The organism is Caldalkalibacillus mannanilyticus JCM 10596 (genome assembly GCF_000615945.1).
Taxonomy (GTDB): Bacteria; Bacillota; Bacilli; order Caldalkalibacillales; family JCM-10596; genus Bacillus_AT; species Bacillus_AT mannanilyticus.
In genome coordinates, this window is the sequence record NZ_BAMO01000031.1 from 1 (window position 1) to 57,671 (window position 57,671).

59 protein-coding genes, 6 pseudogenes and 1 riboswitch (1 of these 66 running past the window's edge) are annotated in these 57,671 nt (G+C 39.8%); of the genes and pseudogenes, 62 read left to right on the top strand and 3 right to left on the bottom strand.

Features of this window, described 5'->3' with window-relative positions; all coding sequences use genetic code 11:
* The 32 genes and pseudogenes from JCM10596_RS16075 to coaD all read left to right on the top strand — a co-directional run.
* Positions 1 to 817: threonine ammonia-lyase (locus tag JCM10596_RS16075; protein WP_025028012.1), on the top strand; the 817-nt coding region annotated here is incomplete at its 5' end.
* A gap of 21 nt (positions 818 to 838) precedes the next feature.
* Positions 839 to 1,648: a VanW family protein gene (locus JCM10596_RS16080; RefSeq protein WP_025028013.1), complete on the top strand. Its 810-nt coding sequence runs from the start codon at positions 839 to 841 to the stop codon at positions 1,646 to 1,648.
* Positions 1,649 to 1,685: 37 nt separating this feature from the next.
* Positions 1,686 to 2,108 (top strand): hypothetical protein, encoded by a 423-nt coding sequence (locus JCM10596_RS16085; protein WP_025028014.1) that lies wholly within the window; start codon positions 1,686 to 1,688, stop codon positions 2,106 to 2,108.
* Positions 2,109 to 2,166: 58 nt separating this feature from the next.
* Positions 2,167 to 2,784, top strand: coding sequence for a signal peptidase I (gene lepB, locus JCM10596_RS16090; protein WP_051541352.1), 618 nt, complete (start codon positions 2,167 to 2,169; stop codon positions 2,782 to 2,784).
* A 111-nt stretch (positions 2,785 to 2,895) separates the two neighbouring features.
* Positions 2,896 to 3,462, top strand: a complete 567-nt coding sequence (locus tag JCM10596_RS16095; protein WP_025028016.1) for a GNAT family N-acetyltransferase — start codon at positions 2,896 to 2,898, stop codon at positions 3,460 to 3,462.
* Positions 3,463 to 3,536: 74 nt separating this feature from the next.
* On the top strand, positions 3,537 to 3,947 hold the full coding sequence (locus JCM10596_RS16100) for a GNAT family N-acetyltransferase (RefSeq protein WP_025028017.1): 411 nt from the start codon (positions 3,537 to 3,539) through the stop codon (positions 3,945 to 3,947).
* A 63-nt stretch (positions 3,948 to 4,010) separates the two neighbouring features.
* Positions 4,011 to 4,619 (top strand): stage II sporulation protein M, encoded by a 609-nt coding sequence (locus tag JCM10596_RS16105; RefSeq protein WP_025028018.1) that lies wholly within the window; start codon positions 4,011 to 4,013, stop codon positions 4,617 to 4,619.
* Between the two features lie 203 nt (positions 4,620 to 4,822).
* Positions 4,823 to 5,674 carry a metallophosphoesterase gene (locus JCM10596_RS16110; protein ID WP_025028019.1) on the top strand — a complete coding sequence of 284 codons (852 nt, stop codon included), beginning with the start codon at positions 4,823 to 4,825 and terminating at the stop codon, positions 5,672 to 5,674.
* Between the two features lie 63 nt (positions 5,675 to 5,737).
* On the top strand, positions 5,738 to 6,670 hold the full coding sequence (locus tag JCM10596_RS16115; protein ID WP_025028020.1) for a prenyltransferase/squalene oxidase repeat-containing protein: 933 nt from the start codon (positions 5,738 to 5,740) through the stop codon (positions 6,668 to 6,670).
* A gap of 85 nt (positions 6,671 to 6,755) precedes the next feature.
* Positions 6,756 to 6,919: riboswitch (FMN riboswitch) on the top strand.
* Positions 6,920 to 7,097: 178 nt separating this feature from the next.
* Positions 7,098 to 8,198: a bifunctional diaminohydroxyphosphoribosylaminopyrimidine deaminase/5-amino-6-(5-phosphoribosylamino)uracil reductase RibD gene (gene ribD / locus JCM10596_RS16120; protein ID WP_025028021.1), complete on the top strand. Its 1,101-nt coding sequence runs from the start codon at positions 7,098 to 7,100 to the stop codon at positions 8,196 to 8,198.
* Between the two features lie 8 nt (positions 8,199 to 8,206).
* Positions 8,207 to 8,857, top strand: coding sequence for a riboflavin synthase (gene ribE / locus JCM10596_RS16125; protein ID WP_025028022.1), 651 nt, complete (start codon positions 8,207 to 8,209; stop codon positions 8,855 to 8,857).
* Between the two features lie 54 nt (positions 8,858 to 8,911).
* Positions 8,912 to 9,402 (top strand): annotated as a pseudogene (gene ribB / locus JCM10596_RS30390) (3,4-dihydroxy-2-butanone-4-phosphate synthase); the annotation flags it as partial.
* A gap of 135 nt (positions 9,403 to 9,537) precedes the next feature.
* Positions 9,538 to 10,062 carry a GTP cyclohydrolase II gene (ribA, locus tag JCM10596_RS30395; protein ID WP_234410539.1) on the top strand — a complete coding sequence of 175 codons (525 nt, stop codon included), beginning with the start codon at positions 9,538 to 9,540 and terminating at the stop codon, positions 10,060 to 10,062.
* A gap of 21 nt (positions 10,063 to 10,083) precedes the next feature.
* The gene (gene ribH / locus JCM10596_RS16135) at positions 10,084 to 10,554 is read left to right on the top strand and encodes a 6,7-dimethyl-8-ribityllumazine synthase (protein ID WP_025028023.1); all 471 of its coding nucleotides are present in this window, start codon (positions 10,084 to 10,086) and stop codon (positions 10,552 to 10,554) included.
* 9 nt (positions 10,555 to 10,563) lie between these two features.
* Positions 10,564 to 11,307, top strand: coding sequence for a segregation and condensation protein A (locus JCM10596_RS16140; RefSeq protein WP_025028024.1), 744 nt, complete (start codon positions 10,564 to 10,566; stop codon positions 11,305 to 11,307).
* Positions 11,307 to 11,870, top strand: coding sequence for an SMC-Scp complex subunit ScpB (scpB, locus tag JCM10596_RS16145; protein ID WP_025028025.1), 564 nt, complete (start codon positions 11,307 to 11,309; stop codon positions 11,868 to 11,870). Before JCM10596_RS16140 ends, scpB begins: the two co-directional genes overlap by 1 nt.
* A gap of 115 nt (positions 11,871 to 11,985) precedes the next feature.
* On the top strand, positions 11,986 to 13,134 hold the full coding sequence (locus tag JCM10596_RS16150) for a D-alanyl-D-alanine carboxypeptidase family protein (protein ID WP_034681540.1): 1,149 nt from the start codon (positions 11,986 to 11,988) through the stop codon (positions 13,132 to 13,134).
* On the top strand, positions 13,135 to 13,728 hold the full coding sequence (locus tag JCM10596_RS16155; protein ID WP_025028027.1) for a nucleoside recognition domain-containing protein: 594 nt from the start codon (positions 13,135 to 13,137) through the stop codon (positions 13,726 to 13,728). It abuts the gene before it with no gap.
* Between the two features lie 12 nt (positions 13,729 to 13,740).
* A complete protein-coding gene (locus JCM10596_RS16160) occupies positions 13,741 to 14,277 on the top strand; it encodes a spore maturation protein (RefSeq protein WP_025028028.1) in 537 nt (178 codons plus the stop codon).
* Between the two features lie 105 nt (positions 14,278 to 14,382).
* Positions 14,383 to 15,117: a pseudouridine synthase gene (locus tag JCM10596_RS16165; protein WP_025028029.1), complete on the top strand. Its 735-nt coding sequence runs from the start codon at positions 14,383 to 14,385 to the stop codon at positions 15,115 to 15,117.
* Positions 15,118 to 15,205: 88 nt separating this feature from the next.
* Entirely contained in the window at positions 15,206 to 15,730 is a 525-nt protein-coding gene (resA, locus tag JCM10596_RS16170; RefSeq protein WP_025028030.1) for a thiol-disulfide oxidoreductase ResA, read from the top strand.
* Positions 15,731 to 15,742: 12 nt separating this feature from the next.
* Positions 15,743 to 17,356 (top strand): cytochrome c biogenesis protein ResB, encoded by a 1,614-nt coding sequence (gene resB / locus JCM10596_RS16175; RefSeq protein WP_025028031.1) that lies wholly within the window; start codon positions 15,743 to 15,745, stop codon positions 17,354 to 17,356.
* Positions 17,353 to 18,570 carry a cytochrome c biogenesis protein CcsA gene (gene ccsA, locus JCM10596_RS16180; RefSeq protein WP_034681542.1) on the top strand — a complete coding sequence of 406 codons (1,218 nt, stop codon included), beginning with the start codon at positions 17,353 to 17,355 and terminating at the stop codon, positions 18,568 to 18,570. Before resB ends, ccsA begins: the two co-directional genes overlap by 4 nt.
* 22 nt (positions 18,571 to 18,592) lie before the next feature.
* Positions 18,593 to 19,309: a response regulator transcription factor gene (locus JCM10596_RS16185; RefSeq protein WP_025028033.1), complete on the top strand. Its 717-nt coding sequence runs from the start codon at positions 18,593 to 18,595 to the stop codon at positions 19,307 to 19,309.
* 35 nt (positions 19,310 to 19,344) lie between these two features.
* Positions 19,345 to 21,092: pseudogene (locus JCM10596_RS25985) on the top strand (ATP-binding protein).
* Positions 21,093 to 21,127: 35 nt separating this feature from the next.
* Complete coding sequence (locus JCM10596_RS16195; RefSeq protein WP_025028034.1) at positions 21,128 to 21,886, top strand: thermonuclease family protein; 759 nt, start codon at positions 21,128 to 21,130, stop codon at positions 21,884 to 21,886.
* Positions 21,887 to 22,014: 128 nt separating this feature from the next.
* Positions 22,015 to 22,608 (top strand): YpmS family protein, encoded by a 594-nt coding sequence (locus JCM10596_RS16200; RefSeq protein WP_025028035.1) that lies wholly within the window; start codon positions 22,015 to 22,017, stop codon positions 22,606 to 22,608.
* 46 nt (positions 22,609 to 22,654) lie between these two features.
* Positions 22,655 to 24,634 carry an alkaline phosphatase family protein gene (locus JCM10596_RS16205; protein ID WP_025028036.1) on the top strand — a complete coding sequence of 660 codons (1,980 nt, stop codon included), beginning with the start codon at positions 22,655 to 22,657 and terminating at the stop codon, positions 24,632 to 24,634.
* A gap of 87 nt (positions 24,635 to 24,721) precedes the next feature.
* Positions 24,722 to 25,165, top strand: a complete 444-nt coding sequence (locus tag JCM10596_RS28850) for a YlbG family protein (RefSeq protein WP_025028037.1) — start codon at positions 24,722 to 24,724, stop codon at positions 25,163 to 25,165.
* A complete protein-coding gene (locus tag JCM10596_RS16215; RefSeq protein ID WP_025028038.1) occupies positions 25,137 to 25,502 on the top strand; it encodes a hypothetical protein in 366 nt (121 codons plus the stop codon). Before JCM10596_RS28850 ends, JCM10596_RS16215 begins: the two co-directional genes overlap by 29 nt.
* A 230-nt stretch (positions 25,503 to 25,732) precedes the next feature.
* Positions 25,733 to 26,308 (top strand): 16S rRNA (guanine(966)-N(2))-methyltransferase RsmD, encoded by a 576-nt coding sequence (gene rsmD / locus JCM10596_RS16225; protein WP_025028039.1) that lies wholly within the window; start codon positions 25,733 to 25,735, stop codon positions 26,306 to 26,308.
* Positions 26,298 to 26,783 (top strand): pantetheine-phosphate adenylyltransferase, encoded by a 486-nt coding sequence (gene coaD, locus JCM10596_RS16230; protein ID WP_025028040.1) that lies wholly within the window; start codon positions 26,298 to 26,300, stop codon positions 26,781 to 26,783. Before rsmD ends, coaD begins: the two co-directional genes overlap by 11 nt.
* Before the next feature lie 61 nt (positions 26,784 to 26,844).
* Here coaD and spoVV read toward each other — a convergent pair whose 3' ends face one another.
* Entirely contained in the window at positions 26,845 to 28,077 is a 1,233-nt protein-coding gene (gene spoVV, locus JCM10596_RS16235; protein WP_025028041.1) for a dipicolinic acid transporter SpoVV, read from the bottom strand.
* Between the two features lie 123 nt (positions 28,078 to 28,200).
* Here spoVV and JCM10596_RS16240 point away from each other — a divergent pair, with 123 nt between their 5' ends.
* Positions 28,201 to 29,007, top strand: coding sequence for a patatin-like phospholipase family protein (locus tag JCM10596_RS16240; RefSeq protein ID WP_025028042.1), 807 nt, complete (start codon positions 28,201 to 28,203; stop codon positions 29,005 to 29,007).
* Positions 29,008 to 30,066 carry a SepM family pheromone-processing serine protease gene (locus tag JCM10596_RS16245; protein WP_025028043.1) on the top strand — a complete coding sequence of 353 codons (1,059 nt, stop codon included), beginning with the start codon at positions 29,008 to 29,010 and terminating at the stop codon, positions 30,064 to 30,066.
* On the opposite strand, the gene JCM10596_RS16250 is transcribed toward JCM10596_RS16245, so the two are convergent.
* Positions 30,033 to 31,298 carry a nucleotidyltransferase gene (locus tag JCM10596_RS16250; protein WP_025028044.1) on the bottom strand — a complete coding sequence of 422 codons (1,266 nt, stop codon included), beginning with the start codon at positions 31,296 to 31,298 and terminating at the stop codon, positions 30,033 to 30,035. The genes JCM10596_RS16245 and JCM10596_RS16250 overlap by 34 nt on opposite strands.
* A gap of 116 nt (positions 31,299 to 31,414) precedes the next feature.
* Between JCM10596_RS16250 and JCM10596_RS25995 the strand changes: the two genes are divergently transcribed.
* The 7 genes and pseudogenes from JCM10596_RS25995 (at position 31,415) to JCM10596_RS26010 (ending at position 35,164) form a co-directional block, all read left to right on the top strand.
* On the top strand, positions 31,415 to 31,942 hold the full coding sequence (locus JCM10596_RS25995; protein WP_025028045.1) for a YceD family protein: 528 nt from the start codon (positions 31,415 to 31,417) through the stop codon (positions 31,940 to 31,942).
* Between the two features lie 62 nt (positions 31,943 to 32,004).
* On the top strand, positions 32,005 to 32,178 hold the full coding sequence (gene rpmF / locus JCM10596_RS28855) for a 50S ribosomal protein L32 (protein WP_081792076.1): 174 nt from the start codon (positions 32,005 to 32,007) through the stop codon (positions 32,176 to 32,178).
* A 139-nt stretch (positions 32,179 to 32,317) separates the two neighbouring features.
* Positions 32,318 to 32,749, top strand: coding sequence for a hypothetical protein (locus JCM10596_RS16260; RefSeq protein WP_025028046.1), 432 nt, complete (start codon positions 32,318 to 32,320; stop codon positions 32,747 to 32,749).
* 209 nt (positions 32,750 to 32,958) lie between these two features.
* On the top strand, positions 32,959 to 33,435 hold the full coding sequence (locus tag JCM10596_RS28115; RefSeq protein WP_025028047.1) for a YhcN/YlaJ family sporulation lipoprotein: 477 nt from the start codon (positions 32,959 to 32,961) through the stop codon (positions 33,433 to 33,435).
* 80 nt (positions 33,436 to 33,515) lie between these two features.
* Positions 33,516 to 34,280: an enoyl-CoA hydratase/isomerase family protein gene (locus JCM10596_RS16270; RefSeq protein ID WP_025028048.1), complete on the top strand. Its 765-nt coding sequence runs from the start codon at positions 33,516 to 33,518 to the stop codon at positions 34,278 to 34,280.
* Between the two features lie 105 nt (positions 34,281 to 34,385).
* A pseudogene (locus JCM10596_RS29265) lies at positions 34,386 to 34,625 on the top strand (RsfA family transcriptional regulator); the annotation flags it as partial.
* Between the two features lie 227 nt (positions 34,626 to 34,852).
* Entirely contained in the window at positions 34,853 to 35,164 is a 312-nt protein-coding gene (locus JCM10596_RS26010; protein WP_051541353.1) for a hypothetical protein, read from the top strand.
* Positions 35,165 to 35,344: 180 nt separating this feature from the next.
* Here the strand turns inward: JCM10596_RS26010 and JCM10596_RS16280 are convergent, their stop codons facing one another.
* Positions 35,345 to 35,833 carry an N-acetyltransferase gene (locus tag JCM10596_RS16280; RefSeq protein WP_025028049.1) on the bottom strand — a complete coding sequence of 163 codons (489 nt, stop codon included), beginning with the start codon at positions 35,831 to 35,833 and terminating at the stop codon, positions 35,345 to 35,347.
* Positions 35,834 to 36,141: 308 nt separating this feature from the next.
* Between JCM10596_RS16280 and JCM10596_RS16285 the strand changes: the two genes are divergently transcribed.
* The 21 genes and pseudogenes from JCM10596_RS16285 to murB all read left to right on the top strand — a co-directional run.
* Positions 36,142 to 37,488 (top strand): acetyl-CoA carboxylase biotin carboxylase subunit, encoded by a 1,347-nt coding sequence (locus JCM10596_RS16285; RefSeq protein ID WP_025028050.1) that lies wholly within the window; start codon positions 36,142 to 36,144, stop codon positions 37,486 to 37,488.
* Between the two features lie 18 nt (positions 37,489 to 37,506).
* Positions 37,507 to 37,719 (top strand): acetyl-CoA carboxylase biotin carboxyl carrier protein subunit, encoded by a 213-nt coding sequence (locus JCM10596_RS16290; protein WP_025028051.1) that lies wholly within the window; start codon positions 37,507 to 37,509, stop codon positions 37,717 to 37,719.
* 6 nt (positions 37,720 to 37,725) lie between these two features.
* Positions 37,726 to 38,517, top strand: coding sequence for an enoyl-CoA hydratase-related protein (locus tag JCM10596_RS16295; RefSeq protein ID WP_025028052.1), 792 nt, complete (start codon positions 37,726 to 37,728; stop codon positions 38,515 to 38,517).
* Between the two features lie 12 nt (positions 38,518 to 38,529).
* Positions 38,530 to 40,068 carry an acyl-CoA carboxylase subunit beta gene (locus JCM10596_RS16300; RefSeq protein WP_025028053.1) on the top strand — a complete coding sequence of 513 codons (1,539 nt, stop codon included), beginning with the start codon at positions 38,530 to 38,532 and terminating at the stop codon, positions 40,066 to 40,068.
* Positions 40,069 to 40,224: 156 nt separating this feature from the next.
* Positions 40,225 to 40,428: a PLDc N-terminal domain-containing protein gene (locus JCM10596_RS16305; protein ID WP_025028054.1), complete on the top strand. Its 204-nt coding sequence runs from the start codon at positions 40,225 to 40,227 to the stop codon at positions 40,426 to 40,428.
* Between the two features lie 69 nt (positions 40,429 to 40,497).
* Positions 40,498 to 41,478: a ketopantoate reductase family protein gene (locus JCM10596_RS16310; protein WP_025028055.1), complete on the top strand. Its 981-nt coding sequence runs from the start codon at positions 40,498 to 40,500 to the stop codon at positions 41,476 to 41,478.
* Between the two features lie 6 nt (positions 41,479 to 41,484).
* Entirely contained in the window at positions 41,485 to 41,877 is a 393-nt protein-coding gene (locus tag JCM10596_RS16315) for a DUF3397 family protein (RefSeq protein WP_025028056.1), read from the top strand.
* Between the two features lie 28 nt (positions 41,878 to 41,905).
* Complete coding sequence (gene bshC / locus JCM10596_RS16320; protein WP_025028057.1) at positions 41,906 to 43,543, top strand: bacillithiol biosynthesis cysteine-adding enzyme BshC; 1,638 nt, start codon at positions 41,906 to 41,908, stop codon at positions 43,541 to 43,543.
* Positions 43,544 to 43,581: 38 nt separating this feature from the next.
* Positions 43,582 to 44,841, top strand: coding sequence for an adenosylhomocysteinase (locus tag JCM10596_RS16325; protein ID WP_025028058.1), 1,260 nt, complete (start codon positions 43,582 to 43,584; stop codon positions 44,839 to 44,841).
* 147 nt (positions 44,842 to 44,988) lie between these two features.
* Positions 44,989 to 45,420: a division/cell wall cluster transcriptional repressor MraZ gene (mraZ, locus tag JCM10596_RS16330; protein WP_025028059.1), complete on the top strand. Its 432-nt coding sequence runs from the start codon at positions 44,989 to 44,991 to the stop codon at positions 45,418 to 45,420.
* Between the two features lie 14 nt (positions 45,421 to 45,434).
* Positions 45,435 to 46,367 (top strand): 16S rRNA (cytosine(1402)-N(4))-methyltransferase RsmH, encoded by a 933-nt coding sequence (rsmH, locus tag JCM10596_RS16335; RefSeq protein WP_025028060.1) that lies wholly within the window; start codon positions 45,435 to 45,437, stop codon positions 46,365 to 46,367.
* A gap of 42 nt (positions 46,368 to 46,409) precedes the next feature.
* Positions 46,410 to 46,856: a cell division protein FtsL gene (gene ftsL / locus JCM10596_RS28120; RefSeq protein ID WP_025028061.1), complete on the top strand. Its 447-nt coding sequence runs from the start codon at positions 46,410 to 46,412 to the stop codon at positions 46,854 to 46,856.
* A 9-nt stretch (positions 46,857 to 46,865) separates the two neighbouring features.
* Entirely contained in the window at positions 46,866 to 47,141 is a 276-nt protein-coding gene (locus tag JCM10596_RS28125; protein ID WP_051541354.1) for a hypothetical protein, read from the top strand.
* On the top strand, positions 47,128 to 49,062 hold the full coding sequence (locus JCM10596_RS26020) for a penicillin-binding protein (protein WP_267879708.1): 1,935 nt from the start codon (positions 47,128 to 47,130) through the stop codon (positions 49,060 to 49,062). Before JCM10596_RS28125 ends, JCM10596_RS26020 begins: the two co-directional genes overlap by 14 nt.
* A gap of 108 nt (positions 49,063 to 49,170) precedes the next feature.
* Entirely contained in the window at positions 49,171 to 51,099 is a 1,929-nt protein-coding gene (locus tag JCM10596_RS26025; RefSeq protein WP_034681545.1) for a stage V sporulation protein D, read from the top strand.
* A 50-nt stretch (positions 51,100 to 51,149) separates the two neighbouring features.
* Positions 51,150 to 52,650, top strand: a pseudogene (locus tag JCM10596_RS26030) (UDP-N-acetylmuramoyl-L-alanyl-D-glutamate--2,6-diaminopimelate ligase).
* 27 nt (positions 52,651 to 52,677) lie between these two features.
* A pseudogene (gene mraY / locus JCM10596_RS26035) lies at positions 52,678 to 53,636 on the top strand (phospho-N-acetylmuramoyl-pentapeptide-transferase).
* Positions 53,636 to 55,012, top strand: a complete 1,377-nt coding sequence (gene murD, locus JCM10596_RS16365; RefSeq protein WP_025028062.1) for a UDP-N-acetylmuramoyl-L-alanine--D-glutamate ligase — start codon at positions 53,636 to 53,638, stop codon at positions 55,010 to 55,012. Before mraY ends, murD begins: the two are co-directional and overlap by 1 nt.
* Before the next feature lie 17 nt (positions 55,013 to 55,029).
* Positions 55,030 to 56,150, top strand: a pseudogene (spoVE, locus tag JCM10596_RS26040) (stage V sporulation protein E).
* Positions 56,151 to 56,168: 18 nt separating this feature from the next.
* Positions 56,169 to 57,278 (top strand): undecaprenyldiphospho-muramoylpentapeptide beta-N-acetylglucosaminyltransferase, encoded by a 1,110-nt coding sequence (gene murG / locus JCM10596_RS16375; RefSeq protein ID WP_025028063.1) that lies wholly within the window; start codon positions 56,169 to 56,171, stop codon positions 57,276 to 57,278.
* Positions 57,279 to 57,370: 92 nt separating this feature from the next.
* Positions 57,371 to 57,671 carry the 5' portion of a UDP-N-acetylmuramate dehydrogenase gene (gene murB / locus JCM10596_RS16380; RefSeq protein ID WP_025028064.1) on the top strand. Its footprint extends 608 nt past the window's final position, so 301 of the gene's 909 nt are visible here — the first part of the coding sequence; the start codon lies at positions 57,371 to 57,373; its stop codon lies off the right edge, out of view.

The window sequence follows — 57,671 nt, forward strand, 5'->3', positions numbered from 1 at the left end:
CCAGGAGGAAGCTTTAAAATTCAGAGGTGGAGTTAATATCATGCATCATCTCAAGAATACGGGTGTGAAGGGCGTCATCACGTTCTCTACAGGGAATCATGGAATCTCAGTTGCAATGGCAGCAAAATGGTTTGATTTAGAGGCGGTGATTGTGGTATCTAAGGATAATAACCCAGCTAAGAATCAACTAATCATGGACGCGGGAGCAACCTTGATTGAAGACGGAACTACTTTTGAAGAAGCGGCTCAAGCAGTTGAAAGGCTTCAAGCAGAAAGAAATCTCTATTACATCCACGCTGCCAATGAGCCTCATTTAATCAATGGGGTGGGGACGGAATTCATCGAAATCATGCGTGATTTGCCCGACGTACATACAGTGATTCTTCCGATAGGAGGAGGGAGCGAACTAGCCGCTGGAGTCACAGTACTTAAAGAAATCAATCCAGCTATTGAGATCATTGCTGTTCAAGCTGAAGCTTCCAAAGCAGCCTATCTGTCCTGGGAAAGAAAGAAAATCCTTACTGCTGAAAATAAAACCTTTGCTGGTGGCTTTGCTACAGGAGCTGCTTTTGATATTCCTTTTGAGATTTACAAGGACAAGCTTCAGGATTTTGTTTTGCTAAGTGAAGAAGAAATTAAAACAGGTATGAAACTTTCTCTAGAGTATACTCGTCAAGTAGCCGAAGGGGCGGGAGCAGCTTCTATTATGGCAGCTATAAAAATGCGTCAACAGTTGCAGGGGGAAAAGGTTGTGTTACAAATGAGTGGTTGTAACACTGATCTATCTATCTTGAAGGAAGTTGTAGAAGCAATGTAGATCCATTCTTGGAGGGGTTAAATGAAACCAATAAAAAGATCAAAATATAGGATTTTACTTGGTCGAATCTACTATACGTCAAAAAGATATGTAGAATGGTATTTTAGCAGGACAAGGTTTGCGAAAGAGCGAGGGGACACTTGTCTACCCTATTTGGTTTCTACTCATCAAACGCCCTTACTTAGACAATTAAAAGATGTGGATATGTGGTTACAGCATAATAAAGTTAAGAATCTAGAAATAGCGACAAAGCAATTGAATGGGGTTATTATCCATCCCGGGGAAACCCTATCCTATTGGAAGCTGATAGGAAACCCAACGAAAGGAAAAGGGTATGTGGAAGGAATGGTGCTCTTTTATGGCGGCTTCAAGCCAGGGATTGGAGGGGGACTATGTCAACTCTCTAATTTACTTTATTGGATTACATTGCATACTCCTCTAGAGGTGGTGGAAAGGCATAGACATAGCTACGATGTTTTTCCAGATGCTAATCGAACTCAGCCCTTTGGCAGTGGAGCTACTTGTGCCTACAATTACTTGGATTTACGCATCTATAATCCAACCAACGAGCCCTATCAATTAAAAGTATTTCTAACTGAGGATCATCTAGTAGGGGAATGGCATACCACAAATAGTCCCATCCATTCTTACGAAATCTATGAGAAGGAGCATAAAATTACATTAGAGCATTGGGGAGGTTATGTTAGGCATAATCTCATTTATAAGCGAGTATGTAATAACAAAGGTGTGCTTGTTCGAGATGAGTATGTCACAGAAAATCATGCCATTATGATGTACCAACCGTTTTTGGAAGAAAGAAAGAGCAATTAGGCTTCTTTATAACAAATAGGTAAAATGGGGGTAGCGCATGAAAAAATTAAACAGGTTTCTAAATAAAATAACCGGGGTAGAAAAACGCTTAGGTAAACTCACTTTGCCAACCTTGGAAAGCAAAATGGATGAAAATGGATTTGATCCGCAAATTAAAGAGTTTATCCTGCAATTATTTCAGAAGCAGATAAAAGAGAGTGGAGAAAAGGAATTTCAACTATGGTTATATAATCTATCATTTTCAGTACCAGAAGAATTAAGTGATGAAGATGTGGCAAGTAGATTGTATACAAAACATCAATCTTGGTTCGAACAAGAAATTCAAAAGCTAGAAAAAGAAACGGGACTCCCATTCGAAGTTCAAACGGAAGATATTGCTCATGTGAAACTGGAGGCAAGAAAAGCTCAGCTTGTCATAAGGGACCGAATTTATATGATAGTATTAGAAATATTGGGCTAGTGAAGATTTCATGAACTTCTAGGAAGATAGATGAAAGTGTAGAAAGGACTTAATAAAGATGATGAATAAAATATTTACGCAAGTTTATGAAAATGTAAAAATAGTACTCTTTTCAGTGATCGTAGCCATTTTTATTAATGTGTTTATTTTTGAACCCTATTCAGTAAAAGGAAGCTCAATGGAACCCACCTTTCATGGTGTGAACCCTTATGTTGAAGAAGAGGATGATGTTGCCGATCGTGTTTTTGTTCTTAAAATCCCGCAGCACTTTAATTCCGTCCCAGAGTATGAAGATGTGATCATTATTGACAGTCGTGTGGAGAGAAAAAGGACAATAAAGGATGAGTTTTTGGATAATACCTTGATTAGTCTAGCCTTGGATAGAAAAAATGAAAATCTATGGATTAAGAGGGTTATAGGAAAAGAAGGGGATACAATAGAGTTTAAGGACGGAAATGTCTATCGCAATGGTGAAAAATTAGAGGAACCTTACACTAGCGAACCTATTTATGGTCAATTTGAAACCGTCGTGGTTCCAGAAGATCATGTTTATGTTTTGGGGGATAATCGTAATAAGAGTAGCGATAGCAGGTTAATAGGGGCAGTACCGCTTGAGAATATAAGGGGAACGGTTCTTTTCCGCTATTACCCTTTTGATAAATGGTCCACATTCTAAATGTATTGCCAGCGTCAAGCTATTCAACAGTTACTACAAGACTGTTGAGTAGCTTTTTTAAAACATTAAATAGGAATATAATGTATAATTAACAATAAATGAGGTGAGATAATGGAAATTGAAGAGATTTATGCCGACCTACCTATAATTGAAACGGAGCGTCTTCTTCTCAGAAAAATAAAAATGGAAGATGCGGAAGATTTGTATTCATATTGTTCAAATGAAGAAGTATCCAAGCATGTTTCTTGGAATACTCATCGATCTCTAGCAGATAGTAAGGGGTTTATCGACTTTGTTTTAACTCAATATGAGCATAATAAAGTAGCTCCTTGGGCGATCGAATATAAAGAGAATGGGAGATTGATTGGCACGATAGATTTTGTCTGGTGGCAAGCTCAACATAAGACAGCTGAAATTGGCTATGCTCTATCTCAAGATTATTGGGGGAAGGGTCTTATGAGTGAGGCAGCTCTAGAATTTGTGAGCTTTGGATTTCGGAAGATGGATTTAGTTCGTATTCAGGCGAGATGTTTTATAGAAAATCTGGGTTCGGCAAGAGTGATGGAGAAAATAGGCATGACATTCGAAGGAATTGAAAGAAAAAGGATGTTTACCAAAGGCAAGCATCATGATCTTAAGGTGTATTCAATTCTAAAAGAAGAATTCTCCAAAACCTGAGAAAACACATGTATATTGCCAGAATGATAGACTCTTGTTAAGATTATACATAAAACAAATGGGAGTGGAGAGATATGGAAGAAAAAATAGAAGGGTTTATGATTAGTACAGATAAATCTCTGCTAGATATTGAGGCTATCACAGAATTTTTAGGGAAGAGCTATTGGGCTAATCAAAGAACACAGGAAACGATTATAAAATCAATTGAAAATTCACTTTGTTATGGAGTCTATGAGAATGGTAAGCAGGTTGGCTTTGCTCGAGTTGTAACAGATGGCGTTACTATGTATTGGCTATGTGATGTATATATCGATGAAAGATATAGAGGTGTAGGAATAGGAAAGAAACTCATCTCCACAATCATACATTCAGAGGAACTAAAGAATCTCAATGGAATCCTCGGTACACTAGATGCTCATGGATTATATGAGCAGTATGGGTTTATACAAGTACAGGATAGATTTATGCGGCGAAAAGCTCAATAAGGGATAATCGCAGAGGAACAACGTCTTATATCTAATGATTAAATTTTCTTGAGGAGGTTTACATTGCTAAATGTAGTTAATAAAACAGTATTTAAAAGAGCTATTCACTTTTTTATATTTGGAGTAGCACTAACAGTTATTTTTACCATAATAACTTTTATAATCAATCCAGACCCAAAAGAAATACTAGAGAAGGCGAATACTAGGATACCGGATTTTGTAAAAGAATCAGAGGGTATATATTTAGTATGGGCATATATTGTTAACAACGGTTTTATGGTACCTTTACAAATGTTGATCTTAGCCTTGCTCCCAATACAATATCTATACGTTATAAATATAATTACAACTGTTGTTTTCCCTGGAATTCTTTTTGGAATTGTTTTACACGTGAATTTTAAAACAGGTGTTGAGATAATAATTTCTACCATCCCTCATTATTCTTTTGAAGTGTTCGCTTTCTGTTTATTTGCAGCTATTCTTTTTGAATTAAATAAAGCCATTAGAATTAAAATAAGAAATCTATACAAAAAAGATAAAGTGGAACTACCACTTATAAAAAAATTCTTAGAAACAATAAAAGTTTATGTTGTTTTATCTTTACCTTTACTTATCATAGCTGCATTTTTAGAAACTTACATACCTCATATTATATTTAACTTATTTCAGTAGTAAAATGAATAGAATGTTAGTTTGATAAGCAATTAAATCATCCAAAGGGCTTCTAGTTATATGGAAGTCCTTTTTACTCATAAAAAATCAACATTGAGCTTTAATATATCCTTTCTGTAAAAGAAAGGATATGGCTCAACACTTTTGCGTTTACATGAGAACGAATATTCGATAAAATAAAATTAATTAGGAAGTGACAGCTTATGGAAGACCGTACACCTCTATCAAGACGACGCTTTTTGAAGAAGCTAGCTCTTGGGACAGGTTTTTTAGCCTTACTTAGCACACCTTTTTACTCTTTCTTTGTGGAGCGGAACTGGATACAGATCAATGAAGTAACGATTCCGATTTTACCGTCCAATAGTTCTTTTTCAGGGCTAAAAATGGTTCATCTTAGTGACTTGCATTATGGTTATTATATGAATCAAAAACACCTTAATGAGATCGTGCAGAAGGTGAACGCTTTACAGCCTGATGTGGTTTGCTTTACAGGAGATTTTATTGATCGGGAAGTCCAACTGCTAGAAAAGGCGGGCTCCATTCTTTCAGAGATCAAGGCGTCGATAGGGAAATTTGCTGTGCTAGGTAATCATGATTATGCCCTTGATGTTGCACGTTTTGAAGAATTTTATTCTGATGCAGGTTTTTCGCTCTTAGTAAATCAGCGTATAACTGTGGAAAAAAATAAAGAGAAGTTACATTTTGTTGGAATCGATGATGTCTTAATGGGCAATCCGGATCTGGAAGAGGCATGTGCAGGAGTTCCTTCAAATGAGCCGATTGTTTTATTAGCTCATGAACCTGTGTATGCTGATCAAGCGAAATCCATGGAAAATATTAAGCTACAATTATCAGGTCATACACATGGGGGGCAAATCAGACTCCCTTTCTATGGACACCTTGTAGTTCCTCCATTAGGAGAAAAATATGTCCAAGGGTTACATCAAGTAGAGAATTCTGGCTTATGGGTTTATACCAGTCGTGGTCTTGGAACAACTATTTTTCCCATTCGGTTTAATTGCAGACCTGAAATAACGGTGATAGAGCTTTCTTAAGATTTAAATGGAATTGAATCAGGTAGGTACATATTTGAAAATGAACAGTGAGGAGAGATGAGGATGATCATGTTAACGAAGGAACAGTTTCAGAAGGCAGAGGAGTATATGCTTCATTATGCGAGACCGTTGGAGAAAAGTCTCTTTGAATACGAATACAGGAAAGGATCGAAAGAGGCAGTACTAGATGAATTAAGACAGTTTCAAAATAGTGACGGTGGCTTTGGTAAGGGACTTGAACCAGACTTTAGATTACCAGATTCATCCCCACTGGCTACAACGATCGCTTTTCAAATCTTCTCCAGGATTCAAATAAGCAAAGAAGATCAGATGCTGGTTCGAGCGTTAGAATATTTGTTGAAAAGCTATGATGAGAGCCTTCAACGTTGGGTTTCAGTTTCTAGCAATGTGAATAACTATCCTCATGCTCCGTGGTGGCATGTTCATGAGGAGGGGGAACATAGTGAATTTACTCCTACCTGGGGGAATCCATCGGCAGAAATCATCGGTTATTTTCACCAGTATGATGGTACGTTCCCTAACGACTTTTTGGAACGATTAAAAAACAGTGCAGTAGATGTGATACTAGGGTATTCAAGTGAAATCGAAATGCATGAGATTCTTTGTTTTTTACGGTTAGTAGAGCGCCTAGAAGCTCCTCATTCTACCACGATTATGGAAAAATTGAAGAAATCTCTTCCGCAAGTCATTGGGAAGTCCCCTGATGAATGGGAAAACTATAGCGCTACTCCTCTCACCTTCGTCCATTCCCCAAACTCTCCATTGATGTCGGTCCTGGATCATGACTTAATAGAGAAAAACCTAATCTACCTAATAAGTAAGCAGTTGGATGACGGAAGCTGGGAACCTAATTGGGAATGGGGTCAATACCACGAATCATGGGAGCAAGCGAAAATAGAATGGAAAGGGATTTTAACCCTGCAAAACTTGAGAATATTAGATGCTTTTGACAAAATAGAGAAGAAATCAAACTAGTAAACGGTATTTAACTATGTAAGCGAGTGAGAAGGATTGCTTTTCTACTGAATTAATGGTAAAATCCGATTAAACTTAATTTTATATTTTCCTTCGGGGCAGGGTGAAATTCCCAACCGGCGGTATTAGAGTGAGCAACTCTAGAGCCCGTGACCCGCTCTATAACATGAGAATGTCTTTATATGTATAGACGGTGGATCTGGTGCAAGGCCAGAGCCGACAGTATAGTCTGGATGGGAGAAGGAAGTGGACGGTACATTCCTATTTTTTAAAAAATAGACGAATGATACCTTTTATTTGTCATGTGAAAATATGAATTCACAAGCCCTGAGGATAGATCAATCTTCAGGGTTTTTTTGTGCGTAAACTTATTTTCTTTAATGCTTCCATTTCCGTTGTGTATGAAGGAGAGAAAGGAGGCGAGAGCGTGAATATTGATGAAAAATATATGGCCTTAGCACTTGAACTAGCCAAATCAACAAAGGGGCAGACAAGCCCTAACCCCTTAGTTGGAGCCATCGTCGTTCAAAACAATCAGATTGTAGGGCTTGGTGCCCATCTGCGAGCAGGAGAAGCGCATGCCGAGGTGTATGCCCTTGAAATGGCAAAGGGAAGAACGGAAGGGGCGACCATTTACATTACACTAGAACCGTGCAGTCATTATGGTCGAACGCCTCCTTGTGTGGATAAGGTTATTGCTTCAGGAGTGAAGCGTGCAGTGATTGCGACTCTAGATCCTAATCCTCTGGTAGCTGGAAGAGGAATAACTAAGCTGAGAGAAGCTGGAATTCAAGTGGACGTCGGATTATATGAAGCTGAGTCGAACAAGATGAACGAGGTATTTAATTATTATATCGTTCATAAGCTACCGTTTGTTACCTTAAAAACAGCCACTACGTTAGATGGAAAGATCGCCACCATTCATGGGGAAAGTCAGTGGATTACAGGTGAGGAAGCCAGAGCGGATGTACATCTTCTCAGGCATCAGCATGATGCGATTCTAGTTGGAGTAAATACGGTACTTAAGGACGATCCAAGTTTAACAACCAGATTGCCTAATGGAGCAGGCAGGAACCCTATTCGCATCGTGCTTGACTCGAAGCTAAGAACCCCTATCAATGCTAAGCTGGTTAATACTGCCGAAGCTCCAACATGGATCTTTGTCAATCAAGCGGTGAAGCGAGAAAAAATACTCCCTTTTGAACAGCTGGGAGTAAGGGTTATCCAAACAAACGACGTCCATCAGCTCTCTATTCCTGATCTTTTAAATCAGCTAGGGAAGGAAGAGATATCCTCGTTACTAGTAGAAGGTGGAGGAGAGATCAATGCTTCTTTCTTAGAGAGTGGATATGTCAATAAGGTTATCAATTACCTAGCGCCCAAAATTATTGGGGGGAACTTGGCTCCCAGCTCATTCCGAGGATCTGGCTTTGAGAAATTAGGTGAAGCCATACAACTGGAGAATATAGAAATCACTTCTCTAGGTGTAGATATAAAAGTAGTAGGTTATACGAAAATACAGAGGTAGGTGGACTTATGTTTACCGGAATTATTGAGGAAATAGGGACATTAAAGCAGGTCAAGCAAGGGACGAAGGATTACCAATTAACCATTGCTGCCAATAAGATCTTAACGGATGTACAGCTGGGTGACAGTATTGCTGTTAATGGTGTGTGCTTGACTGTTACTTCATTCACAGCTCAGCAATTTACAGTTGATGTCATGCCTGAAACCATCAAAGCAACAAGTCTTCAACATGTGGAACGAGGGAGTGCTGTTAATTTAGAAAGGGCGATGTCAGCTAATGGGCGTTTCGGAGGGCATTTTGTTTCAGGGCATGTAGATGGAACTGGAGTTATTACCTCAAAAAGAGAGGTTTCTAATGCCGTCTATTATTGGATTGAAGTCCCGCAGCATCTGATTCGTTATATTGTTCCCAAAGGTTCAATTTGTGTAGATGGGATTAGCTTAACCGTTGTCGAAGTCAACGAAAATCAATTCTCGATTTCCATCATTCCGCATACCATCACCGAAACGATTCTTCAATTTCGTAATGTTGGACATACAGTGAACATTGAGTGTGATATGCTGGCTAAATACATGGAGCGATTACTAGATGCCAGATCTGAGAAACCAAGGCATGCTGGTTTGACAATGCAAACTCTAGCTGATAATGGCTATATTTAAGGACGAGAGGGTGAGAGCATGTTTGATCCAATAGAAGAAGGAATATATGAATTAATGCAAGGCAGAGTCGTGATTGTAGTTGATGATGAAGACCGAGAAAATGAAGGGGATTTTGTCGCCTTAGCAGAAAAATGCACGCCTGAAGTGATCAATTTTATGGTAACGCATGGTCGAGGGCTAGTTTGTACCCCCATTACTGAGCAGAGAGCTCGTGAGCTTCATTTACATCCCATGGTGGATCACAACACAGATCCGCATGGAACAGCGTTTACCATTTCTGTAGATTATAAAACAACGACGACGGGTATTTCAGCACATGAACGCTCAGATACGATCAAAGCCCTCATTGAATCAGATGTAAAAGGGAGTGACTTCAAACGTCCAGGTCATATCTTCCCGCTAATTGCGAAAGAAGGGGGGTATTAAGAAGAGCAGGTCACACGGAAGCAGCAGTTGATCTAGCTCGAATGTCTGGAGCCTATCCAGCAGGTGTGATTTGTGAGATTATGAATGAGGATGGTTCCATGGCAAGAGTCCCTCAGTTAAGAGAGCTTGCTGATAAGTATGAATTAAAAATGATTACCATTAAGGACTTAATTAAATACCGCAATCGAAAAGACACTCTGGTCAAGAGAGAGGTTGAAATCAATCTTCCTTCCGAATATGGAGCGTTTAAAATGATGGGATTTACCAACGTGGTTGATGACAAAGAGCATGTCGCTCTTATTAAAGGCGACATTCATCCAGATGAGCCGACCTTGGTACGTGTTCATTCTGAATGTCTGACAGGAGACGTATTTGGATCCTTTCGCTGTGACTGTGGACCACAACTGCATTCTGCTCTCGCTCAAATTGAGGAAGCGGAGAAAGGTGTTCTGCTCTATATGCGTCAGGAGGGAAGAGGGATTGGCTTAATGAACAAATTAAAGGCCTATGCTCTTCAAGAAGAGGGATTAGATACCGTAGAGGCGAATCATAAGTTAGGATTTGGAGCTGATTTGCGTGATTATGGGATTGGTGCTCAGATTCTAAGAAATATTGGAGTTCGAAAAATGAGGCTTCTGACCAATAATCCTCGAAAAATTACAGGTTTAGAAGGTTATGAACTTGAGGTTGTGGAACGAGTCCCATTGCAAATGAAAGCACACCAAGAAAATGAAAAGTATTTAGAAACAAAAAAATCAAAATTAGGCCATTTGTTTTAAGTGGAATAGGAGGAGAAAAGGATGAGTCAATTATTCGAAGGACACTTAGTAGGGACAGGGTTAAAATTTGGAATTGTGGTAGGAAGATTTAATGAATTTATTACAAGCAAATTATTGGGTGGAGCTCAGGATGCCTTAAAGCGTCACGGAGTGGCTGAAGCAGATGTGGATGTTGCTTGGGTACCAGGTGCGTTTGAGATTCCATTTGCGGCTAAAAAAATGGTGGCAAGTGGAAAGTATGATGCCGTTATTACTCTAGGTACCGTGATTAGAGGATCGACTCCGCATTTTGATTATGTATGTAATGAAGCAGCAAAAGGAGTAGCGACCCTCAGCTTAAATCATGATATTCCTGTCATCTTTGGTGTGCTTACAACGGATTCCATAGAGCAGGCTGTGGAACGTGCAGGGACGAAGGCAGGGAATAAAGGCTGGGAGGCAGCGGTGTCTGCTATTGAAATGGCAAACTTAAATCGTCAATTTGCGAAATAGTGTAGAACAATGATTAGTGTAAAAATAGATTCCTTTGAGGGGCCGTTGGATTTATTGCTGCATCTGATTGATAAGGCTGAAGTTGATATCTACGAAATATCTGTAGCAGAAATCACCGATCAGTATGTTGAATATATTGGGCAGATGCAAGAACTGGAGCTGGAGATTGCTAGTGAGTTCATAGTTATGGCAGCGACTCTATTAGCGATCAAAAGCCGAATGCTTCTACCCAAAAAAGAGGAGCTCTCCTTTCAACCTATGTTTGATATGGACGTGGAGGAATTAGATCCCCGTGAAGAATTGATTATGCGTCTTATTGAATATAAGAAATTTAAAGGGCTAGCCCTTCAATTAAGAGAAAAAGAGACAGAAAGAAGCAAGGTATTTACTCGTCCAGCGGAAAATCTATCTGTCTTCATTGAAAATGAAAGCTCTAATCCTGTAGCCAATGTTAGCTTATTCGATCTGCTTGAAGCTTTTCAAACAGTCCTACAGGAAAAGAAAACAGCCCCAATGTCCAGAGTGGATCGAGATGAAATCTCTATCGAAAGCAGAATGGGACAGATTAAAGCGATCATATCTGAGCGAAAAAGAATTCCTTTTAGTCAACTTTTTGACCAATATTGGACTAAGGATCAAGTGATCGTAACTTTTCTAGCTGTTTTAGAGATGATGAAGAAAAAAGAAATTGCTTGTGAACAAACCTCTCTTTTTTCAGATATTTGGATTTCACAGTATGTGGAGGAAGTATAATGGATTATGAGCAAATTAAATCAGTAATTGAAGGACTCTTATTTGTTTCAGGAGATGAAGGGATCGAGGCCAAAGAATTGGCACAAGTCTTAGAAATAGACAAGGAAACCGTTGTGGATTTGATTGAGGATATGAAATCAGATTTCAAACGTTCACAGCGAGGCATTCAAATCGTAGAGGTAGCAGGCTCCTATCAATTAACTACTCTACAAGAACATGCCCCTTATTTTGAAAAGTTAGCCTATTCTCCTTCAAGTGCGACACTTTCCCAAGCAGCTCTAGAAACGTTAGCGATCATCGCTTATAAGCAGCCTATTGCAAGAGCGGAATTAGAAGAGATCAGGGGAGTTAAATGTGAAAAGGCAATCGCTACCCTCATTAATAAGCTCCTCATTAAAGAAGTAGGTAGAGCTGAAGGGACTGGGAGAGCGATTCTGTATGGGACAACAAAAGAGTTTCTGGAATACTTTGGCTTGAAACAATTAAGTGAGCTACCGCCTTTGTCTGAAGAATTTGATATAGAGCAGGTCAAGGAAGAAGCTGATTTGTTCTTCTCTAAGTAACATCCTTCATTAATATGTTTTGAAAAGTCGTCTAAGATAGACGGCTTTTTTTTGTTCATAATGGGTTTATCAGTGCATATACTTGTACAAAGAATCGGACAAGTGGAGGAAAATAATGATAGAAAACAGTGTGCTTAGACGATTATTGCCGTTATTTCTGATCATTGCCCTATTAATGACAAGTATACACACGTCACCCACCTTTGCTGAGGGGGAAGTGGGTGTATCAGCCCAAGCAGCCATTTTAATCGACCAGGAAACAGGGAGAATTTTGTTTCAAAAGAAAAGCAACGATCAACTTCGAATTGCTAGTATAACCAAAATAATGACTGCCATAGTAGCTATAGAAAATGGGAATCTGAAAGACATGGTTAAGACATCAAAAAATGCTTTTGGTGTAGAAGGATCATCTATCTATTTGAAATTAGGGGAGAAGCTAAGTCTAGAGGATATGATTTATGGACTTATGCTACGTTCTGGAAATGATGCAGCAGTGGCTATTGCTGAGCATATCGGGGGCTCTGTAGAAGGGTTTGTTTATTTAATGAATAAGAAGGCAGAGGAGCTTGGCATGACCAAAACGGTTTTTAATAACCCGCATGGACTGGATGACCATGAAGAGCATTATTCCTCCGCGAGAGATATGGCTGTCTTGACAGCTTATGCCATGAATAATGAAGTGTTTGCTACGATTGCTGGAACCAAACGAAAAACGGCTCCTTTAGAAGGAGAGAAATGGGATCGGATCTGGCATAACAAGAATCGAATGCTAAGTAAATATCCTTATGCTGATGGTGTGAAAACAGGATATACCAAAAGAGCAAAAAGAACTCTGGTATCCTCTGCAACGAAAGATGGGCATCGTTTAATTGCTGTCACCTTAAATGCGCCTGATGATTGGAATGATCATATGAATATGTTTGAATATGGTTTTAAGCACTATACGAAAGTAACTCTCGCTGAAAAGGATGAGAAATTGAAAGATGAACGATTGGCTAGAGAAGAAGGGTATTTCAAGATGAGGAATAGCTTTACCTATCCTTTGACAGATCAAGAGCATGTCCAGAAAAAAGTAACGCTAGACCGAGCTTTTCTGCAAGAAGAACTTCAGAGAGTACCTTCTCCGGCAGGCTACATTCATTTTACATTGGGAGGGCAAGAAGTTGGTCGTGTTCCTTTAGATTTTGTTTTAGAGAAGAAAGAGGGGAAACCGTTTTGGAATAGAGTCCGAACTATCTTCGGCAAGCTATTAGGGGGAGATTAAGTGGTTAATTTCATTTGGATGGGGTTAATCATCATTGGTATTATTGTGGCAGCATTAACAGGGAATATGAAGGCGATTAATGAAGCGGCTTTTGAGGGGGCAAAAGTGGGGGTAACCATCTGTTTTGGACTCATTAGTGTTCTTGTATTTTGGTTAGGACTGATGAAGATAGCAGAAGAATCAGGTTTGCTTCAACTGTTTGCTAAAGGGTTAAGTCCGATCGCTCGCTTTCTTTTCCCTGATGTACCTAAAGACCATCCTGCCATGGGCTATATTGTTTCCAATATGAGTGCGAATCTCTTCGGTCTAGGAAACGCGGCTACACCCATGGGAATAAAAGCGATGGAAGAATTGCAGAAATTGAATCCTGAACCAGACAGAGCAACCCCTTCAATGATCACATTGTTAGCTTTGAATACATCGAGTTTAACCCTGATTCCTGCTACCATCATCGCTATTCGTCTAAATTATGAGTCAACAAATGCTGTAGAAATAGTAGGGACCACCATTTTTGCGACTCTATGCTCAACGATAGTGGCAATCCTATTAGATCGCTGGTATCGTTTTCGGACAAAGCACTCAAGATCTATCTAAGGAGGTTCAAGAATGTATGAAATCATCTCAACTATTTCTTTATGGGCTATTCCTTCAATTATTTGCTTGATCCTCTTACATGGCATTTGGAAGAGAATCCCTGTCTATGAGACCTTTGTTGATGGTGCCAAGGAAGGGTTTGGAACTGCGATTAAAATCATCCCTCACTTAGTCGGAATGATGGTGGCGGTGACGATCTTTAGAGCTTCAGGTGCCCTTGATTATATTCTTGCCTTTCTTTCCCCTGTTCTGGCGATATTACATATTCCTTCTGAGATAGTTCCGCTAGCTGTGATTCGTCCTATTTCAGGATCAGGAGCGTTAGCCATCACAACAGATATTATCGAACAATTTGGACCTGATTCCTTCCTTGGAAGGCTTGCTTCTACCATGCAAGGCAGCACAGATACGACTCTTTATGTATTAACGGTCTATTTTGGGGCGGTAGGTATTCGAAAAGTTGGTTATGCATTGAAGGTTGGATTATGGGCAGACGTTGCTGGAGCGGTAGCAGCTATTTTTATTGTTACTCTCATTTTTGGGTCTTAACCAAGCTCGAATTTTCGAGCTTTTTTTGTTTTTATCTCTCCTTTATTGTCAATGCTTGTAACAATGTAAGCTTAGATGTATCATGATAGTTGAGGTGAATCAGAGTTGGAACGATTACAGAAGGTATTGGCTCACGCAGGTGTGGCATCAAGAAGAAAGTGTGAAGAATTTATTATAAATGGTCGAGTAAAAGTGAATGGACAGGTAGTTTTAGATTTGGGAACCAAGGTTGACCCTCAACAAGATCGAATTGAAGTAGATGGCACCCCTATTCATTCGGAAAAAATGGCGTATTATCTTTTCTACAAGCCAACGGGTGTCATTACCAGTGTTACAGACACTCATGGGCGTAAGGTCGTTACAGATTTTTTTCAAGAAATTCCTGAGCGGATTTACCCTGTAGGTCGACTAGACAATGATACATCTGGGCTATTGATCATGACCAATGATGGGGACTTAGCTTATCGGCTAATGCATCCTTCTTTTACGATAGATAAAATCTATTTGGCGACAGTGGAAGGGATTCCAAGCTCTCAAAAGCTCAAACAGTTAGAAAAAGGAGTTCTTCTAGAAGATGGTTGGACATCCCCTGCTGTGGCTGAAATTGTAGAAAAAAGAAGCCAGCCTACAGAATCTGTGATTCGTTTAACCATTCATGAAGGAAGAAAGCGGCAGGTCAGACGAATGTGTCAACACATTGGACATACAGTAAAGAAATTGCATCGTGAAAAATACGGTTTTCTCACATTAAAGGGTCTAAAAAAAGGGGAATATCGAGAGCTCAGCAGCGAAGAAGTTACTAGGTTAAAAGAGATGGTCACACAACGTTCACAATTATAAAAACGGTGGAGCGAGTCACTATGTATAATGAAAATGTATGTGCATTTTTTCATAGTAAATAGGGATTGAATGAAATGAGGGGAGATTCATGCGAAAGAAGAGGCATATTCTGCGATTGGTTGTTTTAGGAGTCATCTTCGTTGCCTTGGGTACTGCGTTTTACACCGCATACGTCAGTGATACAGCTCTCGTCAAAGTAGGAGAGGAAGCGCCAGATTTCACTTTAACTAATCTCGAAGGTGAACAAGTGAACTTAAGTGATTTTCGAGGACGGGGTGTATTCATTAATTTCTGGGCTTCTTGGTGTAATCCCTGTAAAGCAGAGATGCCAGATATAGAAAAACAATATCAATTGATGAAAGACCTGGGGATTGTTGTTTTAGCCGTGAATATTGAAGAATCACATCTGGCTGTATCTACGTTTGTGAAAAGAAATAATCTTTCTTTTCCGGTTTTATTAGATGTTGATAAATCAGTAACCAACCGTTATGGTGTAGGACCAATTCCTACTTCTTTCTTTATCGATAAAGACGGAATTGTTGTATCAAAAATCGAGAGAATGATGAATGAGAGGCAAATCAATCATCAATTGCAAGAAATTTTGCCAGAGTGAAGCAGGTGAATTATGTTAGACAAAGTGAAATGTGAATGTGGTCATGTGAATCCGATAGGTACAGAGCTATGTGAAGCGTGCGGAAAACCGTTTGAGGATACTGGTGGACCGTTAAATATGCGTTATGAAGGCGTAGCCAGACGATCACAGGTTTATCAGAAAACGATAGTGGATCATGTCTGGAATTTCTTTGCCTCAGTCAAAATAGCCGTTTGGTTAATCGCTATTACTCTTGTTGCTTCCATGTTTGGAACGATTTATCCTCAGCAATTATTTATTCCTTCTAATGCGAATCCATATCAATATTATCCAGAAACATATGGATTTGGAGGATATCTCTATGTCGCTTTCGGTTTGCACAATATGTATGGATCGTGGTGGTTTGTTACCTTACTCGTGATGATAGGGATCTCATTAGTGATCTGTAGTATTGATCGCTGCGTGCCCTTATACCGTGCACTTAATAATCAAAAAGTCATTCGGCATCGCAATTTCCTCTCCCGTCTACGCCTTTTTGGAAAGGTGGAAACGGATGACTCGGATCAGGTTCTAGAGCAAGCCACCGCCCTACTAGAAAAGAAACGGTATTCGGTTAGAAGAGAAGAAAATGGAGTATTGGGAGAAAAAGGACGCTTCAGCCGATGGGGACCTTACATTAATCATATAGGGCTTATTATTTTTTTAATAGGAACGTTGATGAAGATATTCCCGGGCTTCTCTTTGGAAAGCTATATTTGGTTGAGGGATGGAGAAGTGGCGCCGGTCCCTGGAACAACTGAATATTATATTAAAAGCGAAGGCTTTGAACTAGATACCTATAGCCCTGATGAGTTTATTTCCAATAAAAATGCCGAAGAGCAGCCACTAGTCGCTAAGGAATTTAAAACCAAGGCAGTTCTCTATGAAATGGTCCAAGATCCTGAAACAAAAGAAAGCGAATTAGTGGAAGTCAAAAGACATACCATTGTTGTTAATGATCCTTTAGAGTATAGAGGTCTTAAATTTTTTCAGTCTGATTTTCGCCCCAATGAACTTAGTCAATTAATTTTTGCTATGGTTCATAAGGATACTCAAGAGGTTATAGGGGATATTACCGTCGACTTACTCCACCCAGAATCGACCTACGAGCTAAAAAACGGCTATGAAGTGGAGCTATTAGAATACTATCCTGATTTTGAATTGGATCAGAATAAAGAACCTATAACAAAAAGCAATATTCCGAACAACCCTGCCTTTATCTTTAATTTGAAATCTCCCGAACATCCAGAGGGTGAAAAGAGCTGGATCTTCTTAGGAAAAACGATTGAGATGCCTGGGGCAGAAAATGACTATTCGTTAAAAATGATAAATGTGAAGATGCATCAAGTTTCTGGATTGTTAATTCGAAAAGAGCTTGGACTGCCAGTGATTTTTTTCGGAGCTTTTGTTAGTATGATAGGTTTGATCATGGGCTTCTACTGGCAACATCGTAGAATCTGGATTCAACGTGAAGGGCGTGAAATCTGGATTGGAGCTCATACCAATAAGAACTGGTTTGGTTTGCAGAAGGAAGTCGAATACGTCATAGAACAAACAGGGCTTGAGATAGATTCAGAAACACTTGATCAGGAGGGCAATAAAGCATGAGTCCAGAGCAATTGATTCATATAAGTAGTACATTATTAGTAGTTGCTTTTTTTATCTATTTTGCAGCAGCTTTTAGTTTTGTGATTTCAGTTATAGGTAAGAATTGGTCCAATCGTGATGCAAATACTCACAAAAAACAATGGGGTACCTTAGGGGTCACTGTTACACTAGTAGGTTTTGCTTTTCAAATGGTATCATATATTATGAGGTGGATGGGACAGGGGCATGCTCCAGTGAGTAATATGTTTGAATTTATGTCCTTCTTAGCCATGATGACGGCATTAGGATTCATTATCCTCTATTATATTTATCGTACGGCAGCTTTAGGAGCTTTTGTTCTGCCGATGGTCGTTACTCTTATTGGCTGGGCATCTGTATTTGATTCAGATCCTAAACCATTAATTCCGGCACTTCAAAGCTATTGGTTGAAGATCCATGTATCCATGGCAGCCTTATCAGAAGGCATATTTGCTGTAGGTTTTGCCGCAGGTTTGATGTATATCATCCGCACTGTCAACCAGAAGGTGGCTTCAGGTAAAACATTTGCATTGGAGTGCTTTCTCTCTACCATCTTAATGCTTATTGGATTTATTATCCTGACTTCAGCTTTTCGAGGAGTAGACTATCAGACATCATTTGAATATATCAATGAAAGAAATGAGTCTCAGGTGATCATGTATACTCTTCCTGCCATAGCCAAACCATATGATGGAAAGCAATTAACAGAAGATCGAATGAAACCTTTGATTTCGACTCCTTCTTGGATGAAAGGAAAGGATGCGCCTCGAAAATTCAATACGGTGGTATGGTCCTTTCTATCTGGTATGTTTTTATATGGTTTGTTAAGACTTATTCTGCGGAAGCGACTAGGTGCTGTGATGCAACCGTGGTTAGATGACCTAAAGCCATCAATGCTTGATGAAATTAGCTACCGAGCGATTGCCATCGCTTTTCCTATATTTACTCTTGGTGCACTGATCTTTGCCATGATTTGGGCAGAGAAGGCATGGGGACGATTTTGGGGCTGGGACCCTAAGGAAGTGTGGGCATTGATTACCTTCCTATTCTATAGTGTGTATCTTCACCTAAGACTTTCAAAAGGATGGCATGGAGAAAAATCGGCTTGGTTAGCAGTAATTGGATTTATTATTATTATGTTTAATCTTGTTTTTGTTAATTTAATTATTGCTGGTTTACACTCTTATGCATCTTAAACGAATGGAAGGAGCCAAGAAGATGGACAAAGACGTTAAAATATTGGTAGTGGATGATGAAGAAAGAATTCGTCGGCTTATTCGGATGTACCTTGAAAGAGAAGAATATACAATTGATGAAGCAGAAAATGGTGAGGAAGCTCTCATTAAAGCGATTGATGTGAATTATGATTGCATTTTACTAGACCTCATGCTACCAGGAATGGATGGAATCGAGGTTTGTCAAAAAATAAGAGAACATAAGTCAACACCGATTATTATGATTACAGCCAAAGGGGAAGAAACAAATCGAGTACATGGCTTTGAGGTAGGGGCAGACGATTATGTCGTTAAACCGTTCAGTCCTCGTGAAGTAGTTTATCGAGTAAAGGCGATTTTACGCCGTTCTTCTACAACTGCTTTTCTTAATCTTGATCAGACTGCCAATGATGTGCTTGTTTTTGCTAATCTAACCATTGATCATGATGCTCACCGTGTGACCGCAGATGGGACGGATGTTAGTTTAACCCCTAAAGAGTACGAACTTCTTCACTACTTAGCTTTGTCACCGAATAAGGTGTTTTCTAGAGAGCAATTGCTCAAGGATGTTTGGAACTACGAGTTTTTTGGTGATTTAAGAACTGTAGATACTCATATCAAGAGATTGAGAGAGAAGCTAAATAAAGTGTCACCTCAGGCTGCCAACATGATTGCTACTGTTTGGGGAGTCGGTTATAAATTTGAGGTACCAGCAGAGTGAAAAGTTTATGGAGAAGTGTCGTTGGAAAGCTATGGATGACAGTCATTGCATTAGTGGCTGTCGTTCTTCTTATTTTAACGATCTTACTTGTGCAGCTGTTTGACCGTTTTTATTATGAACAACAATATAATCAGTTGACCGCATTAACAACAAAAATAGCTACTATTTTTCAAACCTATGAAGATACACATCTTGCCCTTCATACAGCGAAAGAGCTTATTGAAGTTTCTAAATCAGGATTAACCATCGTAGGTCCGAGATCTACTGATTTATTTGTTAGTAAAGTAGAGAATGTACCTGAATTAAATGCAGAGCTATTGATAACACATCCAGAAATTCAGCAGGTGTTTCGAGGATTAAAAATAGCGAATCGGGGACATTTTTCATTTGTCAGTGAGCAGGGAACCATTGAAATTGATATGATTATTGTTGGAGTACCATTGATCATAGAAAGTCAACAAAGTGGTGCTGTTTTCTTATATCAGACCTTGGATGACATTAATAGTACAATTAATGAAGCGAAAAGAATCATTCTATTCTCAGCCTCAATAGGGATTGCTTTGACTACCGTTTTTGCTTTCTTCTTGTCGACACGAATTACCTTACCGCTAAGACAGATGAAGGTAGCGGCAGACAATATGTCTAAAGGAGACTTTCATACTCGAGTGTCTATTCGTACCTCGGATGAAATTGGAAATTTAGCGTTAACCTTTAATCATATGGCGGAGCAACTGAATGATTCGATCCATGCTCTTTCACATGAAAAAGAACAGCTTTCCAATATCCTTCGGAGTATGGTGGACGGTGTTATTACACTTGATGTTCAAGGGAAAGTGATTTTAATTAATCCTCCGGCAGAAAACATGCTGACGACATGGAAATATGAAGAAAATTTGTTTGATTCAGATGCTGTTCCAAGACTTCTCTTAAATATCTTTCAACGAGTGGTTGAAACAGAAAAAGAATATACAACTACAGTTTCAGCACAAGGGAGATTTTGGACGATTGCGATGGCTCCATTATATAGGCAAAATATAATCAGAGGAACTGTAGCGGTTATCCGAGATATGACAGAAGAAAAACGACTGGATAAGCTAAGAAAAGACTTTGTAGCCAATGTTTCTCATGAGTTAAGAACGCCATTATCAATGATGCAGGGGTATAGTGAAGCGCTGGTGGACGATATTGTCGATCATGCTGAGGACCGTAAGGAAATCGCTCAAATTATACATGATGAATCACTCAGGATGGGGCGACTTGTCAATGAATTACTCGATCTTGCACGTATGGAGGCAGGTCATATTGAACTTCATATGGAAGATGTGGATTTGTGTTCGGTCGTACACAAAGCGACGCGTAAATTTGCAGCCCTAGCCAAAGAACAAAAGATCAAGCTCGTTGAGAATTTTGATCCATTAGAACAGGAATATAGCATAGATCCTGACCGAATGGAGCAGGTCTTAACCAATTTAATTGATAATGCCATTCGGCATACACCTGAAGAAGGAAAAGTGACCATTGGTTTGCGTGAAGAAAGGGATACATTATTTCTTTCTGTTGAGGACACAGGATCTGGTATTCCAGAGGACGATCTGCCATTTGTTTTTGAACGTTTCTATAAAGCCGACAAAGCAAGAACGAGAGGAAGAGCAGGAACGGGGATCGGTCTTTCTATTGTCAAGCATTTAGTAGAAGCGCACGAAGGCATATTCAAGTCCATAGCAAGCTAGGGGAGGGCACCTCCTTTACCATTCAATTACCTAGAAAAAAAGAGCAAGTGTAGAGGATCATTATACTTGGAACGAGGAGTCGTTTACAGTGAGGAAAAAGGTTTTACAACTAAGCATGTTGGTCTGCTTCATCAGTCTGTTTCTTCTAAGTGCTTGCTCTGAGCCTTCAAGCATGGGAGACATAGAAGAAGGAACTGTATTACGAGTGGTTGATGGCGATACAATCAAAGTGAAGCTAAATGGGGTTGAAGAAACAGTTCGGCTGCTTTGTATCGATACTCCAGAAATGAAGGACAAACGTTTTGACGGGCCGCAGCCTTTTGCTGAAGAAGCGACTGAGTTCGTTACAGATATGCTATCAGGAAAAAAGGTAGAACTTGAGCTAGGGCTAGGAAATGGGCGAGATAAGTATGGACGTCTTTTAGCTTATGTCTACGTGGATGGTCAGATGATCAATGAACGATTGTTAGAGGAAGGGTTGGCAAGAGTCGCTTATGTCTACTCTCCTAACACCAAATATGTCGATCAATTTCGCGAAATTCAGCGCCAATCCCAGAAAGAAGGGAAAGGAATCTGGAGCTTGGAAAATTATGCTCAGGAAGATGGGTTTCACACTCAAAATGTGAAAGAAGCTGTAGTTTCGTCTAAGGTACAAAAGAAGGAAGTTACTGCTTCAGCTCAGGTTCAAAGCTCATCCGATTGCACAATCAAAGGCAATATTAACTCCAAAGGGGAAAAGATTTATCATCTTCCGGGGGGAGCCTATTATGATAGAACTAAGGAAGAAATGATGTTTTGCACGGAAAGCGAAGCAGAACAAGCTGGCTTCAGACGCTCATCCAGATAGTTCTTAGTCTATGGGCTAAGGAATTACGTGTCTATGATGAAACGAATCAGGGAAAATGGAATATACTATACACAGAAAACCACTTTACGAATAAGTGGTTTTTTTAGATATTGAAGGAGGTTTTATTCTTGGACTATTCAAAGGCAAAGCGCTGGAAATTTTCATTTTTCTTTTTACTCACTCTCAATGTCATTGTCCTTCTTTTCCTTATTGTGACGTTATTAGTGGTCTGGCCTAATCAGCAAAGTGTATCGATAGAGGTGGAAGATTCCCTTCTTGAAGAAGCTATGTTTTCCCTTCACTCAAATAAGGAGAGCATGAACAAAATGATCCAGAAATATATACACAGAGAAGGTCAGAGTTCGAATATGAAATACCGTTTGTATCTTGATGATAAAGTAGTTCTTGAAAGCGGTTTGAACATTTTAGGTCAGGATATCCCCATTACGCTCACTTTCATTCCTAAAGTGACAGAGCATGGTAATTTATTACTTATCCAAGAAGAATTTACGTTAGCAGGGTTTCAGCTTCCTTCATATCATTTGCTTGAATTAATAAAAAACACCTATACATTTCCAGCTTGGGTATCTATTAATCCTGAACAAAATCATATTTATCTCACCTTTTCCCAGATGAATACGAAAGGTTCCTTTAAGATAAGAGCAAAAGAGTTTGATCTACCCCACGATAAAATAGAGTTTTCTGTATATTACGCTCCATAAACGGAAGGCTAAGGAGGAAAGAGTAAGAGTTAGGAGGGTACTTTAGGTGTTGAGGAAATATGTCATTGTATTCTTGCTTGTCATTCTAACTGCTTGCCATACTGGAAATCCAATGGGGGGAAATATCAAATCTTTTCATGAAAAGTTGGATAAAAAAAATAACCATCATAAAAAAGTGATTTTAATCTTAGTTGATTCCATGATGGGGGGATTAGTAGATAGTAGTGTGAAAAAAGGGAATGTTCCTGCTCTACAATTCCTGATTGAGAATGGTCAATATTATAAAGATGTAGTGGCGCCATTTCCCACTATGTCCGTAACCATTGAAAGCTCCATTATTACAGGAGTGATGCCAGATAAGCATAAAATTCCTGGATTGGCTTGGTACCATCCTAAAGAAGATCGAATCGTTAACTATGGAACCTCCTTAGGAATTTTAATGCGCTCTGGTTTTCATGAGGGAGTGAAGGATGCCTTATTTCATTTAAACAATACCCATCTTAGTCCTAAAGTGACGACTATTTTTGAAGAACTGGATCAAAAGGGTAAAACCTCTGGGGCAATTAATACGCTACTTTACCGAGGGAATTATCTTCATCGTCTCACTTTGCCCCCTTTAGCTGATGAAGTACTTAATGTTCCCGAAGCTTTTGAAACAAAAGGACCTCACGTTTTAGCGTTTGGACAATTCTCTAAACCAGAGATATTAGAAAAAAAAGAGTTATCTGATGGGTATACAGAGCGGCTCGGACTCAATGATCAATATTCTGTGGAGGTTACTCAGCAACTTATCGAACAAGGGGATCAACCCGATTTTTTAATGATTTTTCTTCCGGATTATGACAAGATCGTCCATAAAGAAGGCCCTCACTATAGGAAGGGATTCGAGGATGTGGAATTGTATATTCAAAGTATTCTTAATTCGTATGATTCGTGGCAAGAGGCTATAGATGATAATATCATTATCCTCTTGGGTGATCATGGACAGGATCATATCTTGCCAGATGAAAATGAGTTAGGAATCAATTTAGATCATATCTACCGAAACTATCGTATTTCTTCGTTACGTGAGCCTGTGAGTCACGGAGAAATTGCTTTTGCTGTGAACCAAAGAATGACTTATGTCTACGATGTCCATAATCAAAATTTAATTCCTTCCTTAGTGGAGCAAGCGTTAACCGAACCTAAAATTGATCTCATCGCTTGGAAAGATCACAAGCAATGGGTGGAAGTGGCTTCACCAAATGATCAGCGCCGCTTGCGTTTTAAACCGGGAGGAGAATGGGAAGATGAGTATGGTCAAACGTGGGAAATAGAGGGAGAGCCCGAAGTCATAGGAGTTCGGATTGATTCTTATGATAAGAGAAAGATTTCATATACCGATAATCCAGACGGGTTTAATCAACTCTATAGTGCCTTAGAAAGTCAGAAAGATGCTCCGACTTTAATCCTTACCGCTAAGCCTGGTTATTCATTTCAATCTGAGGGAACTCCGACGCATCCCGATGGTGGGGAACATGGGGGGCTTCATCGCAATGATTCTTTAGCAGCGATGATTATTGCTGGGACAGATCAGAAGCCACCAAATCTTAGAATGGTGGACTTGAAGCAATATATCATGGATCTCTTGACAGAAAATCCTGAGTGGAGAAAACGATCTAGTCTGGTCAAAGAGACTAAAGAGGAGGAAAAGGAAGAACCACCTAAAGTAAAAAGAAATATAGCCAATAAAACAAAGGAAATCGTGACAAGTACTGATGGGGTGATTGGAGCGGTAAGCGTTGCTCTAGATAAAGAGTTATTTGTAGCGGTAGAAGTGGAAAGATGGCACCGTTTTAGGTTAAAAACTCTTCGCTCTGACCTTTACGAGCTCCTATCGCATCGTTTTAAGGATTATAAAGTTAATATATCCACAGATTGGAAAATATACAGAGAAATCAAGAAGCTGGAAGACGAGATTAACGACTTATCAGGTGAGGAGGTAAAAAAGAGATTAGAAAAAATTGAAAAAAGTATGAAAGGGTAGAATAAGAAATAATTGCTAATAAGAACTTTCCATGCTACCATGATAGTGGAACAATATTAACTATTTCACGATTAAGGAGCGCATTTTATGTTTCCAAAGCGATTAGGTTTGGCAGTGTGGCTAAATAATACAAAGATGGCAAGGCACCTTCGCCGTTTTGGCAATGTTCATTATATTTCACGTAAAATGCGTTATGCGATTCTTTACGTGGATGAACAGAAACTTGATGAAACCATTTTAAAATTAAATCAGTTTAATTTTGTAAAAAAAGTTGAACTTTCTCACCGACATGAATTGAAAACGGAATATCAAAATGCTAAGCCAGATAAAGCCAAGGAATACGACTATAAAATGGCTTATAATGTAATGAACATAGACTCTCGACTTATTCCTACCAATGGATTGAGGAAGGGAGTCTTTTTTATCTCGTTCTACCTGACAAGTGGAGTAAAAACTCTATCTGATGAAAGTCTACTTTATAATTCTAAAGGAGGAGAAAAAGTTGGGATGGAATCAATTCTTTTTTTCTAGCTTTGTCTTGATTATGTTTTTTCTGGTTGGGATGTTGATCTTTGACACTCTTAGAAAAGGACGACTTCGAAAGAAAAAAGAACAAGAGGATCCGTCATACTTGTTCACCATTATTATTCCCGCGATTATTGCATCTTTAGTTGCGCAGGGACTATTACCCAAAGAACAAGAAGCAGAGATACAGGCAAATTCCCTGACCGATTTAGAACATTACCTAATTGAGCAACAAATTTTTGAGTCTAGAGAGGAAATAGAGGATTGGATTCTCAAGCAGCCTGAACTTGTAGGCTATGGAGATAGTATTTTTGGTTATCAAGATCATGGTGACTTTTCATAAAAAAAAAGGCCATCTACACCTTTTAAGGAGTAGACGGCCAATGGGAGAGGAGAAACCGGAGGAAGAGCTTATGGGGAAACGTAAGTCTTCTCCGCGGTTGTCTACGACATCTCTCGATGTCGATAGTTCTATTATGGACCGCAAGTAGAAAAATATACCTTAAAAAATAATTTTTTTGTGATAACATATGATAAGGATATGTAGAAAATAAATGTAGAAACGGTGGTCATATGAGAGTCATTTCAGGAATTCATAAGGGACGTTCTATACATGCTGTCCCTGGTAAATCAACAAGACCCACTACAGATAAAGTGAAAGAATCGATATTTAACTTGATAGGTCAACCCTATTTTGAAGGAGGAATAGGACTTGATCTCTATGCAGGTACAGGTGGGTTGGGAATCGAAGCGTTAAGTCGAGGATTAGACAAAATGATTTTTGTCGACCAAAACCGAAAAGCTTTTGATATTATTAAACAGAATCTAGAAGCCTTAGATCTTTTAGATCGGAGTGAGGTTTATAAAAATGATGCAGATCGAGCACTGAAAGCCATCATTAAACGAGAGCTTTCTTTCGACCTTATTTTCTTAGACCCTCCATATGCTGAGCAAAAGATTGGAGCACAGTTAGGCCTCATACAGCAATATCAACTTCTGAAACACAATGGAACAGTTGTGGTTGAAACAGGAAATTCGATCACTCTTCCTGAGAAGGTTGGAGAGATCGAACTGGTGAAACATCATCAATATGGGGAAACTGAGATCCGGATCTATGTGCACAAAGGGAGAGAAGAGCATGGCAATTAAAGCTGTTTGTCCAGGAAGTTTTGATCCAGTTACATATGGACATTTAGATATTATCCAAAGGGCTGCCAATGTTTTTGACACCGTCATTGTTGCTGTCCTAAACAATACCAGTAAAAACCCTCTATTCACCGTAGAACAACGGATAGAACTGCTAAAAGAGGTAACCAAAGATATACCTAATGTTGAGGTTGACTCTTTCAATGGATTATTAATTGATTATATGAAGCAAAAACAAGCAAATACGATTGTTCGGGGATTACGAGCTATCTCAGATTTTGAGTATGAATTACAGGTTGCTTCAATCAACCGTAAGCTGGATGATTCAATAGAAACCTTTTTTATGATGACGAATAACAAATATTCCTATCTTAGTTCTAGTATTGTAAAAGAAGTAGCTAAGTACCATGCCTCTGTCAGTGACCTTGTTCCACCTATTGTGGAAGAGGCATTAATGAAAAAATATGGTCAAATCTAAAAATGAACTGGCGTGCTAATTTTTTAGCCACGTCTTTTTTGTGTCTATTTTTTATCTCGTTCTAAAATGACTTACTCGATACTCGTTTTGCCCATCCGATAATCAAAAGGATACCAAGAGTTATTACCCCTGCAACGAGAGAGGAGTACAAAAAAAAGGGCAAGGAGTTCCCATGGACGATGCGCTCTTGAGTGAATGAATGAAAGAATACTGCCACCTCTCTGTTATTAATAAAGAATTGGAAAGGTTGCCACAATAAATAGGTCCATACACCAGCTAAGAGGGCATGAAGAATACGTGAAATGAAAAAGGGCTTATATCGAATATCTGTATGAGCAAACATGCTTAAGACCTGTGCATGGACAGAGAGACCACTCCAGGCAATGATCACACTGGCAATGGCGACTTTTTGGATAAGAGGAATGGAGCCTGCTAAATCGCTTGCTTTTTGGACTCCCAATGTGATTTCAAAAAATCCTGAAACGAGAGAATGGCTTAATTCAATACTTAATCCAAACATGACTAAGATAAAAGAAAAGAAAAGAGATAGAATTTGACTAATTCCTACAATGTTCATAAGATTGATAATAACTGAAAACATTATAATAAAGCCGCCAATTAATAAAAGTGTTTGAATGGATGAGGTTACAGCATCCCCCATAATGGTTCCAAAGCTTCTTTGATCTTCTAATCTAGCATGATGCATCGCTTTTAAAGCTCTATAGAGGAGAGGTTTGGCAGGTCTGTTCTCCTCATCACTGCTGTTGCTTTTATCTTGGTAATCATGAAACCGCATAATTAAACCGAGCTGAAAGGCTGCGATATAGTGAGCTCCAGCGATGATAATACCTAATGTGACGTCGTGAAAAAAACCAACAGCAACAGCGCCAAACATAAACAATGGGCCAGAGGTACTGGTAATGGAAACTAATCGCTCAGCTTCTGAACGGGTAATCACATTTTGTTCCCGCAAACGAACGGTCAATTTTGCTCCCATAGGATAACCTGAAGCGATCCCCATAGACAGGACAAAACCTCCTACACCAGGGACTCTAAAAAGAGGTCTCATCCAGGGCTCGAATAAAACTCCTATAAAATGGACGACACCAAATCCAATGAGAAGCTCTGCCGTAATAAAAAAAGGAAGCAATGCTGGAAAAACAACTTCCCACCAGATGCTCAACCCTCGTAAGGAAGATTCAAAGGCCTGTTTTGGAAAGGAAATTATTGAAGAAACTAAAAACAATGATAAAAGGGCTAAAAACCCTGTTTTTAGATAAGAGAGTTGTTTCATAACCATCCCCCATAATGTTTGTCAGGCTTGTATATGAATACGTATAAGAAGGTAAATTTAGACCAGTTGTTTTAGTCATGATTTGTCCACATCGATAATAGGTATAGGATAGAGGTGAAAGTAGTGAATGAAAGCACAAGAAGAAGACCCACAATTGGTCTGGCATTAGGTTCAGGGGGAGCGAGAGGTTTTGCTCATATTGGTGTTTTGAAGGCTTTCGAGCAGCATCAGATCCCTATTGATTACATTGCAGGGAGCAGTATTGGGGCATTGGTGGCAAGCTTATATTGTGTAGGTCATTCCCCTGATTCGATTCAAAAATACATAACCTACTTTCCTCAAAAATTTTGGATGGATTACACAGTCCCAAAAATGGGACTAGTTGCAGGAGAGAAGATGAAGGAACTGATTCGGCTATTTACGAAGAAAAAAAAGATCGAAGAAGCTTCGATTCCTCTTGCTATTGTGGCAACCAACTTGCAGAAGGGGGAGAGGCGAGTTTTTAGAGAGGGTCCCATAGCGGAAGCGGTTAGAGCAAGCATTTCGATTCCAGGGATCTTTGTTCCTGAAAAAATCGAAGGAGAATATTATGTGGACGGTGGGGTTATTGATCGTGTTCCTGTATCTGTGGTGAAGGATATGGGAGCAGATTTAGTGATTTCGGTTGATGTTTCCTACTTCGAAGCAGAGCAACAGGAAATAAATTCTATGTTTGATGTCATCGCTCAGACCATTGATATTATGGAGAGAGAGATCTTGCGTTATCGGATGCTTCATGCAGATATTATGCTCCGACCTAAAGTAGGAGTAAGAGGTTCTTCTCTATTTAACGGATCAGAGGATATGATTAATGAAGGAGAACGAACAGCCTTAGAGATGATTCCCTCTATTCAGAGAATGATAGAGGAATGGAAGGGGGAAGAACAGTAAATGTCAAGAGAAACCGTAAGACGTTTTTTGCCAACGGGAATTGTGGCAGTGCTTTTAATTGTAGGCTTCTATTATCCTCTTCCTTATTATATTTCTCAGCCAGGAGAAGCAGTAGAACTAGCACCCATTATTCAAGTAGAAAATAGACATCATGAGCAAGGGAGTTTGATGCTTACAACTGTGCGCATGGGAGGGGCTAATTTTTTTAGTTTTGCACTCGCTAATTTTAATTCCTATATGGATGTGATTCCAAAAGACTTTTTGCTTGCCCATTATAAGAGTGAGGAACACTATAGTCGAAGACAGCTCCAAGTGATGGAATCTTCTCAAGAAACAGCTATTTTGGTCGCTTATCGACTAGCAGGAATTAATATTCCAGTGAAAAATGAAGGAATTATAGTGACTCAAACGATGGAAGGGATGCCAGCTGAGCAGCATTTACAGATTGGAGATGTGATTATTAGGGTAGATCAAAAGGAAGTAAATACATCGGAGGAATTGATTACCTATATTTTAGGTAAGAAAAAAGGAGATTCTGTAGAGATTACCTACCTTCGAGATGAACAAGAACAAACGGCGATGCTTGCGATCTCTGAGCTTCCTTTATCAGATGAGGAGAAGGAGCGAGGGGTAGAGCCCCGTGCAGGAATCGGAATCTCCACCCTAACCAAACGTAGTCTAGGAGAAATCACCCCTTCTGTGAATATACGTACCGAAAAAATTGGAGGTCCTTCTGCTGGCTTAATGTTCACCTTGGAAATTTATAACCAGCTGACTGAACATGACATCACAAAAGGATATCGTATTGCTGGAACCGGTACGATCAATGCGGAGGGGAATATAGGGCGCATTGGTGGAATTCATCAGAAAGTGGTGGCTGCAGATAAGGCAAAAGTAGATATCTTTTTTGCCCCTCATGAAAAATGGGCTACAAATTCCAATTATCAAGTGGCATTGGCTGCTGCTAAAGATATAGGAACAAGTATGAAGGTTGTTCCAGTAGAACATGTCAAGGATGCTCTTGCCTATTTAGATTCTTTACCACCCAAAACAGAATAAGATGCTGTGGTAAGAGGGGTTTGCATAACCTCTCTTTTTTGCTGCTCAGAGTGTGAACCCAAATATCCTAGAGCATGCAGGGAAGAGGCTTTTAAATCATATGTAAGCATTTCTGGATGGTTTTTCCGAATAGCTGAGATGACAGGGAGCCGGATCTCTTTTTTGTACTTATGTAAGAGCTCTCTTCCTTTAGGAGAGTAGCCTAAAAGACGCAGATAGGTAGGCCCTTGATCCAAATGAAGCTGGGAAGCCCCTTCTTTCGTGAATTGGGTAAAAGTATGTAAGATCATTCTTTGAATTCGGTTCCAAGTGTATCTTTTACTTTTGACTAACTCAATTAAGGTTGACATTCGATCTGCCATCAGAATTTTTTCTTTAAAGCGATTCTCAATTCCCTCTTCCATTTCGTAAATTCCCCTAAGCTGGTTTGGTGATTGGGAAAGCAAGGAATGGGCAACATAAGAGAAATAATTTTCCCAGGATACTGGACCTCGTCCTAGACTAGCTTCTCTCTGCAAGATGTGTAAAGTATAAGGTGGAATATAGGGCTTGATCGCGTCCCATTGAGGTTTATCTCCAGAGAATAATGCCTCTCTAATGCTTGTTGCGCTGGCTATTTGATGATCTGAGAAATGTCGATCATGATACTCCGCTTTTTCTCTTTTAATGGTTGTGGGTCGAATGTGACTTTGTGTTTTTTTCAGCGCCATAAGATAATGCAGACCTAATATATTATTGGGTTTGGAAATAAGCTGGGGATCTAGTTCTTGCTCATTTTTTAAAATAGAGAGGATCGCTGAGCTATATGCCTGTGGATAACTGTTGCCTTTGCTCATCTCTATTTTGATTTGTTCTTTAAATTCTTTAGGCTCCTCGTAAAGGAAGTCTGCTATGGCTTCTAAGGACCGAATTTCTCCGCTTTCAGAGCCAAAGCATAGCGTATTGACAAAGGGTAAACTAGAGAGAAGCTGGACAGCTCCTTGAGCAAAATAGTGGGCTTGCTGTGTGGAATAGACATAGGGAAGTTCAAACACAAGATCGACTCCCATTTCTAACGCCATTTCTGTTCGTGCCCATTTATTAACCAAAGCAGGTTCTCCTCTTTGCAGAAATTGACCGCTCATCACAATCACTACTGCATCTGCTTGTAACGTTTTTTTTGCTTGCTCAAAATGATATACATGTCCATAATGAAGAGGGTTGTATTCTACAATTAGACCTACAGTATTCATCTACATAGCTCCTTAAGCGAAATAAAATCTATTTTTATTATAACAATTCTCGGGAATTGTTGACAAATAGCTATGTTACAATATATAATTACTTCTGTTGCTTTGAGGTGAAATTGATGATCATTAACGTGAAACAATGTCTTGAATTAAAGGGTAAAGAGCTTCCATTAAAGCATACCTATGAGCTTGCACAATTAACTCAGAGAAATAAACAGTTGCTAAGTGTTAGTCCTATACAGTTTGAAGGTCAAGGCCAAATGCAATCAGGGGTCTTTGTTATAAAGGGGACTTTACAAGGGACGTGTATCGTTGCTTGTTCTAGATGCTTAGGTGATGTAAACCTCTCGATTCTTCAAGAACTTGAAGAAAGGTTTAATATTCAAGCAAAGCTGGGAACAATAGAAGAGAATGAAGAGCAAGAAATACATGAAGTGATTGGACAAGAAATTAATTTGACACCTTATGTGGAGAATGAAGTCCTTTTATCAATTCCTTCTTTTCCTGTTTGTAGATCTGAAGAAGAGTGTAAGAATCATTTGCCTCAAGAAGGTAAAGATTGGAATGTATTAACTGAAAAAATGAAGCAAGACAAAATTGATCCTAGGTTAGCAGATTTAGCGAAGTTTTTTGATCAAAATAAGTAACATAAATTTCGCTTTATCTTAAGTAACATAACATGATAGAATGGTTGAAGGGGTGGAGTATCATGGCAGTACCTTTCAGAAAAACATCAAAAACTCGTCGCGATATGCGTCGTACTCATTTCAAATTATCAGTACCTGGTATGGTTAAGTGCTCACATTGTGGCGAACTTAAACTAGCTCACCGTGTATGTAGAGCATGTGGAACATATAAAGGTGAAGATGTTGTAAATAAGTAATTATTTACATTCCAGAATAGACCGTTAGGGAAATCCTACGGTCTATTTTTTATTTTCTTATTTGATCTATTTTCACTTTGCAGGTAGCCATTCGCCTAGTCTATGCATACTATGTTTGGTGAAAAGGAGGAGAAAATAAATGCATCACCACCATTTACATCAAACTCAACCGATCGATATGAAAAAAACATGTGTTGATCACATCAATCGTTATGTTTTAATTCAAACAAAAGATGGATATAGCTATGATGGGATTGTCGAGCATGTAGACGATCAGAACGTGTACTTAGCTGTACCGATAGGCGAGGAGATCATGTCTGAGCCAATGTATCAACCGAGGGACCAAGTATCAGCTCCTGATCAAAGAGTAGAGCAAGAGAATCCAGAATCAGGAGAGCGGCAATTTTACCCTGGTTTTGGAGGCTATCCCGGCTATGGAGGTTTTTATCCTGGTTACGGATATCCTGCATATGGATATCCTGGATATGGCTTTCCTCGAAGAAGGCGTTTCAGTCCGCTTATACTCCCTCTCACTGCCATAGCAGCCTTATCCTTGTTACCTTTTTATTAATAAACAGTTCATCTACTGGGCGGACCTCAATAAATGATCAATCACATCTATGTGTTAACTCGTTGTCAATCAATGTAGTTGACACTTTTTTTGTTTTCAGTAAGTACCAGATCAACTGTTTTTTTTGACTGGGCACGATTCTTATAAAAAGGCAGACAAGGGGACATGATAACAAGAAAGAATTTATGATGTAGAGAGGTGATAGGTTGATGAGGATGTTAAAATATCTTCTCGTTGCGATGTTACTTATAGCTGTATTAGCAGGCTGTACCAAAAAAGATGAAAAGGCGGCGGATACTGAGAAAAAACCTCAGAAACAGACCCAGGTTCAGGCTACAGGAAAAGAGAAGCAACGCATTCATACAGCACATTACTTAGAAGAGGAGGTTGAAATCTTAGATGAAGTGAGGCATGCTACAGTATTGGTTGAAGGTCGGGATGCTTACGTGGCACTTGAGTTTGTTGACACTGAATTCCTGTTAAATGAAGAGGTTAAGAATAAAATTGTAGATCAAATTCGAACAACTGATCCAGATATTGATAACATTCACCTTTCACATAATATGGATTTTAATACCAGAATGCATAGTTTAGCGAGGGATATTGAAAGAGGGTTACCAGAAAAGGCGATAGGAGACTCATTTAGGAAAACAGTGAGAAGGGTATTCCCAGAATTAAAAAAATAAAGTAGACTTCCATCAGGTGGAGTTTTTACTTCACCTGATGGTTACATTAAATAAGGTTGAATTTGAGGGAGAGGGGAAATATGTTACATAAAGAAATAATCAACTCAATTGGAGTGATTAAATTAGTTCGACCAGAGGTACATAATGCGATCAATATAGATGTTATGAAGCAACTAAAAGAAAGTATAGCAAGCTTTAAGGAGAACCCAGAAGTGAAAATGTTACTGGTTACAGGTTCAGGTAACAAATATTTTTGCTCAGGAGGGGATATTGAAGAGTTTCATAGCCTCGATATGGATTCTACTGAAAACATGCTGCACTACATGAAAGAGGTGTTATTTGATCTTCAAACATTCCCTAAGCCTACCGTAGCTGTGTTAAATGGTAGCGCACTTGGAGGGGGCTGTGAAGTGGTGACAGCCTGTGATTTTCGTATTGCCCACCCTCAGGTTGAATTGGGCTTTATTCAGATTAAATTAGGGATCACCACAGGATGGGGTGGGGCTACTAGGCTTTTCGACAAACTACCAGCTTCTAAAGCTTTTAAATGGTTACTTAGTGGTGAAAAGATTCAAAGTGATGAAGCGTTTCAATGGGGCTTTATTGATCAGCTTTTCCCCCAAGCTGAGTTGTTTGAAAAGTCACTTGAGTGGTGTCAATCCATTACCCAGCATTCTCTACCTGCTCTCATGTCTTATAAACACACATTATTAGATCAGAAAGACCTGAGCTTGTCTATGAAGGAAAAGCTCACAAGAGAAGTAGGGAGAAGTGTTGAAATATGGGGTTCTCCAGAACACCAAAAGGTAGTGGAGCGTTTTTTGGCAACCAAAAAATCTAAATAGGTTTAAATAGTCTTTCATCTGGACATACTTTCCAATAGTAGATAAAGATTCTATGAACTCTATCAAATGCATAGAAATAAAATAAAAACTATTGGAGGGATCGACATGGCTGCAACAAGACAAGACGCTTGGAGCGAAGATGATGATCTATTATTAGCGGAGGTAACCTTACGACATATTAGGGAAGGGAGTACACAATTAGCAGCGTTCGAAGAAGTGGGCTATCGCTTACAAAGAACAGCAGCTGCTTGTGGCTTTCGATGGAATAGCTTAGTAAGAAAAAAATATGAATCAGCTATCCAAATTGCCAAAGCCCAAAGACAGCAAAGAAAGTCTAGAGGAAAGAGCCGTTTTATTCCAGAGCAAGAACCTTTTTCAACAGGAGGGTATGCTACCAACTCTTATACAAATCGACTCAATCAATCCTCTGATCATGGTAGAATGAAAGAATTTTCTCTGCCTCAAGTAAGAACGTATAATGAGAAGAATTATGCAGAGTACCAGACGGAAATGAGTGAAGAATTGAACGGGGCTTCTCATTCTGGAACAGCACCTTCCAGACTTGGGATGAGTTGAATTTTGATGATGTCATTCGTTTTCTACGTCAGCAAAAAGAAAGTTATCGTCGAATAAAGCAAGTCGATAAAGAGCTAAGAGAAAAGGATCGAGAGATTGAAAGGTTACGAGATGAGAACCAAAAGATGAAAAAAGAGCTTGGTTCCATTCAGAACGACTATCAAACAGTGAATGAGGATTATAAAGCTCTCATTAAAATCATGGACCGTGCTCGTAAATTAGCTTTTTTAGCAGATGATGAACAAGAAGAGAAAGTAAGTTTCAAAATGGATAAAAACGGGAATCTAGAAAGAGTAGAACGATCCTGAGGGGTTACTGGATGACATACAAAAGCTGTCTTTAAGAAGTCATGACAAGTTGACTTGTTGAAGACAGCTTTTTTAGGTAGAGTACCTAGGTATTGAGTAAAGAAAAAGCCGATTCAAGTGAGAGCTTCTAGCTTCTTACCTGAATCGGCTTCTTTTTTTTTCAGCAGTAGACTAGCTACTTTATTCGTCGTCTTCTAAAATTTGTTCTTCTACTCCAATTGGAGTCCAGATGTAAGGGTTTTCTCCACGATCTCGCATGGGGTTGTATTTAACAGGTTGAAAGCCCATCTTCATCCAGAAGTCTCCAGATGCTTGTCTTGCATTTGTTTTTACTGGTACGCCAAAGCTTTTTGCAAATTCTACAAGAGCAGTTCCATAATCCTTTCCTCGATAATCTGGCAATACTTCAAGCTTCCAAAGCTCAAGGTATCCATTAGGAGGATTAAAATAACGATCATATTTCGAACTAATGTTATAAAGACTCATTCTAGCCACTAGCTTATCTCCAAAGTAGATACCGTAAAATGGCGAGTTACTATCATCCTCTACAATATTAGCCTGAAGATCCTCTAGCATAGAGAGTTCTTCTAGTCCGTATTCTTTAAATTTTTGGAACTCTTCAAGAGTCTTGTAGTTGATTGATAAGCGTTTTACTTTTGGTTTATCCACGCTTATACACCCCTTTCAAGAGACATATACCCTATTAGTTTACTTGGTTCTCAATTATTATACAATAATCCAAATAAGAATGAACCAAAAAATAATAAATTGGAGGAATTATTTTCTATTAAGTCGAATTGTATGGTATAAGATAAGAGAGTCTTATTCTTATTTATCACGTTTTAACCGTCGGTAAGTTTCCCTCCTCTATAGGAGGGAGATAACCGGCGCTAAGAACCCGATAAGGGCGACTAACCATCAGGTGGAATAAAACTCCATCTGATGGAAGTCTACTTTATTTGTTAGGAGTGAAGCCTATGAATCAACGTAAAGTTCTAATTGCCAATCGAGGCGAAATCGCCCGAAGAGTTATTCGGACGTGTCGAGAGAAAGGGTATATGACGGTCGCTATCTACTCCGAAGCGGACCAAACAATGCCTTTTGTCAGTGAAGCGGATGAAGCAGTGCTCATTGGACCTGCTCCCGTACTCCAAAGCTATCTACAAGCGGAGAAGATTATCCAAGTGGCTAAAGAGAAAAATGTTCAGATGATTCACCCTGGATATGGACTGCTTTCTGAGAATGCCGATTTTGCTCGCAAATGTGAAGAGGCTGGAATTATTTTTATTGGTCCTAAACCTGAAGTGATCGAAGCTATGGGCGATAAGGTGACAGCGAGAAAAGTCATGCAACAAGCAGGGGTTCCGATTGTTCCAGGGGTAGAAGGAAGTGCAGATGATATAGATCAGGCTCTTTCCCAAGCAAATTCCATCGGGTATCCTGTCATGCTTAAGGCGAGTGCTGGTGGCGGAGGAATTGGAATGCAGATCTGCTATGCAGACGAAGATGTAAAGAAGGTCTACCAATCTGCCAAAGGGAGAGCCAAATCATATTTTGGAAGCGATATCATGTTTGTTGAGAAGTATATTGAAAATCCTCGTCATATCGAAGTGCAGGTGATTGGAGATCATCATGGCAATCTATGCCATATGTTTGAACGAGATTGTTCCATTCAACGTAGGCATCAAAAAGTAATTGAAGAATCACCTTCACCCTTCCTAGATGAGTCTACCAGGAAAAAAATATGCGATACAGCCTTGTTAGCCGCACAGACTGTTGGATATACTGGAGTAGGAACCATTGAATTTATCATGGGTGAGGATAAACAGTTTTACTTCCTAGAAATGAATACAAGACTTCAGGTAGAGCACCCTGTAACAGAGCTTGTGACGGGACATGATTTGGTTGCTTTACAGCTGTTAATTGAAGAAGGGAAGCTTCTGCCTTTTGCTCAAGAAGAGCTAGTACAGCAGGGGCATGCTTTAGAACTTAGAATTTATGCTGAAGATCCAGTGACATTTTTTCCTTCACCAGGAACCATTACGAAGTATGAGCGAGTAGAAGGGGAAGGGATTCGTTATGATGATGGAGTTGAAGATGGCTCTACGATTACCCCATTCTACGATCCTATGATTGCGAAAATAATTGTAAGCGGTAACAACAGAGGGCAATCGATAGAACGGGGGATTAAGGTTCTGGAAACAATGAAGTTGGAGGGGATTAAGAACAATATCCCATTTCTGCAAAAAGTTCTTGAGGATGAAGCTTTTCGTCAGGGGGTATACACGACTCAATTTGTGTCTACTCTACTCGATAAGAAATAAATAAAGGAGAAATGTAAAATGAAAGAAATTGTATCCAATATGGCTGGTAGTGTGTTTTTAGTTCAGGTTAACCCAGGAGATCAGGTGCACGTCGGGCAGGATGTGGTCATATTAGAATCAATGAAGATGGAAGTGCCCATTACCTCTGATATTGAAGGAGTGGTGAAAGAAGTAAAAGTAAATGTTGGCGATTTTGTCAATGAAGGAGATGTTCTGGTTTTAGTAGAGTAGAACAAAGTGAATGGAGAGGATTTCTATGAGTATTCAGTTGGAGAAAAGAGGGCATGTTGCATCCTAACTATCCAGCGACCAGAGGTTCATAATTGCCTGGATCGTACTAGTTTACTACAGCTCAGTGAATACATCGATCAGCTTCGATTTGATAGCTCGATTCGAGTGGTTATGGTGACAGGAGAAGGAGAGAAAGCGTTCTGTGCAGGAGCAGACTTAAAAGAGAGAAGGACAATGAGTGAAGCTGAGGTTCAGCAATATCTTCACCTTATTGGTCAAACCTTTGCCAAGCTAGAATCCTTGCCTCAACCTGTTATTGCAGTGATCAATGGTGTTGCTTATGGTGGAGGAACTGAATTGGCGTTGGCTTGTGATTTACGCTTACTGTCTGAGCAAGGAATGATGGGGCTGACAGAAACCTCTTTGGGGATCATTCCAGGTGCAGGTGGAACACAAAGGCTTTCTAAAATTGTAGGAGTGGCAAAAGCAAAAGAGTGGATTTTTACGGCTAAAAAAATAACTCCGGCTGAAGCACTGCTGCATGGATTGGTGAATGAAGTTGTTTCTTCAGTTCATTTATTCGAACGAGCGCTCAGTCTGGCAGAGGAAATTGCTTCTCAAGCACCTCTAGCGATCAGGCAAGCTAAACTCGCGATTTCTGCAAGCCAGGATGTTGACCTACGTACTGGACTAAAAATAGAAGCAAATGCGTATCAATTATTACTCTCTACAGAAGATCGTTTAGAAGGACTCAGGGCTTTTCAAGAGAAAAGAAAGCCGTCCTACCAAGGGAAATGAGGAGGTAACTTCATGTCTAAGGAACTTGAAAAAGTATTAATGGACAGAATAGCTCAGATAGAACAAGGTGGAGGGGAGAAATACCACGAGAAAAGAAAAGAACAAAATAAATTATTTGTTCGTGAGAGGTTGGAACGATTATTTGACGATGATTTTATGTTGGAGGATGGTAAATTCGCCAATTTCATGGCTGGAGATTTACCGGCAGATGGTGTTGTCACTGGAATTGGAAAAATACATGGTCAAACCGTATGTGTCATGGCGAATGATTCGACGGTGAAAGCTGGATCATGGGGAGCAAGGACTGTAGAGAAAATTATTCGTATTCAAGAAACTGCGGAAAAATTACAGGTTCCCTTACTCTATCTGGTGGACTCTGCTGGAGCTAGAATCACCGACCAAATAGAGATGTTTCCTAATCGTAGGGGAGCAGGTCGAATCTTCTATAATCAGGTTAAGCTTTCAGGGGTGATTCCTCAAATTTGTCTTTTATTTGGTCCTTCAGCTGCGGGAGGTGCTTACATTCCAGCCTTTTGTGACATTGTGATCATGGTCGATAAGAATGCCAGTATGTATTTAGGGTCTCCAAGGATGGCTGAAATGGTTATCGGAGAAAAAGTGACCCTAGAAGAGATGGGCGGAGCCAAAATGCACTGTTCAATAAGTGGAGTGGGAGATGTCCTAGCTTCTGACGAAGAGGAAGCAATTGAACTAGCTAGAAAATATATAGGCTACTTCCCAGCAAATTATCGCCAAAAGCCACCAATTGTAGAGGGGAAAAAGCCGAAAGAGGGAGTTCGAACAGTGGAGGAAATTGTCCCTACCAATCAGAATGCTCCTTTTGATATGTATGAATTGATCGATTCGATCATTGATGAAGATTCTTTCTTCGAGATGAAGAAGCTTTTTGCACAGGAATTGATCACAGGATTTGCTAGAATTAATGGCAATCCGCTAGGGATTATTGCAAATCAGTCTAGGGTCAAGGGAGGAGTTCTTTTTGTAGATTCGGCGGACAAAGCAGCTCGATTTATTACTTTATGTGATGCCTTCCATATTCCTCTCTTGTTTTTGGCAGATGTACCGGGCTTTATGATCGGAACCAAAGTAGAGAGGGCTGGAATTATCCGTCATGGGGCAAAAATGATTTCAGCAATGTCAGAGGCATCCGTGCCTAAGATTTCTATTATTGTACGCAAAGCATATGGTGCAGGGCTCTATGCTATGGCAGGACCTGCTTTTGAGCCCGATGTATGTTTAGCATTACCAACAGCGCAAATTGCCGTAATGGGACCTGAGGCGGCTGTTAACGCTGTGTATAGCAATAAGATTAGTTCAATCGAAGATCCTCAAGAAAAAATGAAATTTGTGATGGAAAAACGTAAAGAGTACCAGGAAGATATCGATATCTATCGTCTAGCTTCAGAGCTTATTATTGATGGAATTATACCTGGCTCCAAGCTTCGTCAAGAAGTAATGGATCGCTTGGATGCCTATCAAACGAAAGACTTGACGTTTTCTGTGCGGAAGCACCCTGTTTATCCTGTTTAAGGGGATGAATCCGTTATGAAGTAGAAAATCACAAAAGTTGCAGATTGTAGAGAGCTTTCTTGGCTTCTCTGCAATCTTTTTCTGTTTTGAGGGTGGATGTGAAACTAAGTTGGCGATGAAACGTACATATGAGTATTAAATAAGGAGGTAAGAAATATGATTACAAGTCTTGTTTTTATTATAGTGTTCTTATTCTTTGGTCTAGGGCTTCTCCTACTTAATATTATCACGAGTATTTGGGCGTATAGAGATTCTTTGCGTAAAGGACACAGCAAAGAGTATGCTATTATAGTTCTTATAGGGACGCTTGTTTTTCCTGTCATCGGCTTGATCGTCTACTTTATTATCCGGAATGATTAATGGGCTAACGTAAGGTTTAGCTGAGAGGAACAGCGTTCTTAATTTCTTCATGTTGGGAGATTTAGAAGAATGAAAGTGTTAATAATAGGAGCAGGGGCGCTTGGTTTATTGTATGGCAGTTATACAAAAATGGCGGATCGTCTACACGATGTTTGTTTTCTAACTCGAACGGAAAAACAGGCAGAACAATTGAGAAGACAAGGGTTATGCTATAAGACGGGGAAAAATGAGTTTTTGTTAACAGTGGATTCTGCTTCTTATGAAAGAAGTATTGATCTAAAGAACGACCCATTTTCTTCAGTGGATCTTGTCCTTATCACTGTCAAGCAAACTCATCTGGAAGCGATCCTGCCATGGATAAAAACACATCTTTCCTCCGTGGTTCCTCTGCTGTTTATCATGAATGGCTTGGGACATGCCGAAAAGGTTCAGAATGCTTTGCCGGAATATTCTCATTTTTTCGGGGTCACTCAGAAAGGGGCAACAAGATTGTCTACTACTTCTGTTGAAGAAAGAGGTAGAGGAAAGACTCGGGTGGGATGTTTGCCTGGTCTAGATAAGCCAAGTTCCCATTCTTACCTAGTACTTGAAAAATGGTTGAAGGAGCTTCAAAAGGGCAGCATTGATATCAATCTTTCGCCAGAAATAGAGTTTGAGATGTGGAAGAAATGCATATTGAATGCTTGTATTAATCCTCTGACTGGTCTATTTGGGATCGAAAATGGTAAACTGGTAGAAGAGATGCACTTGAATAACATGATGAGAGAATTACACGATGAATTGGCAGGTTTACTTGCGATCATTAGACCTTCTTTTGCAGAAAAAATGTTTGATAATGGCATGTGTTGGGAGGAAATTGAGCGGGTTTGTCGAATTACATCACAAAACAGATCTTCAATGGAGCAAGATATTCGCTACGGTCGACAAACGGAAATTGATGCGTTTAACGGATATTTTTTGCAAGAAGCAAGAATTCGAAATATCCATTTACCAGCCCATCAATTTGTCTACAGTGCCATTCAATTTCTGCAAAATAAACAAAAGGGGTGAGCGCCCTTGTTGGTCTCATTATTTGCCAATCTATTTGCCTTATTTACCATTTTTCCAATATTATCTGCCATTATCATTTATGCTCTGGTCTTTCTTGTTACAAAGGACAAAAAAAATGCACTAGAGTGGTCTATTAATATCACCACGGTTCTGTTACTCATATCAGTAAATATGTCGATTCAGCTTCTCTGGGATCTGTCATTGTTTTGGTTGATACTTTTAATCATTTTACTGATCATCGGTGGACTCACCTTTCTTCAGTTTTCTGTATATAATCAACTTCACTATGCCAGGCTAGCTAGGGGAGTGATTCGACTTACCTTTGTTCTCTTTCTGCCTATTTATCTCGTCCTCATGTTATGGGTGGTTCTTGAAAGTGCAATTAAAGCTGCTATCTAAGGGCTGTTAAGAAAGGTGTTTTCATTACATGACAAGCCAAGTCAAAGATTTAATTCATAAGCAAATAGATTCTTTTGGGACCGCCTATATTCAAAGATATGAGGGGGTTTCCTCTTTTTTTAGCTACTCGCCATTTGAGCAGGCTTCTTTTCATGAGAGGGTGAAGGAATTATCTGAGCGCTCATACGATCGAATTCGTCTGGCAAAAGTGATTAGAGATTATATGTCACGCTATGGACTTGTATCAGAACAGGAAGAGCAGTTGAAAAAGATGACTGATCCCAAGAGTGTGATGGTTATTGGAGGTCAACAGGCAGGGCTTTTGTTAGGACCTCTGTACACGTTATATAAAATGATTACAGTGCTACAATTGGCTCAACAGCAAGAAAGAGAGCTACAGGTTCCAGTTATACCTCTGTTTTGGATCGCTGGAGAGGATCACGATTGGCTCGAAGTTAATCATGTTTTTATCCCTCAAGCAGAAAGTCCGCGGCTTGAACGTATGACCTTGGAGGATCCTTATCATTCGCCTAGAACGTCACTATCCCAGCAAAACCTCCCGAAAGTAGAGGTCGCAGAGTGGGTGGAACAGTTTTTGCAGAGTCAGCCTGAAACAGAATTTACTGGGGAACTTAGGGGCTATTTACGGCAAGCGATTGAGCAGGCAAATACATATGTAGAGTTTTTTGCTTTTCTTGTGCAACAGTTTTTTTCTAAACAAGGTCTTCTCTTTATCGATTCAGGGGCTCGGGAGATGAGAGAAATAGAAGGACCTGTTTTTGAAAGGATCATTACGAACTACGACACGATTGATAGTAAAGTGCGTGAATCGATTCAAGAGATGGAGAAGGTAGGATATACAGCCCAAATTCAATTGGGTGACTCACCGGCGTTCCTTTTCATTTATGAACAAAACCAGCGTCTCTTGCTTGAGAAAACCGAGGGAGGATTTCGGACAAAAGATGGGACATATACATACTCTGAGCAAGAGTTAATAGCCCTTGCCAGAAAAGAGCCATGGAGATTCAGCAACAATGTGGTGACGCGTGCTTATATGCAGGAAAATATATTTCCTACTTTATCATTTGTAGCTGGACCAGGAGAAATCTCCTATTGGGCATTATTCCGTCGGTATTTCGAGGAATTGGGCTGCAAGCTACCTATTCTTGCACCACGGATCAGTATCACCATTATTGAAAAATCCATTTCGAGAATAGTAGAAAAAAGAGAAATCCCCCTTGAAGCCGTCTTTCAAGATTTTGCGACTTACAAAAGGGAATGGTTAACTCGTCAGGATCATATTCAACTTGAAGCATCATTTGAACAGGTCAAAGAAAAAATAAAAGGAGCCTATCAACCACTGGTGGAGAAGCTTCAGCTAGCCAACCTAGGATTAGATGGATTAGCAGAGCAAAATATTGGGAAAATAATAGAGCAAGTTAATTTCTTGGAGAAGCGTGCTCTTGCTTCTTTCACAAAACAGCATGAAAGTGCACTAAGACACTTTGATAAAGTGGAGCAAGCTCTTTATCCTCATGGAAAACCCCAAGAAAGAATGCATAACCTTTTTACCTTTTTAAACAAGCATGGTATGGTATTAATAGATCGGATTATTGAATCTGAGTACGAAATAAATGGAATACATAAACTATTTTACATGGATTAACGAACTATATGCTACAGACTAGGAAGGAGAATGAAGGAATGAATGTAGTTGAAAGTAGTCAAATTGCTGATATTAAGCTAGCACCAGAGGGACATTTGAAAATTGATTGGGTTAAGGAGCATATGCCTGTACTAAACCGAATCCGCGAGCGTTTTGAACAAGAGAAGCCTTTTAAAGGATTAAAAGTTACGATTTCTTTACATCTTGAAGCGAAAACCGCTTATCTAGCGAAAGTTATTCAAGCAGGTGGAGCTGATGTGACCATAACAGGGAGTAATCCACTTTCTACTCAAGATGATGTTTGTGCAGCTCTTGTGGAGGATGGTATTCAAGTATTTGCTCGTTATAATCCTCCGGCAGAGGAATACAAAAGCCATTTGATTAAATCTCTTGAAACAGAGCCAGATTTGATTATTGATGATGGTGGGGATTTAATTAGTATCCTTCATTCTGAACGTCCTGACCTGCTTAAAAAGGTGAGAGGTGGAGCAGAGGAAACAACAACGGGAATCCTAAGGCTTAAAGCTTTAGAGAAAGAAGGAAAGCTAAAATTCCCGATGATTGCCGTGAATGATGCCTTTTGTAAGTATCTGTTTGATAATCGCTATGGAACAGGTCAATCGGTCTTTGATGGAATCAATCGCACGACAAACCTAGTAGTTGCAGGTAAAACAGTGGTTGTTGTCGGATATGGCTGGTGTGGTCGAGGTGTAGCTATGAGAGCAAAAGGATTAGGAGCAAAGGTAATTGTCACTGAAATCGATCCAATCAAGGCGATTGAAGGATATATGGATGGCTTTGAAGTGATGTCGATGGCAGAGGCAGCCAAGCATGGTGACTATTTTGTTACTGTAACAGGAAACAAGGATTGTATTAGGAAGGAACATTTTGAAGTAATGAAGGATGGGGCGATCTTATCCAACGCTGGTCATTTCGATGTGGAGATTAACAAAGTAGAATTAGAGCAATTATCCTCGGAGAAAAGAGTCGTACGCAGAAACATTGAGGAATTTACAATGAAGGACGGGCGCAAGATTTACTTGCTAGCGGAAGGACGTTTAGTGAATTTAGCGGCTGGAGATGGTCATCCAGCAGAAATTATGGATATGACCTTTGCCCTGCAAGCTATTTCTCTGGAGTATGCTAATAAGCATTATCAAGAACTAGGTAAGCAAGTGATTTCAGTTCCTTATGAATTAGATCAGCAGGTAGCGGCTTATAAATTAGAGGCTTTGGGAATTCAAATTGACCAGCTAACAGAAGAACAAAAAGCATATCTAGATTCCTGGGCAGAATAATAAAAGAATACTGATAAAGTTGTATGTTAAAGAGTACAAAAAATCCTGTAAACCAAGCAGGATTTTTTTTGTGGGGAAGAATAATAAAAGAGTGGTGAAAAGTGGGGGGAAGTGGTACACTTAGGTGAAGAAGTGGGGTGACGATTCATGTTCATGGGAGAATATCAACATACAATTGATGACAAAGGACGAATGATTATCCCTGCGAAGTTTCGCGAAGAACTTGGATCACGCTTTATTGTCACCCGCGGTTTAGATAATTGTTTATTTGTTTATCCTGAATCTGAGTGGAGAATCATTGAACAAAAACTTAAATCCCTACCATTTACACGTTCTGATGCAAGAGCCTTTACCCGTTTCTTTTTCTCTGGTGCAATTGAATGTGAATTAGACAAACAGGGCAGGGTAAATATACCTGCTAATTTACGTCAGTACTCTCAGTTGCTGAAAGACTGTGTGGTGATTGGTGTCAGCAATCGAGTGGAAATCTGGAGTAAAGATGTGTGGGAAAACTATTTTGAGAATTCTGCGGATTCCTTTAACGAAATTGCAGAGAAAATCGTAGACTTTGATTTGTAGGAGGCTTACATAGCATGTTTCACCATATTACCGTTCTAAAAAAGGAAACTGTAGAAGGACTGGCCATGAAGGAGAACGGAATCTATGTAGATTGCACGCTAGGCGGCGCAGGGCATAGTTCTTTAATTGCATCTCAGTTATCAGGAAATGCCCAATTGATCTGTGTTGATCAAGATGATGCTGCCCTTCAAAATGCCGAGCAAGTATTAGCGCCGTTTATGGACAAGGTTCGTTTGGTTAAGAGTAATTTTAGACACATTCATGAGATACTAGATCAGCTAGAGATTGATAAGGTAGATGGTTTCCTCTATGACTTAGGGGTTTCATCACCGCAATTAGATGAAGCAGAACGAGGGTTTAGTTATAATCATGATGCCCCACTTGATATGCGCATGGATCGCAGTAGCAAACTGAGCGCATTTGAAGTGGTGAATCAGTGGGAGGAAGAAGAACTCGCTTCGATTATTTATCGTTATGGTGAAGAAAAATTCTCTAGACGTATAGCCAGAAACATCGTAGAAACTCGAAAATCTCAAGCCATTCAAACAACACTACAGTTAGTCGATATCATAAAAAGCAGTATCCCTGCGGCAGCCAGGAGAACGGGACCTCATCCAGCTAAAAGGACCTTTCAGGCTATTCGGATCGCAGTAAATGATGAGTTGCAAGCCTTTGAAGATTCTCTTTCACAAGCAGCAACAAGGTTGCATACAGGAGGAAGGCTTAGTGTGATCACCTTCCATTCATTGGAGGACCGGATTTGCAAACAATTCTTTCAGCAACAGAGCCAAGGATGTCTGTGTCCTCCTGACTTTCCACAGTGTGCTTGTGGAAATGTCCCTAAACTGAAAGTAATAACAAGAAAACCAATATTACCAAGTGATGATGAATTAGACCAAAATCCGCGAGCGCGTTCAGCCAAACTAAGGGTGGCTGAAAAGAGATAGAAAATTTTTTCGAGAGAAGAGAGAACAAGAGGAGGTCGTTTGATGTATCAGTATGGAAATGTAGCCGTCCAATACCAAAAAGAGAAAAAAATCAGACCGAAACAAAGACATTCCAACCAACCGCCTAAACAACAACCAAAACCAAACAAACAACAACATGTCTCTTCTCAAAGGAAGATCTTAAGTAGTGGGGAAAAACTACTTTACATTGCTTGTATTATCGGTATTGTTGTATTATTAAGTATGCTATTATCTCGTTATGCGACCATCACACAATTAAATTATGAAATCCAAGCTTTAGAAAAAGAAGTAAAAACAATTGAAGAAGTGAACATGAACTTAGAGCTTATTGTAGCGGAATATAGTTCTCCAGAAAGAATTAGAAAAGTGGCTCAAGAAGAACTAGGAATGGTAGAAAAAAATCCAAATGTTAAAGTATTAAAGCCATCAGTGAGTAAAAGCTCCTTAGATTCCACTTCAAATGAGTAGGTGATCGGTATGTCAGTGCAAGGAAAGAAAATTAACAGAAGAAGCCAGTTTGCTGGAGCAATATTTTTATTGCTCTTTTTTGGTATCGTTTATCGATTTTATGTCATACAAGTAGTGGATGCTTCTATTTATGAAGAGGCTACAGGTAAGCTGTACAATCGTGAAGCCACTCTCTCAGCGAAGAGAGGTACTATATTTGACCGCAATGGGGAAACGTTAGCCAAGGAAGCCAGCTCCTATACGGCTGTTGCCATATTAAGCAAAAAAGCCCCTGTACGTAGGTGATCCCCTAGAAACGGCGAAAAAACTCTCACCTCTATTAGATATGCCTGTAGAAGATTTGCATAAGCTGATGACGCAGGAAGGGCGTTATCAAGTGGAGCTTCGCCCTGGGGGATGGAAATTGGATCGCGAAACCATGCAGGAAATCGTTAAATTAGAACTGCCAGGAATTATGTTTATCGAAGAGCCCAAGAGATATTATCCTAATAATGATTTTGCATCGCATGTGATTGGGTTTTTAAATCATGATGGAAAGCCAGTGATGGGTTTAGAGGCATCCTTAAATTCTCATTTGTATGGGGAGGATGGCTATATTGAGTACTCCAAGGATAACAAAGGAAACGTCCTGCCAGAAGGAATGAAAGATAAACAGAATCCTGTTCATGGGAAGAATATCTACCTAACAATTGATGAACGAATCCAGCTTTATATAGAGAATGCTTTGACGGAAGCAAATGAACAGTATGCACCGGAGAGTATGACTGTGATTGCGGCAAATCCTCATACAGGAGAAATTTTGGGGATGTCGAGTCGACCTTCTTTCGATCCTAATCACTATCAATCTATTGAAAACTACGTGAATCATGCTGTTTCTAGTACATTTGAACCCGGCTCAACCTTTAAGATTATCACCTTAGCGGCGGCTATCGAAGAAGGCATCTACAATGGGAACGAAAAATACATGTCAGGAAGTAAGAAGGTACGAGGAGGGCTTGTCCGAGATCACCGTCGCGGTGGATGGGGACAGATTACCTTCTTAGAGGGTGTACAAAAATCAAGTAACGTAGCGTTTACGATTCTGGGTTATGATCGAATGCCTAAGGATGTCTTCTACCATTATATTTCTCGCTTTGGCTTTGGTGAACTTACAGGAATTGACTTACCTCATGAAAGCAAGGGGCGTGTCAAATCATCTCATAATATACCAGAGCTTGACCTTGCAAATATGACATTTGGTCAAGGGCTAGCTGTAACCGCTATTCAGCAAGTGGCAGCTGTCAATGCGATTGCCAATGGAGGAAAGCTTTTAAAGCCGTATATCATAGATCGAATTGAAGATCCTTCAACTGGTGAGGCTGTTGTGAATAATAAACCAGAAGTGATTTATGATCAAGTTGTTTCCCAAAAAACAAGTAAGGACGTAGCTGATATCTTAGAAACAGTTGTCACGAGTGGTACTGGGCAAAACTTTTATATAGAGGGGTATCAGGTGGCAGGAAAGACGGGGACAGCTCAGAAACCAGCCAAAAACGGAGGATATGTACAGGGAAAATATATTCATTCCTTTATCGGTTTTGCTCCTAAGGATAATCCGCAAATTGTCTTGTATGTAGCTGTGGATTCCCCTAAGGTTCCCGATTATAGACTCGGGGGTTCCGTTGTTGCGGAAATCTTTAAATCTGTCATGCAGAACAGTCTACAATACTTAAGTGTTCAGCCTAAAGTAGAAGAAGTGCAAATCCAAGAAATCAAAGTAGAAGCATCCAGTTTGCCAGATTATCGTCAGATGAGCGTCATGGCAGCTAGACAAGCAGCTGAAATGAAGGGATTCGAGGTTGTTGTACTTGGAGATGGAGCGACGGTCACTACTCAGTATCCCGAAGCAGATGCAAAAGTATATAAAAATGAGCGTATTTTCCTCATTGCAGGACATATTTCAGAGTCGATTGTTCCAGATATGACTGGCTGGACATTGAGAGAGCTTATGGACTGGGCGAATATGGCGAATGTTCAGCTTGAAGCAGTGGGAAGGGGCTACACTCATTCACAAAGTATTGAGGCAGGGGAAAAGGTAAAAGCAGGTGGGCGAATAAGGGTTGAATTAAAGCCTAAATTTGAGAAAGTAACGGAGGATTTGATCAAAGAAGAAGGAGAGAGCGAAACAAGTGAGGAAGTATCCTCCTCTCCTGATTCTGAAGAATAATAGGAAGCTCTCATTTTTTAAGTATTTCAACATTCAGGTTGTTCTATAAAGTAGACAAGTTGAATAGGGTTATAGTAAAACCTATTCTCTGATGTTGGAGGGCTAATTGTGCGAGTATCTAATGTAACCGTTCGAAGAAGACTGATCATTGCGTTGATCATAGGAATATTTCTATATGGAGCACTGGGAACCAGACTAGGCTATGTACAGCTTTTCAAAGGTCATTGGTTAATGGATAAGGCGGAAGATCTCTGGAGTCGGGATGTCCCTTTTGAAGCTAAGAGAGGTAAAATCTTGGACCGTAATGGGGATGTTTTAGCCTATAACATTAGTGCTCCCTCTGTTTTAGTCGTCCCTGCTCAAGTTCAAAATCCTGAAGAAACGGCTAGGAAGCTCGCTAATGCGCTGATGGCGAGCGAAGAAAAAGTATATAGAGAGATTACACAGAGGAAGTCCAAAGTATATATTAAACCTGAAGGTATGAAAATAACAAATGAAAAGGCAAGAGAAATTCAAAATCTAGGTCTACCGGGAGTCATGATTGCCGAAGATAGTAAAAGACATTATCCTTATGGCGAGTTTTTATCCCATGTTCTTGGCTTTTCTGGAATTGATAATCAAGGATTAGTTGGATCTGAACTGATCTATGATGATATTTTAAGTGGGACTCAAGGGAGAGTTTCCTTCTATTCTGATGCCAAAGGAAAACTAATGCCTAATCAGCCTGAGGTCTATACTCCACCCAAAGACGGAAACGATTTAATTCTCACTATTGACTCTGGGGTGCAGAAGATCATGGAAAGGGAAATTGATGTTGCAGTCGCTAAATATAATCCTGACCATGTCATAGCGATTGCGATGGATCCCAATACAGGTGAAATCTTAGGGATGTTAAGTAGACCTGATTATGATCCAGGAAGATTTCGTGAATATGCACCAGAGGTGTATAACAGAAATTTGCCTGTTTTTAGTATGTATGAGCCAGGTTCTACCTTCAAAATCATTACTTTGGCTGCAGCCTTGGAAGAAGGGAAAGTAAATCTAGAAGAAGAGCATTTTCATGATCCCGGACATGTGACCGTAGCAGGTGCACGCTTAAGATGCTGGAAAAGAGGAGGACATGGTCATCAATCCTTTCTTGAGGTCGTAGAAAACTCTTGTAACCCAGGATTTGTCGAACTGGGGCAACGTCTAGGAACTGAGACCCTGTTTCAGTACGTCTATGATTTTGGTTTCGGAAGTAAAACAGGCATCGACATGCAGGGGGAACAGAAAGGAATTATCTTCAGACCCGAAAATCGAGGTCCCGTAGAAACAGCAACAACTGCCTTTGGTCAAGGAGTAGCAGTGACACCTATTCAGCAGGTAGCTGCGGTTTCTGCTGCGATTAATGGAGGCTATTTATACCAACCCTATATTGCTAAGGAATGGCATGACTCTGAAACCAACATGGTTGCAGGTCGAAATACGCCTGTTCTAAAAAAACAGGTCATTTCGAATGAAACCTCTAGTAAGGTGCGTGAAGCGCTAGAGAGTGTTGTTGCCAAGGGAACAGGCCGGAATGCCTATGTAGAAGGTTATCGCGTTGGAGGAAAAACAGGAACTGCCCAAAAAGTAGCACCAGGTGGAGGGTATCTAAAAGATAACCATATTGTTTCATTCATAGGGTTTGCACCAGCCGACGATCCTCAAATTGTGGTTTATGTGGGGGTAGATAATCCCAAAGGAACGGTTCAATTTGGAGGAGTTGTTGCTGCCCCAATAGTAGGAAAAATCATCGACGATTCACTTCGATATATGGGAGTAGAGAAGCGTCAAAGTCCTCTGCAAAAAGAGTACTTTTGGGGAGATGACATCATGGTCGAGGTTCCAGATTTACTTGGCATGACTCCTCAAGAAATTCAAAATAGCTACTATCATTTACCTATTGATCCAACAGGGAATGGTAAGTATGTTCTTAGACAATCTCCAAAACCAGGGACAAAAGTAAAAGAAGGTTCTATTATTCGTGTTTATTTAGGTGACAAACCGGAGTAGGACGATTAAAATAGAGGATGTGTATTTTAGAATAATATGAGGTGTCAACAATGAACTTAGATCATTTACTACAGCACTTAACCCCGTACCAACTAAAAAATATAGATAGAGAAGCTTTACAAGAGCTAGAGATCACATCCATTGAAATGGACTCTAGAAAAGTCATCGCTGGATCATTATTTGTCTGTTTAGTAGGATACCAAACAGATGGTCATCAATATGTTCAGCAAGCCCTTGACAGAGGAGCAGTCGCTGTTGTTGCTGAGAAGCCACTTTCTGATTGTACGGCTCCTATGATTATGGTGCCTGATACTAGAAGGGTCTTAGCTTTCTTAGCGAATCGTTTTTATGACCATCCCACACATAAATTAAGGCTAATAGGGGTGACTGGAACCAATGGTAAGACGACAGTGACTCATTTAATTGAAAAAATGCTTGAAGATCAGGGGAAGAAAACAGGAAGAATTGGAACAATGAATATGAAGATAGATGATGAACTATTTGAGGTTCAAAACACCACTCCTGAATCTATTGAGCTTCAAAAAGCGTTTGCAAAAATGGTCGAGAAGCGTTCAGAATATGCTGTGATTGAAGCATCATCATGCGATTCACATGGGCAGGATTCGCGGGAGCCATTTTCGTGTTGCTGTTTTTACAAATTTAACGCAGGATCACTTGGACTATCATGGTACTATGGATGAGTATAAACGGGCCAAGGGTCTTTTGTTTGCTCAATTAGGCAACTCTTATCGAGAAGAAAATCTTAATTTTGCCATCTTAAATGGAGATGATGAAGCCCATATTTATTATCAACAAGTGACTCCTGCACAGGTATTGACCTATGGTATCGATAATCCTGATGTAGATGTTAGAGCAACAGATATCCAAATTGATGGACAGGGAACTGCCTTTACTGTCGAATGCTTTAAGGGGACTGAGAAATTTCATCTGCAAATGCTAGGGAAATTTAATGTTTATAATGCACTTGCGACAATTAGTGTAGGGCTAGTTGAGGGCTTAAGCTTAGAAGGTATAAAAAAGAGTATAGAGGGGATGAAAGGCGTTCGAGGAAGAATGGAACCCGTTCATGTAGGACAAAATTTCAGTGTAGTCGTGGATTACGCCCATACACCTGATAGTCTAGAAAACGTGTTAAAGACTTGCCAAGAATTCGTACATAATGGAAAAATATATTGCGTTGTAGGCTGTGGCGGTAACCGTGATCGAAGTAAACGTCCGATTATGGCAAACATTGCTGTTCAATATGCAGACAAAGCGGTTTTTACCTCTGATAACCCACGCTCAGAAGATCCGAATGAGATTTTAGAGGAGATGATCCGTGGTGTAAAAGATCAAGGGATTGAGGACGGTAAATACGTGTCGATGGTAGATCGTAAAGAAGCGATAGAATGGGCTATACGTCAGGCACAAAAGAATGACATTGTTCTAATTGCAGGTAAGGGACATGAAACGTACCAAGAAATTAATGGAAAAAAATATCCTTTTGACGACCGTGAATGGGCGATAGAATTTCTTCAGCAAAAAAAATAAAAAAGAATATAGGAAGGGGGGTCAACCTTGCCCCAAATTATCATACTAACCATCGTTGCTGCTTTTTTAATTGTGGTTCTTCTTGCTCCACTATTTATTCCTTTGTTACATCGCCTTAAATTTGGCCAAAGCATCAGAGAGGAAGGTCCTCAATCTCATCAAAAAAAATCTGGAACTCCTACAATGGGGGGGACGATTATCCTCCTGGCACTCTCGGTGACGGTTCTTAAATTTGCAACAAATTCACTGGAGATCTTTCTGCTTATGCTCGTCACTTTAGGGTATGGTTTGCTCGGTTTTCTAGATGATTTTATTAAGATTGTTTTGAAAAGAAACCTTGGTTTAACAGCTAAACAAAAGTTATTCGGTCAATTAATTATTGCCCTTATTTTTTACTATTTATTAAATCAAAATGGTCATTCGACTCAGGTTTTTATTCCTGGAACAGAGTTTAATATCGACTTAGCATGGATTTACTTTCCTTTTATGATCCTGATGATGATTGGTTTTTCTAATGCGGTCAATTTGACAGATGGACTTGATGGACTTTTATCCGGTACGGCAGCCGTTGCTTTTGGTGCACTTGCCGTGATTGCTACATGCGCTCAGAAATAGATATTGCCATTTTTAGTGCGGCTGTTGTGGGGGCTGTTTTAGGATTTTTAGTCTATAATGCACATCCTGCAAGAGTTTTTATGGGAGACACGGGATCACTGGCACTCGGGGGAGCCATCGCCGCTATCGCGATTCTAACCAAAACAGAGTTATTATTGTTAATTATCGGGGGGATTTTTGTTCTTGAGGCCTTCTCTGTGGTTCTTCAGGTTATTTCCTTTAAAACAAGAGGAAAAAGAATTTTCCGCATGAGTCCCATTCACCATCACTTCGAATTATCGGGCTGGTCTGAATGGAAGGTTGTTGTTGTCTTCTGGTTTATCTCTATGTGTCTGGCTGGCATTGGAATCTACTTTGAGGTGTTTGCTTAATGAAAACAGAGAATGTAGGAACGATACAAAATAAGAATATAATAGTCTTAGGTTTGGCTAAAAGCGGACTTGCGGTAGCCAAACTTTTGGTGCGTTTAGGTGCAAATGTCACAGTAAATGAGAGACAGGTCCGTGAATCCTGTCAAGGAGTTGAAGAATTAGAACAGCTAGGGATTTCTGTGATCTGCGGTTCTCACCCAACAGAACTATTAGAGGGTAATGTATCTATGATCGTCAAAAATCCTGGGATTCCTTTTGATATTCCTTTTCTCCAAGAGGCAGAGAAGAAAGGCATTCCTATTGTCACAGAAGTAGAGATTGCCTACCTGATCTCAGAAGCTCCTATTATTGGGATTACAGGATCCAACGGGAAAACAACGACCACCACGCTTATTTATGAGATGCTCAAAGAGAGTGACCGAGAGCCAATCATTGCTGGAAATATAGGTACGGTTCTTTCACAAGTCGCAGAAACAGCGCAACAGGATCAATGGCTTGTAGCAGAACTGAGTAGCTTTCAGCTCTTGGGAACGGATCAATTTAGACCTAGAATTGCTACATTACTCAATGTCTTTGACGCTCACTTGGACTATCATCATACAAAAGAACATTATGTTTTTTCTAAAGCCAGATTATTTGCGAATCAAAGAGCAGATGATGTAGCTGTGTTAAACTATGACCATGAGTTGACAAGGGGACTAGCCGATCAGCTCCATTCTCAAATCGCATGGTTCAGTAGAAAAACGGATGTTTCTAGAGGGGCTTTTATTCAGGATGGGAAGATTGTTTCTAAGGATCGTCAGGGGAACATCGTAGAACTAGTCCCTCTACAGGAGCTGAAGCTGATTGGGGCACATAATGTAGAAAATGCTTTAGCAGCAGTATCTGTAGCCTTAGAGGCAGGTGCTAAAATCGAACGCATCCGTCACGTATTGACTACTTTTGAAGGAGTAGAGCACCGTTTGCAATTTGTCCGTGAAGTAGAAGGAGTGCGCTATTACAACGATTCAAAAGCAACAAATTCGGTGGCTACACGAAAATCTGTTGAATCTTTTTCAGTTCCAGTTGTCCTCATTGCTGGGGGGCTAGACCGCGGAGACGACTTCCATGAGCTGGAGGACTTATTTCGCACTCGTGTGAAAGCCTTAGTGGCATATGGACAAAATTCAAAAAAAATGCTCGAAGTAGCTAAAAGAATAGGGGTAAATCAAATCATCAGTGTCGATAATGTTAATGAAGCAGTGGAGTCCGCTGCTCAATTTGCACAGACTGGTGATGTGGTTCTTCTTTCTCCAGCATCAGCTAGCTGGGATCAATTTACCTCATTTGAAGAGAGAGGGGACATGTTTACTCAATCTGTGCATAAACTTAGATAAGGGGCTTGCCCTAATCTATGCATGAATTGAGGTGTCCATACTTGGCAAAAGCACGTTCAACTCCAGATTTCTTAATCGTATTCTCGACCCTTGCTATATTGAGTATAGGAATATTAATGGTTTATAGCGCCAGTGCTATTATATCCTTTCATAAGTATCAGGATTACTTTTATTTTGTAAAGCGCCAGCTTCTCTTTGCTGGATTGGGTATTGTAGCTATGTTTTTTGTCATGAATATTGATTACTGGGTGTGGAGGAAATGGGCAAAGGTTGGATTGATTATTTGTTTTGCTCTTCTTGTTATTGTTCTTATCCCAGGTGTAGGGATTTTACGAAACGGATCTAGAAGCTGGTTAGGAATAGGGGCTTTTTCCATTCAGCCCTCCGAATTTATTAAAATATGTATGATTATCTTTCTAGCTAAGTTTCTTTCGGAAAACCAGAAAAAAATAGTTTTATTGATGAAGGGGTTATTGCCCCCTCTTGCGATTGTCTTTCTAGCTTTTGGTTTAATTATGCTTCAGCCTGATCTAGGTACAGGCACTGTCATGGTAGGTGCATCACTAGTCATGATCTATATCGCCGGAGCGCGGATGCTACACCTGTCAGGGTTGGCTATGATTGGAGTAGCTGGATTTGCTGCCCTTGTTATTGCCGCCCCATATCGGATGAAAAGGATTGTTTCATTTTTAGATCCATGGCAGGATCCATTGGGAGCAGGGTATCAAATTATCCAGTCCTTGTATGCGATTGGACCAGGAGGCTCATGGGCTTAGGGCTTGGCATGAGCCGTCAAAAATTCTATTACCTGCCTGAACCACAAACCGATTTTATCTTTGCTATATTAGCTGAAGAGCTTGGGTTTCTAGGTGGAGCGATGGTCCTTCTCTTATTCGCCTTGTTACTCTGGCGTGGAATGAGAGTAGCCATTACGGCCCCTGATTTATATGGAAGTTTATTAGCGGCTGGGATCGTAGGAATGATTGCTATACAAGTTGTAATTAATATAGGAGTTGTCACAGGAATGTTTCCTGTTACTGGAATCACCCTTCCATTGCTAAGCTATGGAGGATCTTCGTTAACACTTATGCTTGTAGCAATAGGTGTCCTGTTAAATATATCGCGATATGCGAGATAGAGAAGGTGAGTAGTGAAGATGAGAGTACTCATTTCTGGAGGAGGAACGGGGGGACACATCTATCCCGCCCTATCCATTATTAAAGAAATAAAACAACAAGAACCTGATTCAGTCTTTTTATATGTTGGGTCGTCTAAAGGGCTAGAGGCAGATATAGTGCCTAGGGAGAACATACCCTTTCAAAGTATTGAAGTAAGTGGGTTTCGCAGAAAGCTATCGTTAGATAATCTAAAAACCATCTATAGATTTATTAAAAGTGTTAGAGAATCGAAAAAAATGATCAGAGATTTTAAACCGAACATTGTCATTGGCACAGGGGGCTACGTTTGTGGCCCTGTTGTCTTTGCTGCGGCTAGACTGGGGATTCCGACACTCATTCATGAACAAAATGTGATTCCAGGTCTTACAAATAAATTTCTTAGCAGATTCTCTTCAGCAATAGCTGTATCCTTTGAAGGTTCTGCATCGTTTTTTAATCATTCTACGATTGAAATTACAGGTAACCCTCGTGCTACGGAAGTCGCTCAGGCAAGCCGGAAAGAGGGAAGAGCCTCATTAAACCTGCCATTAACGAAAAAAATTATTTTGATTGTTGGAGGTAGCAGGGGAGCTAAAGCCATCAATCTTGCTTTCTTAGAAATGATTAATCAGCTTCCAAAGCTCAAAGACTGCCATTTTGTTTATGTGACGGGTGACGTTCATTATAATGAGATCAGAGAGCAGGTTGAAAAAAAGGGAGCATCCATAGAACAAGTGACGTTAAAGCCATTTGTCTATAACATGCCGGATGTTCTGGCGGCTACTGATCTGATTGTAAATAGAGCAGGAGCTTCTTTTCTAGCTGAAATTACTTCCTTAGGTATACCTTCTATTCTGATACCTTCTCCTTATGTTACGAATAATCATCAGGAGAAAAACGCTAGATGGCTGGAGGAAAAAGGAGCAGCGAAGGTGATACTAGAAAAAGAATTGAATGGGGATATTTTATATCAAAGTATTGCTCAACTGATGCAAGACGAGAACGAATTAAAGAAGATGAGTACGGCTTCTAGGCAAGTAGGCTATCCAGAAGCTGCTCATCATATTTACCAATTAATGAAGAAAATAGTACAAAATGAAAAGCATTAGGCGTCTGTCACACCTCTGCTAGATAAGCATAAACTACCGTAAACGTGACTGATGATGACCCAAATGACTGCATTCATTAGAGGAGGTTTCCAATGAGTGATTTGGTTAAAAAACTACTTGAGGCGAAAGTGGGAAAAGTGTGGAAAGATGAACCACTTGCTAAGCATACAACATGGAAAATAGGAGGTCCAGCTGACATCTTAATACAACCCTCAGATAGGGAAGGGCTCATTACAACGATGCGTGAGATTGCTGCGCATCAGCTTCCATATCGAGTAATTGGTAGGGGATCCAATTTACTTGTTCGAGATGGGGGAATTCGAGGGGTTGTCATTAAGCTGGGTGAAGGGCTAGATCACCTCAAAATTGATGATAGTCAAGTGGTGGTGGGAG

Coding starts and splice junctions, on each gene's coding strand:
- spoVV (WP_025028041.1), bottom strand. CDS start 28,077: ATGAAACAACTCTCTTATCTAAAAACAGGGTTTTTAGCCCTTTTATCA.
- rpmF (WP_081792076.1), top strand. CDS start 32,005: ATGGCAGTACCTTTCAGAAAAACATCAAAAACTCGTCGCGATATGCGT.
- rsmD (WP_025028039.1), top strand. CDS start 25,733: ATGAGAGTCATTTCAGGAATTCATAAGGGACGTTCTATACATGCTGTC.
- JCM10596_RS16305 (WP_025028054.1), top strand. CDS start 40,225: ATGATTACAAGTCTTGTTTTTATTATAGTGTTCTTATTCTTTGGTCTA.
- JCM10596_RS16115 (WP_025028020.1), top strand. CDS start 5,738: ATGATCATGTTAACGAAGGAACAGTTTCAGAAGGCAGAGGAGTATATG.
- JCM10596_RS28850 (WP_025028037.1), top strand. CDS start 24,722: ATGTTTCCAAAGCGATTAGGTTTGGCAGTGTGGCTAAATAATACAAAG.
- bshC (WP_025028057.1), top strand. CDS start 41,906: ATGACAAGCCAAGTCAAAGATTTAATTCATAAGCAAATAGATTCTTTT.
- JCM10596_RS16290 (WP_025028051.1), top strand. CDS start 37,507: ATGAAAGAAATTGTATCCAATATGGCTGGTAGTGTGTTTTTAGTTCAG.
- resB (WP_025028031.1), top strand. CDS start 15,743: ATGTTAGACAAAGTGAAATGTGAATGTGGTCATGTGAATCCGATAGGT.
- JCM10596_RS16310 (WP_025028055.1), top strand. CDS start 40,498: ATGAAAGTGTTAATAATAGGAGCAGGGGCGCTTGGTTTATTGTATGGC.
- scpB (WP_025028025.1), top strand. CDS start 11,307: ATGGATTATGAGCAAATTAAATCAGTAATTGAAGGACTCTTATTTGTT.
- JCM10596_RS16110 (WP_025028019.1), top strand. CDS start 4,823: ATGGAAGACCGTACACCTCTATCAAGACGACGCTTTTTGAAGAAGCTA.
- JCM10596_RS16245 (WP_025028043.1), top strand. CDS start 29,008: ATGTCAAGAGAAACCGTAAGACGTTTTTTGCCAACGGGAATTGTGGCA.
- lepB (WP_051541352.1), top strand. CDS start 2,167: ATGATGAATAAAATATTTACGCAAGTTTATGAAAATGTAAAAATAGTA.
- JCM10596_RS16185 (WP_025028033.1), top strand. CDS start 18,593: ATGGACAAAGACGTTAAAATATTGGTAGTGGATGATGAAGAAAGAATT.
- JCM10596_RS16285 (WP_025028050.1), top strand. CDS start 36,142: ATGAATCAACGTAAAGTTCTAATTGCCAATCGAGGCGAAATCGCCCGA.
- JCM10596_RS16100 (WP_025028017.1), top strand. CDS start 3,537: ATGGAAGAAAAAATAGAAGGGTTTATGATTAGTACAGATAAATCTCTG.
- JCM10596_RS16140 (WP_025028024.1), top strand. CDS start 10,564: ATGATTAGTGTAAAAATAGATTCCTTTGAGGGGCCGTTGGATTTATTG.
- ribA (WP_234410539.1), top strand. CDS start 9,538: ATGGGATTTACCAACGTGGTTGATGACAAAGAGCATGTCGCTCTTATT.
- coaD (WP_025028040.1), top strand. CDS start 26,298: ATGGCAATTAAAGCTGTTTGTCCAGGAAGTTTTGATCCAGTTACATAT.
- JCM10596_RS16160 (WP_025028028.1), top strand. CDS start 13,741: ATGTATGAAATCATCTCAACTATTTCTTTATGGGCTATTCCTTCAATT.
- JCM10596_RS16270 (WP_025028048.1), top strand. CDS start 33,516: ATGTTACATAAAGAAATAATCAACTCAATTGGAGTGATTAAATTAGTT.
- JCM10596_RS16300 (WP_025028053.1), top strand. CDS start 38,530: ATGTCTAAGGAACTTGAAAAAGTATTAATGGACAGAATAGCTCAGATA.
- JCM10596_RS16250 (WP_025028044.1), bottom strand. CDS start 31,298: ATGAATACTGTAGGTCTAATTGTAGAATACAACCCTCTTCATTATGGA.
- JCM10596_RS28125 (WP_051541354.1), top strand. CDS start 46,866: ATGTCAGTGCAAGGAAAGAAAATTAACAGAAGAAGCCAGTTTGCTGGA.
- JCM10596_RS16085 (WP_025028014.1), top strand. CDS start 1,686: ATGAAAAAATTAAACAGGTTTCTAAATAAAATAACCGGGGTAGAAAAA.
- mraZ (WP_025028059.1), top strand. CDS start 44,989: ATGTTCATGGGAGAATATCAACATACAATTGATGACAAAGGACGAATG.
- JCM10596_RS16095 (WP_025028016.1), top strand. CDS start 2,896: ATGGAAATTGAAGAGATTTATGCCGACCTACCTATAATTGAAACGGAG.
- ribH (WP_025028023.1), top strand. CDS start 10,084: ATGAGTCAATTATTCGAAGGACACTTAGTAGGGACAGGGTTAAAATTT.
- resA (WP_025028030.1), top strand. CDS start 15,206: ATGCGAAAGAAGAGGCATATTCTGCGATTGGTTGTTTTAGGAGTCATC.
- JCM10596_RS16080 (WP_025028013.1), top strand. CDS start 839: ATGAAACCAATAAAAAGATCAAAATATAGGATTTTACTTGGTCGAATC.
- JCM10596_RS25995 (WP_025028045.1), top strand. CDS start 31,415: ATGATCATTAACGTGAAACAATGTCTTGAATTAAAGGGTAAAGAGCTT.
- murD (WP_025028062.1), top strand. CDS start 53,636: ATGAAAACAGAGAATGTAGGAACGATACAAAATAAGAATATAATAGTC.
- JCM10596_RS16150 (WP_034681540.1), top strand. CDS start 11,986: ATGATAGAAAACAGTGTGCTTAGACGATTATTGCCGTTATTTCTGATC.
- ribE (WP_025028022.1), top strand. CDS start 8,207: ATGTTTACCGGAATTATTGAGGAAATAGGGACATTAAAGCAGGTCAAG.
- murG (WP_025028063.1), top strand. CDS start 56,169: ATGAGAGTACTCATTTCTGGAGGAGGAACGGGGGGACACATCTATCCC.
- JCM10596_RS16260 (WP_025028046.1), top strand. CDS start 32,318: ATGCATCACCACCATTTACATCAAACTCAACCGATCGATATGAAAAAA.
- ccsA (WP_034681542.1), top strand. CDS start 17,353: ATGAGTCCAGAGCAATTGATTCATATAAGTAGTACATTATTAGTAGTT.
- ftsL (WP_025028061.1), top strand. CDS start 46,410: ATGTATCAGTATGGAAATGTAGCCGTCCAATACCAAAAAGAGAAAAAA.
- rsmH (WP_025028060.1), top strand. CDS start 45,435: ATGTTTCACCATATTACCGTTCTAAAAAAGGAAACTGTAGAAGGACTG.
- JCM10596_RS28115 (WP_025028047.1), top strand. CDS start 32,959: ATGAGGATGTTAAAATATCTTCTCGTTGCGATGTTACTTATAGCTGTA.
- JCM10596_RS16325 (WP_025028058.1), top strand. CDS start 43,582: ATGAATGTAGTTGAAAGTAGTCAAATTGCTGATATTAAGCTAGCACCA.